We start from the raw sequence: 56,981 nt of genomic DNA, 5'->3' as shown, positions 1-56,981 counted from the left end.
AGGCCTATGGGTGACAACGTCCTCCAGCCCGGCCTCGTGGATGATGTGCTGGAGGTTGAAATCCTTGGAACCACTCAGCGATCCCAAAATGGTCATTTCCAGATCAATGTCCGGGCGGCGTTGGCGCAGAATTCCGGCGGCTTTGACGAAGACTTGTGGGCCTTTGAGGCGCTGGATGCGGCCCGCGAACAGGATGTGGAAGCTGTGCGGCCGGACACCGCGGAGTGCCCGCGATTTCTTGCGGAACGATGGCGTGAAGACCTTCAGGTCCACCCCCGGCGGCGCAACATCGATGTGATCGCGGTCCGCGCCATAGTGGGACACGAGTTCCTCCGCCTCGGTGGGTGTGTTGGCGATCAGCCGGGCGGCGCCATTGACGATCCTTTGCTCGCCGTCTTCACGGCGGCGCGGCTCGGGCCGCTCTCCTGATTCCAGGACGAGGTTCTTCACTTTCGCCATGGTGTGCATGGTGTGGATGAGCGGAACGTCCCACAGCTCCGACAATTCCAGCCCCGCCACCCCGGACACCCAGTAGTGGGAGTGGATGGCATCGTAACGGGCGCGCAGTTGCTGCTGCCGGATCTTGTCGATTTCCTGCACCATGTGGTGGAGGAGTTCCGGCAGTTCCTCCTTGGGAATTTTGCGGGGCGGACCGGCCATGACGTTGTGGACGCAGACTCCGGGACCGGGATGTTCGACGGCGGGCTGGTTGGCTTTGGTGGATCGAGTGAAGATTTCCACCTCCACACCGGTCTCCGCCAGTGCCACGGCAAGGGCCCGCACGTAGACGTTCATTCCACCGGCGTCCCCCGACCCGGGTTGCTCCATGGGAGAGGTATGCAATGACAAGAAGGCCACACGGCGGATCAATGGCACCCGTATCCTCCTCACACTCACATCACAGGACATTTTCGCCCTGCAGAAAACAGTACTCCTGCCCGGCGAGGCAGCGATCCGGCAACCCCGCTATGTGGACAACACTGCTAGCGTGGGCGCTGTGACCCAAGAACAGAATTTCGAGATCCGCCCGGCAACTTCCGGGGACTGGCCGGGCATCTGGTCAATTCTGGAACCCGTGATCCGCGAGGGGGAAACGTTCACCTGGGATCGCGACACCACAGAAGGGGAAGCCCGGGACAAGTGGACCAAGGAAGCCCCGGGCCAAACCTTTGTGGCCGTGGCCCGGGCCGGTGGAAAGGACGCAGGCCGGATCCTGGGAACGGGAGAGTTCCACGCGAACCAGGCCGGGGGCGGACGCCATGTAGCCAACGCCGGGTACATGGTGGGGGCCAACAATTCCGGCCAGGGAATCGCCCGGGCCCTGTGCGCCTATTCCCTGGAACAGGCGAAGGCCGCGGGTTTCCGTTCCATGCAGTACAACGCAGTGGTGGAAAGCAACGTCCGTGCTGTGTGGTTGTGGCAGTCCATGGGGTTCAAGATCCTGGCAACCGTGCCGGAGGCTTTCGACCACCCTGAAATCGGCTACGTGGGCCTCCACGTCATGTACCGGAAGCTCTAGGCCAAGTCAGCGCCACAGTCGGCGGACCTCGGGAAAAGCGGCCTCGTATCCGTCCAGGAGTTGGCTCCCCAACCGTGCCGAGCCCACCAGCGGATGCGCCGCAAAGGCCTGCACCGCGGCATCGCGCTCGCCGTCCCGCACGGAGGTGATCACCAACCGCTCAACGTCCTTGACGCGCGTCATCAATGTGAGGAATTGCCCGTCCGGACGTTCCTGCGCGAGCGGCACAGCGCCGTCGGGCGTTACTTCACAGGGGACCTCGACGACGGCGTCTCCCGGCAGCCCGGTTACGGCAACGTCCGCTGTGTCCTGGCCGGCGGTGGGCGCCACGGGCGAATTGGGAACGTTCAGGATCAACTGGGCGGCCCCGCCGCCGGTGAGCGCACGCATCACGGACAACGCCACCCGCTCATACCCGCCTCCTGCGAGGTCCGCCTCATTCCGTTCCTCACCGTGCACCCTGGCTTCAGCGAGGTAGCCTTCCTCCCGGGACCGGCGGGCCGAGTCCCAGGCGGCGTACGGGTGGTCTGCCTGGGGAAGCACGGGATACAACGAGCTTTGCTGCTGGTGGATGGACGCTCCACGCGTTTCGCTTTGCTGCTTGATGGCGGCAGTGGCTTGCGCTGTTTGGTAGTAGTAATACAGGTACTCGTTGGGCAGGCAGCCAAGGCGCTGCAGTACTCCGGAGCCAAACAAGCGGCCCTCTTCCATGGTGGCCAGGGCCCGCGGGTCTTCCAGCAGTCCGGGCAGGAGGTCCTTTCCGCCGGGCGCCAAGCGGTAGAGCCAACCGAGGTGGTTAAGCCCGAAGTAGCCCACGCCGTCGAGCCTTCCTTCCGGCAACGGCGCTCCTGCCGTGCGGGCAGCCCGCTGGACCAGGCCGCCGGCAGAATCGCAGATCCCGATCACGCGCTTTCCCAGCACGGGAACCAGGGCTTCCGTGATGATTCCTGCCGGGTTGGTGAAGTTGATGAGCCATGCCGAGGGACAATACCGGCACATGGCCCAGGCGAGTTCGAGCATGGGCGGGACGGACCGCAGGGCATAGGAGATCCCGCCTGCGCCGGTGGTTTCCTGGCCCAGCAGGCCGAGGTCCAAGGCCACCTTTTCGTCGGCCATCCGTCCCAGTGTCCCTCCGGGACGGATGGCCGCGAACACCATCCCGGTCCCTTCCAGCGCATGCTGAAGATCGGTGGTGGCAACAATTGCCGGACTGGGCGCATCACCGGCGGGCATGTCCTCCAGGACGGCTTGGATAGCCGCCAGCCGTGCAGCGTCCACATCGTAGAGGACCACCGTACTGATCAGCCCCGCGAATGGAGCCGAGCACAAAGCACGGTAAACAAGGGGAACCCGGAAGCCGCCACCGCCGGCGATCATGAGCCGCATGCTCAGAGTCTATGCAGCCCGGAAGGCGCGGAGTAGTGTGCCGTGCATGGAGGCCATTCCCCAGCGACGTTACGACCCCCTGGCCGCTGTCCGGCAGGACGGCAACAACCGGTGCGACCTCCTGCTCACGGGGACAGTTTTCCAGGACATCATTTTCACCGGCCTGCCGCATGCCCCGGAGCCGGGAACAGAGGTGTGGAGCGAGGGAATGGGAAGTTGTCCCGGTGGGGTGGCAAACCAGGCGATTGCGGCCTCACGGCTTGGACTGCGCACCCACCTGGCGGCAACGTTCGGTGACGACGGCTACGGCGATTACAACTGGCAGATCCTCGAGAACCAGGAGCATGTGGACCTGTCGCGCTCCCGTCGCATTGCCGGCTGGCATTCGCCGGTGACCGTTTCCATGTGCGTCAACCAGGACAGATCCATGGTGACCCACGGCCACCCCGCACCGATCAGCGCCTCCGAGCTCATCGGCACACCGCCGGAAGCGCTCGCAGCAGTGGCTGATCTGGGGGAGGACCTGGAGCCGTGGATGCTTGCCGCCAAGTCCGCGGGCACCAAGTTGTTTGGCGTGGTGGGCTGGGATCCCACCGGGGAATGGTCCGAACGCAGGCTGGAGCAACTGGAGAACTTCCACGCCTTTTTGCCCAATGCTCCCGAAGCAATGGCCTTCACCGGCAAGGACGATCCTTGGGCTGCGCTGTATTCCCTGGCGGACAGGGTTCCCGTGGCCGTGGTGACCCTTGGCTCCCAGGGAGCAGTGGCAGTGGACTCACTGACCGGGGAGGAAGAGTGGGTTCCCTCCCTGCCGGTGTCCGCCGCCGATCCCACAGGGGCAGGGGACTGCTTTGGGGCGGCCTTCATCGTGGGATGCCTGGCGGGGTGGACCCTGGGGGACCGGCTGCGGTTCGCGAACCTGTGCGCCTCACTGGCGGTCCAGCAGGTGGGAGGCTCGCTTGCTGCCCCGGGATGGGGAGACATTGCCGATTGGTGGCAGCGTGCCAACGCCAGGAAAGAACGGCAGTCCAGCCAGTATGTGCGTCGGTTCGCCTTCCTGGAACCGATCGTCAAGGACATCCCGGCCGGGGCCCAGCGCCGCGCCCGCGCAACGATCGCGCACTTGTCCGACGCATGAGGGCCACCCCGGCGTGGGCAGCGGGGGAGTTAACCCGAAGTCAGCGGCGCTACTAGAATCTCTAGGGTGACTTATGAAGCGGCAGCAGAAATCGGGATCGGCGCACGGCCTTCGGTAGCAAAGGCAGCGGTGCTGGAACGGTCTGCCGTGATTGACCTTGATGCCGTGCGGCACAACGTCCGGCAGTTCGTAGCCATCGCCTCGCCCGCCGCAGTGATGGCCGTGGTGAAGGCGGACGCGTACGGCCATGGGGCTGTCCACGTTGCCCGGGCCGCCTTGGACGCCGGCGCCCGCTGGCTGGGTGTAGCCCACATCTCGGAAGGGCTCGCCCTGCGTGCCGCCGGTGTGGAGGCGCCGATGCTGGCCTGGTTGCACACCCGCGAGAGCAATTTCCAAGCGGCAGTCGCCGCCGGCATCGACGTCGGAATTTCCGGCTGGGAACTGGACGCCGTGGTCACCGCTGCCCGGGAGCAGGAACGGCCTGCACGCGTCCACCTGAAAGTCGACACCGGTTTGGGCCGCAACGGCTGCACCATCGAGGACTGGGACCAGCTGGTGGGGCAGGCCATGGAATACCAGGACCAGGGACTGCTGCGCGTCGTCGGGATTTTCTCCCACCTTGCCGTGGCGGATGAGCCGCACCGACCGGAAACCGACGAACAGCTGGCCGTCTTCCGGGAGGTGATCGCCATTGCCGAGGACGCGGGGGTGGACGCCGAGGTCCGGCACCTTGCCAACACGCCGGCAACGCTGTCCCGCCCGGATACGCACTTTGACCTGGTGAGGGTTGGCCTGGGCGTGTACGGGTTGTCCCCGTTCGAGGGCGCAACCTCGGCTGAGCTGGGCTTGCACCCCGCCATGACCGTGAGGACGCTGCTGTCCAACTGCAAGAAGGTCCCGCAGGGCCAGGGCGTGTCCTACGGCCTCAACTACCGCACCAGCGGCGAAAGCACCCTGGGGCTGGTGCCCCTGGGCTACGCGGACGGAGTGCCCCGGGTAGCCACAGGCGGCCCCGTCCGGGTCAACGGCGTCACTTACCCCGTAGTGGGCAGGATTGCCATGGACCAAATGGTCATTGATCTGGGGCCGCTGGGCGCTGACGCAGCGGAGTCGCTCAAAGGCTGCGAAGCAGTCATGTTCGGCAGCGGCGCCGCCGGCGGGCCAACAGCCGACGACTGGGCGGCAGCCGCCGGCACCAACAACTACGAGATCGTGACGCGGATCAGCGGCCGCGTGCCACGGACCTACATCAATGAAGCTGCGTCCCCCGGTGTACTGCCGGCGGTCACCGGGGACGCGGAAGCTGCGGCCCTGTGAACCAGTCGGACAGGGACCAGCGGGATAACAACCAGCCGCAGTGGGAACGGACGCTGAAGGTTACGACGGCGGAGCAGACCCACGCGCTCGCAGCAGCGCTGGGTGGGGTACTTGAGGCCGGAGATCTCCTGATTCTCACCGGCGAACTGGGAGCCGGGAAAACAACGTTCACCCAAGGTCTGGGGGAGGGCCTGGGCGTCCGTGCAGGCATCATTTCGCCCACGTTCGTGTTGGTCAGAATCCATCCCCACCTGCCGGACGGTCCACGCCCGGGCGGACCGGACCTGGTGCACGTTGATGCCTACCGCCTTGGGTCTGCCGCCGAAATTGACGACATCGACCTTGAAAACACCATGGACACGTCCGTGACGGTGGTGGAGTGGGGCCGTGACCGGGTGGAACACCTCTCGGAGAGCCGCCTTGAAGTGGAGCTCTACAGGGCCGTGGGCGGCGAGGCTGCCGGGACCCTCGATGATCTTGACTTCGACACCGACGATGACGACGAGCCACGAACCATCGTGTTCCGTGGCTTCGGCCCCCGGTGGAGCACCGTGCCGGATGCGCTGCAGTCTGCCGACCAGGAGGGCCTCTGATGCTGATCCTTGCCATTGATACGTCTGCCGTTGCCAGTGCCGCACTGGTTTCCGATGACGCCGGGGTGCTGGATTCCTTCGCCACCGAGGACACGCGCAGCCACGCGGAGGTCCTTGCCCCGGGTATTCAGGATCTGTTGTCCCGTGCAGCCGTGGCCGGCGCTGACATCGACGCGATCGTCACAGGAGTTGGGCCGGGACCATTCACCGGGCTCCGCTCCGGAATTGCCACGGCCCGCACCTTGGCGTTTGTCTGGAACAAGCCTTTGCATGGCGTGATGAGCCTGGACGCGATCGCCGTGGAGGTGGCAAGTTCCGTGGCCGGCATTTCCGAGTTCCTGGTGGCCACCGATGCCCGCCGCAAAGAGGTCTACTGGGCCCGTTACTCCGTGTCCGGAGATCAGCTGCCGGAGCTGGTGGATGGTCCCCACGTGGGCTTCGCCGCCGGGCTTCCGGACCTGCCCGTCTTCGGGGCTGGTGCGGGTCTTTACGCCACTGAGCTTAAGGCCCATCCGGACTTCGCGGAAACGCAGCCACACGCAGCATCGCTGGGCAGGTTCGCCGTAGCAAAGCTGGGCTTGGGGGAGCCGCTGCTGGATTCCACGCCGCTGTACCTCAGGGAGTCCGATGCGCAGGTACCGGGTCCCAGGAAACGTGCCCTGTGAGGAGCTGGTCATTGTGAAACTTTCCCCCACGCCGGAAGTGGCCGGGGTGACGCTGCGGGACATGACCGAGGCCGACGTCCCCGCCGTTGATGCGCTGGAGCGGCGGCTGTTTCCCGTGGACGCCTGGCCCCTGCACATGTTCTACGACGAGCTGGCCCAGCCGGAGACGCGGCGCTACCTGGTGGCTGAGGTTGACGGCCTCATTGTGGGCTACGCGGGCCTCATGTGCATTGAGCCGATCGCGGATGTCCAGACGATCGCCGTCGTCCCCGAGTTCGAAGGCCGCGGGATCGGTTCGGCTCTCCTGACGTTTCTGGTGGACGAGTCCCGGCGCCGGAAAGCTGCCGACCTCCTCCTGGAAGTCCGGGCCGACAACCCCCGCGCCCAGCAGCTCTACCTTCGCTTCGGGTTCGAACAGATCCATGTGCGTCCCCGGTATTACCGGGACGGGACAGATGCCTTGATCATGAGGCTGGCCCTGAACGACGAAAACACCACGGAAGGATCACCCGCGTGAGCGGCAATGAAACCAAGCAACGCCCCTTGGTCTTGGGCATCGAGTCGTCCTGCGACGAAACCGGCGTGGGGATTGTCCGGGGAACCACCCTGCTGACCAACACGGTGTCCTCCTCCATGGAGGAGCATGTACGCTTTGGCGGTGTCATCCCGGAGATTGCATCCCGGGCACATCTGGACGCCTTTGTGCCCACCCTGCAGGAAGCGCTTCAGGAAGCCGGCGTCACCCTGGACGAGATCGATGCCATCGCCGTGACCTCCGGTCCGGGCCTGGCCGGTGCGCTGATGGTGGGCGTCTGCGCGGCCAAGGCATTGGCTGTTGCCACCGGCAAGCCGCTGTATGCCATCAACCACCTGGTGGCGCATGTGGGCGTGGGGCTGTTGGATCCCCGGCCGGCTCCGGACGGAACGTCACGCGCCAAGGAGAAGCACGACGCCGGTGCTGCCGCCGGCCTGGGTGCCGGCAGCTTGCCGGAAAACCTCGGAGCTTTGCTGGTGTCCGGGGGGCACACGGAGATCCTGCGGATCCGGAACATCACCGATGACGTTGAACTGTTGGGTTCCACCATTGATGACGCAGCCGGCGAAGCCTATGACAAGGTGGCGCGCATCCTTGGACTCGGCTACCCGGGAGGCCCGGCCATCGACAAGCTGGCCAGGCAGGGAAACCCCAAAGCAATCCGGTTCCCGCGCGGACTCAGCCAGCCCAAGTACATGGGGACCGCGGAGCAGCCTGGGCCGCACCGCTACGACTGGTCCTTCAGCGGACTCAAGACCGCGGTGGCGCGCTGCGTGGAACAGTTTGAAGCCCGCGGCGAAGAAGTGCCCGTGGCCGATGTGGCAGCCGCATTCCAGGAAGCCGTGGTTGATGTGATTACGTCCAAAGCTGTGCTGGCCTGCAAGGAGAACGGCATCACCGACCTCCTGCTGGGCGGTGGGGTGGCGGCCAACTCCCGCCTCAGGGAGCTGACCGGCCAGCGGTGCACCTCGGCAGGCATCAAGCTCCAGGTGCCGCCACTGGACGTGTGCACGGACAACGGCGCCATGGTGGCTGCCCTGGGATCACAGCTGATCATGGCAGGAATCGGACCCAGTGGAATTGGCTTCGCACCGGATTCGTCCATGCCCGTGACAGCGGTATCGTTGCCGGCCTGAATCAGGCGTCAGGGCCCTTGCGCATCTGCTGGACCAGGTCCATGACCACTGCCTGCAGGTCGCCGTCGTGGGCGGCGGCTACCCGGCGCTGCCGCTGGTAGCTGGCCCCGCGCTGGATGATTTTGAGGACATCGGCCAGTTCCTCGGAGCAGCCAAGCTTGGCGGCGACGGGCTCAAGGCGGCTGACGGTTTCTGCCAGGTGCTCGGTGACCAGCTGCTCGTTGCCCTCGGCGTCGAGGATGATGATTGCTTCCATGCCGTAGCGGGCGGCACGCCACTTGTTTTCCTGCACATGCCATGGCGGCATGGTGGGAATGCTGCCCCCGGCGTCCAGGATCGAGGAGAACTCGTCCACCAGGCACTGGGTCAGCGCAGCGATGGCTCCCACCTCTTCAAGGCTGGCCAGGCCATCGCAGATCCGCATTTCAATGGTGCCCAGGTTGGACACCGGACGGATGTCCCAACGGATCTCGGAGGTTGAATCGATGACACCCGTGGTGAACATGTCCTGGACGTAGGACTCGTAGGCTTCCCACGTATCGAACTGGAACGGCAACCCGGCGGTGGGAAGTTGCTGGAACATGAGGGCACGCTGGGATGCGTAGCCCGTTTCTTCTCCGGCCCAGAACGGGCTGGAAGCGGAGAGCGCCTGGAAGTGCGGGAAGTAGTTGACCAGGCCGTCAAGGATGGGGAGCACTTTGTCCTTGCGGTCAATGCCCACATGGACGTGTACGCCGTAGATGACCATTTGCCGGCCCCACCATTGGGTCCGCTCAATGAGTTTGGCGTAGCGCTCTTTGTCCGTGACGGGTTGGAGCAGGGGAGGGCTGAAGGGGTGGCTTCCCGCGCAGAAGACTTCCACGCCCATGGTGTCAGTGATTTCGCGGACGGCTGCCAGCGAGCGGCTGAGGTCTTCTTTGGCATCCTTGACGGTTTCGCAGATTCCGGTGACGAGTTCCACGGTGTTCAGCAGCAGTTCCCGCTTGATATGGGGGTGCTCGTCGTCCTCGTTGAGGTCGGGGTGATTGTTCGCTACCCCTTTGAGGACGTCATTCGCTACCGATACGAGTTCGCCGGTGCGTGCATTGACGAGCGCCAACTCCCATTCCACACCCAGTGTCGATTGCCTGGATGGCGCAAAATCAATCTGCACGTAGTCCCCTCGTGATGTCGTCTCAGCCGGACGTTGTTCCCCGCTGCGGGGCCGCCAGCGGTCGGATCAAGTCTAATGCAGCCCGAACCCCGCAGTTTGCGGTGCTGTGGTGGGTTACTTCCCAGGTTCCTTGATATTGAGAACCATTCGCAATAGACTGTCGGCATGCACCTTACAGTCGTCACTTCCCTTGACACCCAGTGCCGTGATGCCGCTGCCCACCGGGTGGGACAAATCCACCCGGAATCGGCCGTGGTCCTGCATGATCTCCTGGATGCGTCCTTGGTCCTCCGCCGGATCTACCGGAACGGCCAACTGGTCGAACGTGAAACAACGCTGCTGGAGCATGGGTGCCTCAGCTGCACTGTGAGGTTGGATGTTGTTCCGACGGCGGAACGGCTCGCAGCCGCGGGCCTCGGCCACGTTGTCCTGGGCTTGCCCCCGGGAGTTGAAGCCGGAATGGCCCTTGCCGAGCTTCGCTACGGGCTCAGCGAACCGGCACGCATAGACAACGCAGTGCTGGCCGTTGACGCCTCGGAGCTGGATGACCAGATCTGGGATCGGCATAGCCTCTTTGAGTCGGGCTTTACTTCTACTCCCCGGGATGAGCGCACCAGCGGGGAGTTCCTCATCAGGGAGTTCTCGCAGGCGGACACTGTGATGGTGTACCCGGGGCTTGGTGCTGGGCTGATGGGGGAGAATCCGGAGGGAACCCGCGCCTGGATGCTGGGCATCGAGTTGCTCGGCCAACTGGCTCCCCATGCGGCCCTGGTGGCGGCAGCAGACACCTTCCAGCCAGGCTGCTTCGACGACGACGAAGCAGCGGCACGCAACCGGCCCGGCGTCGTGCGCATTCCTGTCAGCGAGTCCGATGGTTCATTCCGCACGGTGCTCCACCGTGCTGAACGGCCCCTGCACCCAGGGCGGTTCCGCGATGCCCTGCCGCAGCTGGCCGTGGGCAGCCATTGGCTGCGGGGGCGCCTCTGGATTGCGTCGGCCCCCACCAAACGGATTGTGGTCCAAGGCATCGGGCCCAGGGTCTGGCTCGAAAGTACAGGGACGTGGCTGGCGGATACCGCCGGTGGCACAACCGGTGCGCCTGCGGGGAAACGCGGTGCGGGAGCCGACCCCGACGCTGCCCTTGACTGGCATCCGAGCCATGGCGACCGTGGAACCGTGCTGGCAGTCACAGGACGCAGCAAGGACATTGATCCGGCGGAAATCCGGGACCTTTTGGAAGGCTGCCAACTCACCGCAGCCGAAATGACGATGGCCGCGGGCTCCTGGGAAGACCCCCTGGAGCTCAGCGACGCTCTCTAAGCCACCCCACCAGGAAATACACAAAGGAGAAACACCATGAAGGTCAGGAATTCACTGCGCGCCCTCAAGAAGATCCCGGGGGCGCAGATCGTCCGCAGGCGCGGCCGCACTTTTGTCATCAACAAGAACAACCCGCGGATGAAAGCGCGGCAAGGCTGATCCCACGGCGGTGTTAAATGGGGGAATGCCCATCCTCAACAAAGACATGTCCCTCTGCATTTCGCTTGCTGCCCGGCCCAGCAATATCGGGACCCGGTTCCACAACTATTTGTACGATCTGCTCGGCTTGAACTTTGTGTACAAAGCATTCGCCCCTGCGGACATCGCCCAAGCGGTGGCGGGCATCCGCGGCCTCCCCATTCGGGGTGCCGCGGTGTCCATGCCCTACAAGGAAGCCGTCATTGAGCTGGTGGACGTGATGGACCCCTCGGCCAAAGCGATCGACTCGGTGAACACCATCGTGAACAACCAGGGTGTCCTCACTGCCTACAACACCGACTACATCGCGATCGCGCGCCTCTTGCGGGAGCACCAGGTCCCCAGCGGCCATTCCGTCCTGCTCCGCGGCTCAGGGGGGATGGCCAAGGCTGTTGCGGCCGCCCTCCGCGATGCCGGATTCGGCGCCGTCACCATCCTTGCCCGCAACGAGGAATCCGGCCGCGCACTGGCCGATCTTTACGGCTATGCCTGGCAGGCCGACGTCAATGGATCCACGGCAGACCTCATTATCAACGTCACGCCCCTGGGCATGGCCGGGGCCGATGAAACCGTGCAGTCCTTCGACGAAGCAACCGTTGACGCCGCCTCGGTGGTTTTCGATGTTGTGGCACTGCCCTCCGAGACGCCCCTTATCAAGGCTGCCCGTGCGGCGGGCAAACCGGTGATTACCGGTGCCGAAGTCATTGCCATCCAGGCCGAGGAGCAATTCGTCCTGTACACGGGCGTGCGTCCCACGGCCGATCAGGTACGCGAAGCCTCGGAATTCTCGCGTCGCTGACTGTTGGTGGTGCTGACGTCTAGGCAGTGACCGGTTCCACCACAACAGCCACTCTGTCCTCACCGATCCTGGTGAGGACCAGGGTGGCTGTTTTTGTCCCCAGGGACTTGTCCGGTTTGGCGGGCAGGAGCTGCTTGCGGAGTTCCTCGGGGGTGACCGCTGTGCCGCGCTTTTTGATGTCCAGCACCGTGATTCCGTTGCTCTTGACCCAGGCCTTGAGCGCTTTGACGTTGTACGGCATGACGTCCAGCACTTTGTAGGCGCGGGCAAACGGGGTGTCGTGCAGCTCCGGGGCGCAGATGTAGGCGATGTGTTCGTCCACCAGGTGCCCGTCCAGCCTCTGCGCGACGTCGGCCACCAGGCCTGCGCGGATTACCGCCCCATCGGGTTCGTACAGGTAGCCGGTGACCGGCCCGACGTCGGCTGCCGGACCGCCGTCGAAATTCTCGCCGCTGGTGATTTCCGCGGCGCCCTGGCTGCCGATCACCAAGGCGGCGCGCCGGACTCCGGGGCGTGCCACCGCGTTGAACCAGAGGGTCACTTCCGTGACGTCGCCGCCCACCGACACCCATTGGGCCTCGCAGTTCGCGGGAACGGAGTCGTGCGGCATGCCGGGCCCCATCTTGACCCCCACAGCCCGTCCGGTGGCGGCGACTTGCTCCACGAAGGACAACGGTGGTGAAAAGGCCTCGGGATCCCAGATCCTGGTGGTGCCGGAGGTGGACGTGGTGCGGCGGGCCGGATCCATCCACACGCCGTCGATGCCCTCCAAGTCCACTGCGGTGGCATCGGAGTGGAGCACCTTGGCGTGCGGGAACGGCATGAGGTTGATGGTGGCACAAGCAGCGGTAGTCTCATCCATGTCCACGGCGGTGACCGGGATGTCCATGGAGGCCATGGCCAGGGAGTCGGCGCCCAACCCGCAGCCAAGGTCGGCCACGTGGGTGACGCCGGCGTTGGCGAAGCGCTCGGCGTGGCGGGCAGCTACGTTCAGGCGCGTGGCCTGCTCAAGACCTGCTTTGGTGAAGAGCATGTGGTGGGCAAAATCGCCGAACTTGGCTTCGGCCCGGGTCCGCAACCGGGACTGGGTGAGCACTGCTGCCACCAGGTCCGGGGAGTGGCCGGCCTTGCGGAGCTCGGCGTTGATGCGGAACGCGTCCTCATCCTTGTAAGGGCCCAATGAGCCCAGCAACTCCCACCCTTCGGTGCTGAGAAGGGGTGCAATGTTTTCCTGGGGTGCGTTGGGCATGCGTTCAAGACTAACGCCGTCCGTTATGAAAGTGTGACTCGCTGATCAGCCGGATAGGGTTGTTTTCATGGAAGACAACGCAGCCCCACAGCAGTCCCTCATCACCAGATACGCCCGGCCGGCACTCATCGCCGGGGTGGTGGTTGCCGTGGTGTGCATCGCCCTGCTGATCATTATCTTTGCGTTGGACTCCTTCAATTCAGCCGCCTATTCCGTGACGGGCAAAAGCGTCAATGACGCCACCGAGGAAGCCCGGGAAATCCGTGAAACCTACAGCGGGGCACGCCTCGGAGGGACCATTGCACTGGTGGTCTCCGGCGTGGTTGCCCTGGCAGCCGCGGTCCTCTTGTACCGCAACCGCAGATCCGCCCGGATGGAGGACGGGGACGACGGGGAAGATCTGGGTCTTGAGGACCTCAGGGGCCAGTAGGGTCCGTTCACCCATGACGAAATGCTGGCACTCACCTTGACCGAGTGCTAACGCTTACATAGAGTCGTATTAGCACTCTCCCCCGGAGGGTGCTAACCACGCCAAGCGTCTTCCGGCACCGCGACGACGGATGCACGCTCCGGCACCCCAGTTCTTAGTCCATGAATCAGCTCATGAAAAGGAGAGTCCGAGTGTCGGTCTCGATTAAGCCTCTTGAGGATCGTATTGTTGTTCGCCCGCTCGAAGCAGAGCAGACCACGGCTTCCGGCCTGGTCATTCCGGACTCCGCACAGGAGAAGCCGCAGGAAGGCGAAGTTGTTGCAATCGGCCCCGGCCGCTTCGATGACAACGGAAACCGCGTACCGGTTGACGTAGCTGTTGGCGACGTCGTCATCTACTCCAAGTACGGTGGAACCGAAGTCAAGACCGGCGGCAACGAGTACCTCGTTCTGTCCGCCCGCGACGTCCTTGCGATCGTCGTAAAGTAACTTCCCGGAGCCCCGCACCGCCGTCGCGTTGGAATTATTCCAGCCGTCAGCGGTGCGGGTTTTCTGTCTTGAAAGGACACAACCATGGCAAAGCAGCTTGCTTTTAACGATGCTGCCCGCCGGTCTCTTGAGGCCGGTATCGACAAGCTCGCCAACACTGTCAAGGTGACGCTTGGCCCGCGCGGCCGCAACGTCGTGCTGGACAAGAAGTGGGGCGCTCCCACGATCACCAACGACGGCGTCACCATTGCACGCGAAGTTGAGCTTGATGACCCCTACGAGAACCTTGGTGCACAGCTGGCCAAGGAAGTAGCTACCAAGACCAACGATGTTGCCGGCGACGGCACCACCACGGCCACCGTCCTTGCCCAGGCACTGGTCAAGGAAGGCCTGCGCAACGTTGCAGCAGGTGCGGCTCCCGGCGAGATCAAGCGCGGCATTGAGGTTGCGGTTGAAGCTGTGGCTGCCCGCCTCCTGGAGAACGCCCGCGAAGTCGAAGGCACCCAGGTTGCCAACGTTGCCGCCATCTCCGCGCAGAGCGACGAGGTTGGCGAACTGCTGGCCGAAGCGTTCGGCAAGGTAGGCAAAGACGGTGTCATCACCATCGAAGAATCCTCCACCACCCAGACCGAACTGGTGCTCACCGAGGGCATGCAGTTCGACAAGGGCTACTTGTCTCCGTACTTCGTCACCGACGCAGAGCGCCAGGAAGCCGTCCTTGAAGACGCCCTGATCCTGATCAACCAGGGCAAGATCTCCTCTCTGCAGGACTTCCTGCCGCTGCTGGAGAAGGCATTGCAGGCCAACAAGCCGCTCTTCATCATTGCTGAAGACATCGAAGGCGAAGCCCTGTCCACGCTGATCGTCAACCGCATCCGCGGCACCCTCAACGTTGTTGCCGTCAAGGCTCCGGGCTTCGGCGACCGCCGCAAGGCCATGCTCCAGGACATCGCCACGCTCACGGGAGCCCAGGTTGTTTCCCCTGACCTGGGCCTCACGCTGGACAGCGTTGGCCTCGAGGTGCTGGGTACTGCCCGCCGCATCACGGTCACCAAGGACAACACCACCATTGTTGACGGTGCCGGTTCCGCGCAGGACGTTGCGGACCGCGTTGCACAGCTGCGCGCCGAACTTGGCCGGACGGATTCCGACTGGGACAAGGAAAAGCTGCAGGAACGCCTGGCCAAGCTGGCCGGCGGCATCGGCGTGATCAAGGTTGGCGCTGCCACCGAGGTTGAGCTGAAGGAAAAGAAGCACCGCATTGAGGACGCTGTTTCCTCCACGCGTGCAGCCCTTGAAGAGGGCATCGTCTCCGGCGGCGGTTCCGCCCTCATCCACGCCCTCAAGGCACTGGACGAGTCCCCGGCCGTCAAGGCACTGGAAGGTGACGCAGCTGCTGCTGTGGGCATCGTCCGCCGCGCCCTGGTTCAGCCCCTCCGCTGGATCGCCCAGAACGCCGGCTTCGACGGCTTCGTTGTTGTTGCCAAGGTTTCCGAGCTGGAAGCCAACCACGGCTTCAACGCCAAGTCCGGCGAGTACGAGGACCTGATCGCCGCTGGCGTGATCGACCCCGTCAAGGTCACCCGTTCGGCTCTCCGCAACGCTGCTTCCATCGCCGCCTTGGTTCTCACCACTGAGACCCTGGTTGCTGAAAAGCCGGTTGAGGAAGAAGACTCACACGCAGGTCACCAGCACTAAGCTGACCGCCTGAAAAGAACCCCGGCCACGTTGCTTCGTAGCCGGGGTTCTTTGCTGTCTGCGGCCGCTTCCCGCCCGCTATTGTGGGGGCACGACGGCGGGAGTAACCTGACGCTCACACGGCCCGGCGGGTGGTGCTCCAGCCTGCCGCTGCCGCAGGATTCGTCATGACGCTACCGGCAACCGCTCTGGATTTGGGACGCTCGGCCTTCACGGAACGCCGCTGGCGCGAGGCTTTGGAGTGCCTGAGGCGCGCCGACCTTGACGGCGGCATTCCACCCCAGGACCTGGAAACACTGGCCTCCCTGGCGATGCTGCTGGGCTTCCACAAAGAGGGGACAGAAAATCTTGGCAGGGCGCATCACGAGTACCTGACCATTGGCGATACCGACAGCGCTGCCCGCTGCGCTGCATGGTTGGTGATGTTCCTGCTGGATATGGGGGAGCATGCGCGTGGAAGCGGTTGGCTGTCCAAGGCCAATCATGGGCTGGAGGGGGTGCAAGGTCCCAGCACCGGCAAAGGCTACTTGCTGATACCTGCAGCCCTGGGAACCCTGCGTGGCGGTGATCCGGCGGCCAGCCACACGATGTTCCGCAAGGCACTTGCCCTTGGCTTGTCCCTGGGTGAAACGGACCTCACGGCCATGGCCCGGCTGGGAGTGGGCACCACCCTGGTGGCGCTGGGAAAGCCCGATGAAGGGATGCGGCTGCTGGACGAGGTGATGCTTGAAGTGACGGGCGGCGAAGTCTCGCCCATCCCCACGGGGATCATCTATTGCGCCGTGTTGGGCAGTTGCCGCGTGGCCCAGGATGTTGGCCGCGCCCAGGAATGGACGGCTGCACTGCAGGAATGGTGCGGGGAACGCCCGGACATGGTGATGTTCGGCGGACAATGCCAGGCCTACCGGGCCGAACTGCTGATACTCCATGGTGCATGGGACCAGGCGCTGGAGGTGGCCCGCGCTGGTGAAGACCGTGTCCGTAAGGGTGACCCCGATGCTACTTTCGGCGCGTGGTACCAGGAGGCGGAGGTGTGCAGGCTCCGGGGCAGGTGGGCAGAAGCGGAACGGGCCTATCGGGTTGCTGCTGGCACAGGTTTTGAACCCGAGCCCGGATTGGCGCTGCTCAGGTTGGCGTGCGGTAAAACAGCCGAGGCAAGGTCCCGGGTGGAACGCGCTGCGGCAGCAGCCGATCCCGCCAACCGACGGCGGCTGCTTCCCGCCGTCGTGGAGATCAGCCTCGGAGCGGGAGACGTTGCCGCGGCCCGGGCCGCCGTCGACGAGTTGGTGGCTCCCCTCAACGGCAGCAACCGGCCGCTGGAGTTGGCCGGTGCCGCCCAATCGGAGGCCGCTGTCCTCCTGGCCGAAGGCAATGCCAATGCTGCCTTGTCCACGGCCCGCCAGGCATGGCGGCTCTGGTTCAGCCTTGAAGCTCCGTTCCCGGCGGCGGTGGCGCGGGTCATGGCGGGGCGGGCCTGCGCTGCCCTGGGTGATGACGATTCCGCCGCCATGGAATACGAGGCGGCCGCGGGGGAGTTCGCTGACTTGGGCGCAGCACCGGCCCTGGCCGGCGTGCTGGAGCTGGCAGCTGCCAAGAGCACGGGTAAATCCGTGCTGACTGCACGCGAGATGGAGGTGGTGGCGCTGATCGCCGGCGGCCTCTCCAATAAAGCGATAGCCCACCAGTTGTTCCTCAGCGAAAAGACGGTGGCACGCCACGTCAGCAACGTTTTGACCAAACTGGACGTGCCCTCCCGCGCTGCAGCCACCAGTTATGCATTCGAGCACGGACTTCTGCACTGACGTGGTTTTCCGCCGTGGTCTTTCAGCCGTGATCTTTCAGCCCTTGGTCTTTTGGCACTGCCCAGTGGAGGTCCCGGCCAGATGCGCATTAATACCCATGGCACCATTCCGGCATTGCATATTCCGGCCGATGCGGTCCTGGATTCCTCCCACATAGCGTGGCTGTATCAGGCTTCATTGATCACCGGAAGGATGGCAGCAGCCATGGAAGCACATGAGGTGGACACGGTCATTGTGGGCGGTGGGCAAGCCGGGCTGGCGCTGGCCTACTGGCTGGCGAGGGAGGGGCGGGACTTCGTCATTCTCGACGCAAACGCCAGGCCTGGGGATGCCTGGCGTCAACGGTGGGACTCGCTCAGGCTCTTCACTCCGGCCAAGTACGACTCCTTGCCGGGTGTCCCGTTTCCGGGTGATCGGCTGGATTTCCCTTCCAAGGACACCATGGCCGATTATCTGGAGGATTATGTGGCCCGCTTTGACCTGCCCTTTGTTGGAGGCCGCCGGGTGGAGTCCATCCGTTCAGAGGCGGGGATGTTCCGTACAGAAGTCCTCCCTGCGGACGGCACACGGCAGCTGTGCTGGTCCCGCAACGTGGTGGTTTCCACCGGGGGACACCGGATGCGGCGTGTGCCGGAGTTCGCCGGTGCCTTGGATCCAGGCATTCTCCAACTTCACTCGGATCAGTACAGGAATCCGCAAGCAATAGGCGACGGTGGGGTCTTGGTGGTGGGCCTGGGCAATTCCGGGGCGGAAATTGCGGCGGAGCTCTGTCGCACCCACTCCACGTCCCTGGCGGGCTCACCGCATGGGGAGATGCCCATGAAGCATGGCAGGAATGCGGCCAGGTTCGCGCTGCCGGTGGTGCGCTTTGTGGGCATGCACATCCTCAACGTCAATACTCCGGTGGGAAGGAAGGCGGCGCCGGCGTTCCGGTCCATGGGTGCTCCCCTGATCAGGACCAAGACCAAGGATCTCAAGGCAGCCGGGGTCACTCTTGTCCCTAGGGTGGCAGGCGTCAAGGGCGGCTTGCCGGTGCTCCAGGACGGTTCCCTGGTCAATGCCGGGACGGTCATTTGGTGCACCGGTTATCACGAGGATTATTCGTGGATTGAGCTCCCGGCGTTCAACTCCCAGGGAGTACCGCGCCAAACCAGGGGGGTGGCGGATGATGTTCCAGGGTTGTGCTTCCTTGGCCAGGAGTTCCTGTTTTCAGCAGCCTCGGCCACCCTTCCTGGCGTCACGCGTGATGCCAGGTACCTGGCCCGGCAGCTGGCAAAGGGTGCGGATCGTGAAGTCAGTCACATAAGTTCCGCGGCCTGACATGGTCCGCCCTGAGGGGGCGGGGAGGGATCGCCACAGGTCACGCACAGGTTTGCCTGCCAGAATGCAGGGTCAGGATTGCGCCGAATGACGCGTGCAATGTGATGGCCATCATGCTGGCGGATGGGTCTGGAAGGCCCACCCGCGTATGATGGATGCTTTGTGCCGGAACCTTGAGGAACTGCCTAACGTGACTATGCGAACCGCCCCGCCCCCTGCCCCCTCCGGCAGGCGGGCTTTGGCACCCGTCGCAAAGTCCAAGTTCCGCCCGGAAATCCAGGGTCTGCGGTCGCTGGCCGTCCTGATGGTTGTCAGCTACCACGTGTGGATCGGCAGGGTGTCCGGCGGCGTGGACGTGTTCCTTCTGATCTCCGCCTTCCTCATGACGCTGCAGTTCACGGGCCGCTACAAGCAGGGCAGGCCCATGGGCCTCCTGCGCCATTGGCTCCACTTGTTCCGCCGGTTGCTGCCCGCCGTGGTGGTGGTCCTGCTGGCCACCCTCGTGGCCACCTTCCTGGTGCTGCCGCCCACGCGCTGGGTGGGAGTGGTGGACCAGGGGTGGGCGGCCCTTTTCTACTTCGAGAACTGGCTGCTGCAAGGATTGGCTGTGGACTACTACGCTGCAGACCACAGCCTTGCCAGCCCCCTCCAGCACTTCTGGTCGCTTTCCATCCAGGGGCAGATCTTCATCATCTGGCCCGTTATTTTTGCCACCGTGGCGTTGCTCTGCCGCCGTTACCAGCTGAGGTACCGGGCCACCCTGACCTACGTCTTTGGCGCCATTTTCGTTCTGTCACTTGCGTATTCCGTGATCTTCACGGCGCTGGACCAGGCCGTGGCATACTTCGATACCTTTGCCAGGTTGTGGGAATTCGCCTTGGGGACACTGCTGGCGCTGGTCCTGCCCGGCCTGAACTTCTCCAAGCCCATCCGGGTGCTGATGGGGTGGGCCGGCGTGATCGCCATGCTCAGCTGCGGCGTGGTGCTGCAGGTCCAGACTGCTTTCCCCGGTTTCGTTGCCCTCTGGCCCACTTTGGCGGCCGTCGCCGTCATTGCGGCAGGGCAAACGGGCAGCAGGTTCGGCGTGGACCGGATCCTGAGTTCCAAGTTCCTGGTCCGTTTGGGCGACAATTCCTATGCTCTTTACCTGTGGCACTGGCCCATCCTGGTGCTGGCTTTGGCATGGACCGGCAAGGACCATGCAGGATGGCTTTCCGGAACAGTGATCATCGCCCTGGCGCTGGTGCTGGCGTTCCTCACCACCAAATACGTGGAGAAGCCCTTCCGTGAATGGAAATGGCCGGAGGTCAACCGCCGCCGGTCCGCCATTGCCATCGCAGCATGCCTGGCAGTGGCGTGCTCACCCCTCCTGGGTTTCCAGGTGAAACAGGATCTGGACCTCAAAGCTGCCCAGGCCCAGGCTTTCAATGACAACCCTGGAGCACATGCCCTCTTGCCCGGCTATGTGAACCAGGTCAGCGAGGGCGCAAAGACGCTCCCCACCGCTGAACAGCTGCCACAGGACTGGGCCAACCTGAACGGCCCCTGCCAGGGATCAGCTGTCCCCGAGGAGCAAATCCTCCAGGACAAGTGCCAGCAGAACGATGTTGGCGATGACGCCGCCCGGAACATCCTGGTGCTGGGGGATTCGCACTCGCAGCAGTGGTTGGCCGCGTTGGCTCCGCTTGCTGAAGCCGAGCACTGGAAGGTCACCTCGCTGCTTTTGGGCGGATGCCGTTTCATGCCGGACAATCCGGACGCCGAGAAGGAGTGCAACAGCTTCAACGCTGCAGCCTTCAAATACGCCTCGGAAAAGACGCCCGACGCCGTGTTCACCGTGGGGACGGCGGCCACCCCGTCGTCTCCCGACGAGCAACTGGTGTACGGCTTCGATCAGACGGTAACAACCTTGAATGATCTAGGCATCGAAGTGGTGGCCGTGCGGGACAACCCCCGCTACGACTACAACGTCACCGAGTGCGCCTTGGCCAAGGGTGTGGACAGCGCCGACTGCAAGTCCGACCAAGCCGACGTCCTGGCGTCCCAAAGCCCGTTCGTGGCGGTGGAAGGCGCTTTCGGGAGTGCCGCTTTCCTGGACATGACGGATCTCTTGTGTGACGGAACCACCTGCCCCAGCGTGGTGGGCAACGTCTTCGTCTACCTGGACGACAACCACCTGTCCAAAACGTATGTCACCACCATGAGCGAGATGTTTGGGGAAAGGTGGTTTGCCGCGACGGGGTGGCAGGAATGATGACGGCACAGAAAGGCGCTGTGGCGCCACCAGTGAAGAACAGCCCGACGCCGGAACGCAGCTTCCGCCCGGAGGTCCAGGGCCTGCGCGCCCTGGCTGTGCTGATGGTGGCCGCCTATCACATCTGGCTGGGCAGGGTCTCCGGCGGTGTGGACGTTTTCCTGCTGGTCTCAGCGTTCCTGCTGACGCTGTCCTTCACGCGCAAACTGGAAAACCGCAAGCCCCTGCGCCTGTTGAAGCACTGGCTCCACGTGTTCAAGCGGTTGCTGCCCGCCGCCGTCGTTGTCCTGCTGGCCGTGCTGGTGGGGACGTGGGCCTGGATTCCGCAGAGCCGCTGGCCGGATATTCTCACGGAGGCCTGGGCATCCCTGTTCTACCGCCAGAACTGGCAGCTCGGTGCGTTCGCCGTTGACTACTATGCCCAGCAGCACGTGGACGCCAGCCCCCTTCAACATTTTTGGTCGCTGTCCGTCCAGGGACAGGTGTTCATTCTCTGGCCTCTGATATTTGCCGGCGTGGCCTTGCTGCAGCCGGCGTTGGCCAGGCTCCTCCCGCATCGACGCCCCCTGGGCCACAGGGCCTTGCTCTTGATGGTGTTCGCGGCGGTGTTCGCGGCCTCCCTGGCATTCTCCATCCAGGAGACCTACAGCAACCAGGCGTATGCGTACTTTGATACCCGTGCGCGGCTGTGGGAGTTCGCGCTGGGTTCGCTCCTGGCGTTGTCACTGCCGTACCTGAAACCCGGACGGAAACTCCGCGTTTTCCTCGGCTGGACCGGCATCGTGGCCATGCTTGCCTGCGGCTTGCTTCTTACCGTTGACCGCTCCTTCCCGGGCTTCGTGGCGTTGTGGCCCACCCTCGCCGCGGCGTGTGTCATCGCCGCCGGGCAGAGCGGAAGCCGCTGGGGTGCGGACAGGGTGCTCAGTTCCCGTCCACTGGTGAAGGTGGGAGGCATTTCCTACGCCCTGTACCTGTGGCACTGGCCCATCCTGGTGTTCTTCCTCCTGGTTTCAGGAAGCACCACTCCCACGCTTGTGGAAGGACTGGGCATTATGGCCGGTGCCGGGCTGCTGGCGTGGGCCACCACTAGGTTCGTGGAGGAACCGTTGCGCCGCTGGAAGTGGCCCGACGTACGTTCCTGGCGTGCCGCCGTCGTCATCGCAGCGAGTTGCGCCCTGCTGGCCTTGCCGGTCACGGCGTGGCAGGGTGCCATCACCGCGGAGGCCTCGGCTATTGCTTCCCAACCGCACGAGCTGACGCCGGGTGCGGCCGTGTTGTCGCCGGAGTACGTTGGCCAGCCCTCCGAAGAAGCCAAAATCATCCCGGCGCCGGCTGCCATGAAGGACGAATGGGCCAACGTGGATGAAGCATGTACCGGGGAGAACGTGCCCACCGATCCGGTGCTGGAAGGGTGCCTGCAGAGCGAGAAGCCCGAGGTGGTGACCAAGAAGATCGTGGTTCTTGGCGATTCGCATTCCCAGCAATACATGGCAGCGCTGGGGCCGGTAGCCAAACAGCACGGCTGGGAAGTGGTGACACTCCTCAAGGGCGGCTGCCGGTTTGGCGCGCAATCGAGCGAGCGGGCCGATTTCTGCAACGAGTTCAACCAAGCCAGCTCCGCCTACGTCCTGGAACACAAGCCGGATGCCGTGTTCACCGTGGCCTCGTTGACACATGTGGATGCGCCGTTCGAGACCGAGGTGCCCGGGTACCTGGAAGGCATCAAGCCGTTCACGGATCTTGGCATTGACGTGGTGGGCGTGCGGGACAATCCCCGGTTCAGCTTCAACATGCCGGAGTGCGTCCAGAAGAAGGGCAAGGATTCACCGGACTGCAACCCTCCCATGGAGGAGTCCCTGGCGGCATCCTCGCCGTTGGACGACTACGTCGGCAAGGTGGACCGCTTGTTCCTGATGGACATGAGCGACTTCATATGCGAGCAAGGAACGTGCCCGGCGGTGGTGGGCAACGTGTACGTGTACAAGGACGACAACCACCTCAGCAAGACCTACGTCCAAACCATGGTGCCCATGTTCGAGCAGCGGTTGCTGGCCGCCACCGGATGGTCTGACAGCTGACGGCCCGCGTCTTAAACGAACGACGACGGCGTGTCGCCAGTGCGGTTGCTCACAGTCCGGCTCCGCGGAATATGGCGAACGCCGCAGAGGTTCTAGTATTTATTCAACACCGGCGGCACCACCAGCCGGGAAGTACCAATGTTTGCAGTACCGATGCACAGGCCAGTCCCGTAATGACGGGCTGGTCATCAGTTGCAACCCCTACCAGTTAAGCCCCCGTAGACCCAGGTAAGAGGCGCACACTCATGACCGAGCCCGAACACAATCCTTTTGGCCTTATTGGCCTGACGTACGACGACGTCCTGCTGCTCCCCGGACACACGGATGTCATTCCGTCCGAGGCTGACACTTCCTCCCGTATCTCGCGCCGGATCAGCGTCCAGACACCGCTGCTCTCCGCCGCCATGGACACTGTTACCGAGTCCCGCATGGCCATTGCCATGGCCCGCCAGGGTGGCCTCGGCGTTGTCCACCGCAACCTTTCCATCGATGACCAGGCCGATCATGTGGACCGCGTGAAGCGCAGCGAATCCGGCATGATCACCAACCCGTTGACCATCGGGCCTGAAGCAACGCTGCAGGAACTGGACGAGCTGTGCTCCCGCTACCGTGTCTCCGGCCTGCCCGTCGTAGACGTGGACGGCCGGCTGTTGGGCATCGTCACCAACCGCGACACCCGCTTCATTCCGGAGTCCGATTTCCCGTTCCGCAGTGTCAGCGACACCATGACCAAGATGCCCCTGATCACCGGTCACGTGGGCATCAGCCGCGAGGAAGCCTCGCACAAGCTCGCCACCAACAAGATCGAGAAGCTCCCCTTGGTGGATGAGCAGGGCCGGTTGAAGGGCCTGATCACCACCAAGGACTTCACCAAGGCCGAGCAGTACCCGCTGGCCACCAAGGATGACGAAGGCCGCCTCCGCGTGGGTGCCGCCATTGGCTTCTTTGGCGATGGCTGGGAGCGCGCCATGAAGCTCGTTGACGCCGGCGTGGACGCACTGTTCGTGGACACGGCCAACGGCCACTCCCAAGGCGTGCTGGACATGATCCGCCGCCTCAAGTCGGATCCCGTTGCAGCACACGTGGATGTGATTGGTGGACAGGCAGCTACGCGTGAAGGCGCCCAGGCACTGATCGACGCTGGAGCCGATGGCATCAAGGTGGGCGTCGGACCCGGTTCCATCTGCACTACCCGCGTGGTGGCAGGCGTAGGCGTTCCGCAGATCACGGCCATTTACGAGTCCGCCAAGGCAGCTATCCCGGCGGGCGTCCCGCTGATCGCCGACGGCGGCCTCCAGTACTCGGGCGACATCGGAAAGGCCCTGGTGGCCGGCGCCGACACCGTCATGCTGGGCTCGCTCCTGGCCGGTTGCGAGGAATCCCCGGGTGACCTGATTTTCGTCAACGGAAAGCAGTTCAAGAGCTACCGCGGCATGGGTTCGCTGGGAGCCATGCAGTCCCGTGGCAAGAACACCTCCTACTCCAAGGACCGCTACTTCCAGGCGGACGTTTCCGGCGACGACAAGCTCATCCCGGAAGGCATCGAAGGCCGCGTGGCCTACCGTGGGCCGTTGGCTTCGGTGGCGTACCAGCTGGTTGGCGGCCTGCGCCAGACCATGTTCTACACGGGCGCCCCCACCATTCCCGAACTCAAGGCCCGCGGAAAGTTTGTCCGCATCACACCCGCCGGCTTGAAGGAATCGCACCCGCACGACATCCAGATGACGGTTGAAGCCCCCAACTACAACAGCCGTTAGCATTCAGCAGTTCCCCGTGGCGCAGGCCGCGGGAAACTGCTGTTTAACGGGATGGAAATTTTGTCAGGGCAGGGGAATAGGCTGGATGCATGTCTGAAAAGTCCGCGCAACCGCGGCATCCGGAATCGGTCCGGCTGAATCCCACCCCACCGGGCCAAACACCGTCCCGTAAGTTGGCCCTGCGTCCGTACGCACGCGCCGTCGGGCAGGTCTTGAAGGTGAGCTTCCAGGCATCGCCGGCCGCCGTCATCATGAAGGTTGTGGGCTCCCTGATCTCGGCCACGCTGCCGCTGGTCACCACCTACTTCGCCGCGATGACCACCACAGCGTTGGCCGCCGGCTACGCGGGGGACCCCAATGCCGGTCCGCAGGCCATACTGTACGTGGTCATCACCGCGGCACTTGGGCTGTTGTGGGGCGCTTTCAACAGCGTGGACCGCTACATTCAGCAACTCATGAGCTTCAAAGTGGGCGCCATTGTGGGAGATCAGATGTACCAGCGCTTCCTGGCGTTGGAGTTCTGGCGCTACGACGACAAAGAAACGGTGGACCTGTACGACCGCGCCAAGCGGTTCTCCGATTCCTATGCCCGGGTGCTGGACCGCATCGCCGCCATCTTCACCCAACTGGTGTCGGTGATTCTGGCTATCGGCGCCCTGGTGCTGGTCAGTTGGTGGATTGCCGTGATTGTCCTGGTGGCGATTGTGCCCAGCGTCTACCTGCAGTTCAAGCTTTCCCGTGAACAGATTGCGCATTGGAACACCCAGGTGGATTCCCGTCGCCAGCGGCGGATGATTGAACAGAACCTCCTGCGCCCACAGCACATTGCCGAGATGCGCCTCTACGGAATCGTGGGATACCTCATGGACCTGCGGTCGCGGCTCAGGGATGCCGATGAGCGCAGGCGCCTGGACTTCCAAAAGCGCTACATTCCCAAGCAATTGGCTGCCGACGCCCTGCAATACGGCGCGGAAGTGGTCTCACTGATCTGGGTGGTGGGGCAGATCATTGGCAGGGCGCAGCCGGTAGGACAGTTCCTGTACGTCCAGCAAATCGTCAGCCGTGCGCTGTCCACCGCCAACAACCTGGTGTCCTCCCTCAGCTCCATTGACGAGGACCTGGCAAACCTCAAGGACTACGAACTTTTCATGGACCTGCCGGTGCCCAACGGACGTGAAAGACCGCTGGAACGGTCACCGCGCACCGTGGAGCTCCGGGACATCCGCTTCAGCTACACGGGCAGCGACATCGAGGTCATCAAGGGCATCACCATGACCATCACAGCCGGCCAGCACATTGCGATTGTGGGGGAGAACGGCGCGGGAAAGTCCACCCTGATCCGCATCCTCGCAGGGCTGTACAAGCCTGACTCCGGCCAGGTGCTGCTGGATGGCGTGGACCTGGCCGGAATTGACGTCACCAGCTGGCACCGGCATCTTGCAGTCCTGAGCCAGGAGTTCCTCAAGTACGAGTTCGCCACTGCGGCCGAGAACATTTACCTGGGCGATGTTGACGCTCCACGGGACGACGCCAGGGTCCGCAAGGCTGCCACCGATGCCGAGGCCATGGAGTTCATCAACAAACTGCCCAACGGGCTGGAAAACCACGTCAGCAATTGGATGGAAGATCCCCGGGGCCGCAAGGGAAGCGGTCTCTCAGGAGGGCAGTGGCAGAGGCTGGCCATGGCGCGCAACTTCTACCGCGACGCCTCCTTCATGGTGATGGATGAACCTACCTCCGCCATTGACGCACTGGCTGAACACCGGATCTTCACCCGGCTTTTCGCGGACCGCAGCAGCACCATCATTGCCATCAGCCACCGCCTGGCCACCATCGAAAAGGCCGATATCGTCTACATGCTGGAAGACGGCCGGATCGCTGAGCAAGGCACCCACCAAGAACTGGTGGCGTTGGGCGGAAGGTACTTCCGGATGTTCGAATCCCAACTCCCGGCAGACGAGGCCAGCCGTAACCTCCCGGGGACCTAGAGCGGACCGTATCCCGCCTCACCATAGGGGTCCCGCCACGTGGCAAGGTCCTGTTCCAGGAGCGCCCGGAAGCGCGGATCATCAGCGGCTTTGCGACGAAGTGATTCCCTTGAACGGCCCACTATGGTGGCCGGGACGATGATCGCGGCCGTGAGGAGGCTGAGCATGAACCCAAGGACCGTGGCCAGCGTCAGCAGGGAGGAGGGGTCCTGCCACGTTGATGGTGTGGCCGTCAAGGCGAACACCCCCATGAAGACCAACAAGATGAACCCCACGAAGAAAAGCGCCCCCCGCAAATTACCGGGCCCGCGGTTAACCAGTGCCCGGTTTGTTCGCGGCAACCGGTCCTTGGCGCGAGCGTAGAAGATGGAGCAGAGAACGCCAATCCCCGCACCTGGAACGGCCAGGGAGGGGAGAACCGCAGGAGCTCCCAGCCTCAGGGCGAGGATGGCTCCCAGGAGGACAAGGACTGCGCCCAGGCAGATTCCCCCGGCCCAGGCACCCATGAAGGAGCCCCGCGCGCTGGCGAGTTCGCGCAGGCGGGAAGGTGCGGTCGCCGGCGTAATGGCTGAGAGTTCCGGGGAAAGCCAGTATTCCAGCGGGCGGGCAGGGTGCGGAACGGGCATGGGGCCTTGGCCGCCGTCCGGGCGCATGTGCCACCCCTTTTCATGTTTTGTTGGTGTTGTCGCAGGTTACCGGATTCCTCTGATGCCTCTGCCGGGGACACACTTTAATTCCCGAATCGGGGTTCGGGAAGGGGTCAAGTAAAGTAAGAGCCGTGACTTATGAGATTGAGATTGGCCGTGGCAAGCGTGGGCGTCGTGCCTACTCACTGGATGACATCGCGATTGTCCCCAACCGCCGGACCCGTGACCCCAAGGACGTTTCCGTCTCTTGGCAGATCGATGCCTACAAGTTCGAAACTCCCGTCATCGCTGCCCCCATGGACTCGGTGATGTCCCCGGACACGGCCATCGCCTTCGGCAAGCTCGGTGGACTGGGTGTCCTTGACCTCGAGGGACTGTGGACCCGGTACGAGGACCCGCAGAAGGTGCTCGATGAGATCGCCGGCCTTGCCGACCAGACCAGCAGCCCCTCCGTCACCCGCCGCATGCAGGAGCTCTACCAGGCACCGATCCAGCCTGAGCTCATCACCTCCCGCCTCGCGGAGATCCGCGCCGCCGGTGTCACAGTCGCTGGTTCCTTGACCCCGCAGCGCACCCAGGAACACTACAAAACCATGGTGGCCGCCGGCGTCGACATCTTCGTGATCCGCGGAACCACCGTGTCCGCCGAGCACGTCTCCAAGAACCATGAGCCGCTGAACCTCAAGCAGTTCATCTACGAACTCGACGTCCCCGTAATCGTTGGTGGAGCGGCCGGCTACACCCCTGCCCTGCACCTGATGCGCACCGGCGCTGCCGGTGTCCTTGTTGGCTTCGGTGGCGGCGCCACCACCACCACACGCCGCGCGCTGGGCATCCATTCGCCCATGGCGTCCGCTATTTCCGACGTCGCAGCAGCCCGCCGCGACTACATGGACGAGTCCGGCGGCCGTTACGTCCACGTCATTGCCGACGGCGGCATGGGCAGCTCGGGCGACATCGTCAAGGCCATCGCCATGGGAGCCGACGCAGTGATGCTTGGAAGCGCCCTGGCACGCGCTGAGGAAGCACCCGGCCGCGGCTGGCACTGGGGCCCCGAGGCCCACCACCTGGAGTCCCCGCGCGGCGACCGCGTGAACGTCGGAACCGTTGGTCCCCTGGAGGAGGTCCTCTTCGGCCCCGGCCACCACACCGATGGCACGTCCAACCTGATCGGTGCGCTTCGTCGCTCCATGGCCACCACCGGATACTCGGACCTCAAAGAGTTCCAGCGCGTCGACGTCGTGGTGTCGCCCTACGCCGGCAACTGAGCCCCCAACTGGCCCTGCCGGAGGCGGCAGCCAGCAAGTAGGGTAGGGGACTACCAGCAGGTTGCGTTTGAGGAGGGGTCCGATGAGCAATGTCGCAGGCGGTCCGCAGGTGAATTCCCCGGGAGCACTCAGCCCGGAGTCCCGCGCCGCATCCATTGATGTCCTGAAAGCCACAGCCCAGCCAGGCAAGGAATTGGACATCCTGATCGTCGGTGGCGGCGTGGTGGGTGCCGGGGCTGCCCTGGATGCCGTAACCCGTGGCCTGAGCGTCGGAATTGTTGAGGCCCGGGACTGGGCCTCCGGCACCTCTTCACGCTCCTCGAAGCTCATCCATGGCGGCCTGAGGTACCTGGAGATGCTGGACTTCGGGCTGGTCCAGGAAGCGCTCCAGGAGCGTGGTTTGCTGATCCAGAGGATTGCACCGCACCTGGTCCGCCCGGTACCTTTCCTGTACCCGCTGACCAGGCGTTTCTGGGAGCGTCCGTACGTCGGCGCCGGCATCATGCTCTACGACACCTTGGGACTGACCTCCGGCAACAGCCGTGGCGTGCCCATGCACAAACACCTTTTCCGGCGCGGAACGCTGCGGGCCGCTCCCAGCCTGAAAGATGACGCGTTCGTTGGGTCCATCCGCTACTACGACGCCCAAGTGGATGATGCCCGCCTGGTGGTGAACGTCGTCAGGACGGCGGCCCATTACGGAGCCCACGCTGCCAACCGCGTACGCGTGGTCGACTTCCTGCGGGAGGGTGAGCGGGTTGTCGGCGCCACCGTGGAGAACGTCGAAGACGGCAGTGTGTTCGATGTTCGGGCCAAGCAGGTGGTCAATGCCACCGGTGTGTGGACGGACGAGACGCAAGCCATGGTCACGGACCGGGGCCAACTGAAAGTCCGCGCCTCCAAGGGGATCCACTTGGTGGTCCCGCGTGACCGGTTCCAGTCCACCGTTGGCCTGATTCTTCGTACGGAAAAATCGGTACTGTTCGTGATTCCCTGGGGGCGGCACTGGATCATCGGCACCACTGATACCGAATGGACGCTGGACAAGGCCCACCCTGCTGCTTCCAGCAAGGACATCGACTATGTGCTGGACCACGTCAACAAGGTCCTGAAGCGGCCCCTGACACGTGAAGACGTGGAAGGTGTCTACGCAGGCCTCCGGCCGCTCCTGGCAGGAGACAACGACTCCACTGCCAAGCTTTCGCGGGAGCATGTGGTGGCCCACCCTGTGCCCGGCCTTGTGGTGGTTGCCGGTGGCAAGTACACCACCTACCGGATCATGGCCAAGGACGCCGTGGACGAGGCAACCAGGGCCATGGATGAGCGGGTTCCCTCCAGTTGCACGGACACTATCCCGCTTCTTGGCGCCGAGGGATTCAAAGCAGCGTGGAACCGCCGCAGCAGGTCCGCGGAACGGTCCGGGGTCCACGTGGCCCGGGTTGAGCACCTGCTGAACCGCTTTGGGTCGTTGACTCCCGAAGTCCTGGACATCATCTCAGCAAGGCCTGAACTGGGCGAAGCGCTGCCAGGAGCAGACGATTACCTGGCAGGGGAGGTGGTGTATGCAACCACCCACGAGGGGGCCCGTCACATTGATGACGTGCTGACGCGCAGGACCCGCATTTCCATCGAGTCATGGGACCGGGGTGTGTCTGCTGCTCCGGTTGTAGCTAAGCTGATGGGAGAAATCCTTGGTTGGAGCGAGGCTCAACGAGACAGCGAAATCAAGCATTATCTGGCGCGTGTGGATGCTGAACGTCTCAGTCAGCAGCAACCCGATGATGAATCGGCGGACGCGGCACGCATGGGAGTGGAGGACATTGTTCCCCTTCGCTGACCGGCACAGGAAAATGCGGCCCGCGGGCCACACTGGAGGGAAATAATGTGGCTGAACCACTAGACCGTTACGACGCGGAGCTGACAACCCCGGAAACCGTCATCTTGGAACTCGTCGCCCAGGACAAGATCGACGCAGCCGGCCAGCTGGCGGCCCGGCTTTACGCCGCTGGCCGGATCACCAATTTGGAAGGTTTCCTTGAGCAGGTCCATTCCCGGGAGCATCAGTTGGCCACCGGCCTTCCCGGGGGAGTCGGACTTCCGCATGCGCGCAGCGAATTCGTGGACAGAATCTCCATAGCCGTAGGCGTCACCAAATTCGGCCACGCGTTGGATTTCGGGGCAACCGATGGCCCCGCCACCGTGATCCTCCTCATTGCCACGCCCGCCAGTTCCTTCTCCGACCACTTGGAAGTCCTCGCCACGCTGGCACGCTCCCTGTCCAAGGAATCCTTCCGCGAATCCCTGCGGCGCGCGCACGATCCCGAGGTCATCTCCGAGCTCATCAACTCCAGCCTGGTGTTCTTCGACCACTAGGGATTGGGCCAGGCCCTTTCGTGTCGACTTCGTCGCCACGCAGGGGCCCTGCTGCCCCGCTCCAGGGGCGGGCCCCTCAACCCGTTTCGTTGTTCTACAGCCGGACGAAGTACGGTTAAGGGGTGTTGAAAACCGCGTTGAAACCCCGCTGGATCGCAGGACTGGTCTTTGCGCTTGTGCTGTCCGCGGTATTCGTGCTGCTCAGTCAATGGCAGCTCAGCCGGTCCACCCAACACGAGCCGCCCGAGCCAACCAGCGTCGAAGAAGTCAAGCCGCTGGTGGGAGTTCTCCAGCCCGGCCAGTTCTTCCCCGGATCAGTCTCGGACCAGATGGTCAGCGCCACCGGAGCGTACGACCCCGCCAAGCAGGTTCTCGTGGAGGGTCGCCTCCATAACAACCAAAAGGGTTTCTGGATCGTGGACGCCTTCGCCGTTGACGGCGCGCCCACACTGACCGGTGCCGGAGCATCGCCCCAAACCTATGTTCCCGTAGCCCGCGGCTGGGTGGCTGATGCCTCCCAGGCCAGCCCGCCGCCGTCGGGCACTATTACGGTGACTGGTCGCCTCATCCCTTCAGAGGCGCCCGTACCAAACGTCGACGCCGGACCCGGGCGGGCATCGGCCGTCTCGTCTGCCGAACTCATCAACACATGGGGCGTCTCCAGCTACCAGGGCTTCATCGCCGCCACCTCCGAGGCCGCCCAGGGCGTTGCCATTCCGTTGCCCGCCGACGTGAAACCGCTGAATATCGCGGCGCAGCCGCCCGCCGAGCAAGTCAACTGGCTCAATCTCTTCTACGCGGTGGAGTGGGTGGTGTTCGCAGGGTTCTCGGTCTTCATCTGGTGGAGGCTGGTCAGGGACGACCACCAGCGCGATCTGGAAGACGATGAAGACTTTGACGACGACGACCTTGAAGACAATGACGGTGCCATTGAGCCGTCGGCCGGCGGCAACCCGGAATCAGTAAACCCAGACCCAACAGGCCCAGAGCAGGAACACAAGGTGCAGCAATGATCGAGCCCAAACCGGCCATCCAGCCGGAGCAGTCAGGCAAGAAAACCAAGAAGCGGCGGTTCGGCGGGACGGAAGCGCAAATCCGCTCGGCCTTGAAGTTCTACAAGGTCATGGCCTACCTCACCGGTGCCATGCTGCTCCTTCTGTGCGCTGAGTTGATTGCCCGTTACGCCTTTGGTGTCTCACTTTTTGCCGGCGGAACCAACGCGGTGACCGGCCAGCCCTTCGGCTTCGGATTCGCCGAGTCCGAGCCCAAGGGGGTGATCGGTGGATTCAACATCTCCACCACCGTGCTGATCGTCCACGGCTGGATGTACGTGGTGTACCTCGTGTCGAACTTCCGGCTGTGGTCCCTGATGCGCTGGCCGTTCTCCAAAATGGTCCTCTTGGCACTGGGCGGCGTTGTCCCGCTCCTGTCCTTCTTTGTCGAGAAGAGGTTCCACGCCGAGGTCGAAGCCGAGCTTGCAGCCCATCCGCAGGCCTCAAAGCGCTACTAGTCAAAAGCGCCACCGGGATCCCACCCCGCCCACGGTGTGAGATCCCTTACGGTTATCACTGTTTTGGACCGTGGGCGTCCCGGCCAACGTGCGCGGGGACGCCCCGGCAAAGTAGTCTTGGTTGGTGACTACTCCCACCGCACCCCAGACTTCCCAGAAGCCGGTGCTGGTTGTTGACTACGGTGCCCAGTACGCGCAGCTGATTGCCCGCCGCGTCCGTGAGGCGAATGTGTATTCGGAAATTGTTCCGCACACCTTCACCACCGAGCAGCTTCTGGCCAAAGACCCGGCAGCCATCATTCTCTCCGGCGGACCCTCCAGTGTCTACGCCGAAGGCGCACCGTTCGTCGGTGCCGATCTCTTCGAGGCCGGGGTGCCCGTTTTCGGCATCTGCTACGGCTTCCAGGCCATGGCGAACGCCCTGGGTGGCAAGGTTGCCCAGACCGGCATGCGGGAGTACGGCGCAACCGAGGCACTGCTGGTGGGTGACGCACGGTCCATCCTGGACGGCGTCCCGCAGAGCCAGAACACTTGGATGAGCCACGGCGACTCCGTCCACGAGGCACCCGAGGGCTTCGAAGTCCTGGCAACTACTGCAGGTGCTCCGGTTGCTGCTTTCGCCAACGAGGAGAAGCGCCTCTATGGTGTGCAGTGGCACCCGGAAGTCAAGCACTCCGTCCTGGGCCAGCACGTCCTGGAAAACTTCCTCTTCAAGGGTGCGGGGCTCAGCCCCAACTGGACCACGGGCAACATCCTGGAGGAGCAGGTAGATCGGATCCGCCAGCAAATCGGCGATTCCAAGGTCATCTGCGGCCTCTCCGGCGGCGTTGACTCTGCTGTGGCTGCTGCCCTGGTGCAGCGTGCAGTCGGTGACCAGCTGACCTGTGTGTTTGTTGACCACGGTCTCCTGCGTGAAGGCGAAGCCGAGCAGGTGGAACGCGACTTCGTAGCTGCAACGGGTGTCAACCTGTACGTTGCCAACGAACAAGAGCGCTTCCAGTCTGCATTGGCAGGGGTCAGCGATCCCGAAACCAAGCGCAAGATCATCGGCCGCGAATTCATTCGTGCGTTCGAAGAGGCCGAGCGCGCCATCATCGCCCAGGCTGCTGCTGAAGGCGAAAAGATCAAGTTCCTGGTCCAAGGCACGTTGTACCCGGACGTCGTGGAGTCAGGCGGTGGCGAAGGCGCTGCCAACATCAAGAGCCACCACAACGTAGGCGGCCTGCCCGAGGACCTGCAGTTTGAGCTCGTTGAGCCGCTGCGTGCCTTGTTCAAGGACGAAGTACGCGCCGTTGGCGCCCAGCTCGGGTTGCCGCAGGAAATCGTTGGCCGCCAGCCCTTCCCCGGCCCGGGATTGGGTATCCGCATTGTTGGTGAAGTGACCAAGGAACGCCTGGACCTGCTGCGCAAGGCCGACGCGATCGCGCGTGCCGAGCTGACAGCCGCCGGCCTCGACAACGATGTCTGGCAGATGCCCGTGGTCCTTCTTGCGGACGTCCGGAGTGTTGGTGTGCAGGGTGATGGCCGAACGTATGGCCATCCGATCGTCCTGCGCCCGGTTTCGTCCGAGGATGCCATGACGGCGGATTGGTCACGGTTGCCGTACGACCTCTTGGCGCGGATCTCCAACCGGATCACCAACGAGGTTGATGGCGTGAACCGCGTGGTGCTGGATGTCACCAGCAAGCCACCGGGAACCATCGAGTGGGAATAACAGCTTGAGTGGCCGGTCTCTGCGGAGACCGGCCACTGTGCTTTAACGGTTGCGGCACCTGTGAATAGCGGTGAATTTCGCGGCCGAACAGCGTTGCGGTGCAGGGGGCGGGCGGATTCCCGCTACCCTCGAAAGTATGCCGGTATGGTCCAGGGCGTCTAAAGCTAGTACAGAAAAGAAGGCAGAAGTTGTGTCAGTAGGTCAAGGCCAGGAAGAGGGCTCCGAAGAGCTCAGGAAATGGCTGTCCGGTCTCAAGCCGGTCACCGGTGCGGACACCATGCTGCGGTTCGTCAAGACACCGGAAGGTGCCATTGACCTCAGCAACGCGCATCCCTCCGGCCTCGCGCAATTGTTGGCGGGACGCCGTACCCGTCTGTCCACCCTGATCAGGGACCGCCAGCAGTACCTGGTGGCTGCCAGGGCGGCCCGGAACATCCGCTCCAAGATCTTTGAGCTCAGCAACGATCGCGGTATCGAAGCGGGCTATCTGTCAGCCGGAACCGTAGTGTGGACGTCTGCAGTAGGCGGCAAGCCGCAACGGGTGTCCGCCCCTGTGATGCTCACCTCCATCATGCTCACTGTCAGGCCCGGCGAAGACGACTTCGAACTTCAGCTCACAGAGCAAGCCCGGATGAATCCGGCGTTGGTCCGGCACTTGAAGACCGTCCACGGCATCGTTTTTGACGTCAACGCCGTGGCACGCATGGCATACAACACCGCGCGCCTTGATCCGCAGCCGGTGCTTGACCGGTTGTCCACCCTGGTACAACCGATTCACGGCGCCGAAGTGGAGTTCAACCTCCTGGTCACCACGCTGGCTGACCTGTCCGGCAACCTCGACGACCCCTGGATCAACCTCGGAAACCCGACGGTGGCGGCCCTTTCGGCGGCAGCCAATGGCGGCGACGTCGAGCCCGAACCCATTAAGGCGGGCCGGTTCCCCGACCTCGACCTGCGTGATCCCGCCGACGAGTTCCTTCTTCTGGACGCCGATACCGATCAGCAGTACGTGGTTGATGCCGTGCGCGCCGGAGATTCCCTGGTTGTCAGCACCCCGCCCGGAAGCGGCCAGACCCAAACTGCCATCAACGCCATCGGCGCGCTGGTCAGCGAAGGAAAGTCCGTGCTGGTGGTGGGGGACAGGCAGTCCAGCCTGGCCGGATTGTCCGCCCACCTTGAATCCCTGGGTCTGGACTCCATCCTCTTCCGTCCCGGCAACGGAACAACGCCGCAGCAGCTCAAGGGCCAGCTTGTCCGCGCCATCATGCGCAGCGAGAAAGCCCTGGAGCCACAGCTGGGCAACCTCCACCAAACCCTGAGCGGCCACCGCCATGCGTTGATGGACCACGTCGCGTCGCTGCACAACGTCCGTGAGCGGTGGGGCTGCTCCCCGTACCAAGCGATGCAGTCGCTCGCAGAACTGACCTCCATCCACCCGGCTCCTTCCACAACGGTCCGCCTCAAGCGCAGCGTCCTGGACAACATCAAGGACCGGGAAGAACTTGCGGGACGCCTGCACCGCGCCGCGGAACTGGGGAGCTTCAGCCGTTCGGCCACCTCCAGCCCTTGGTACGGAGCGCGGCTGGTAACGCGCAAAGAAACAGAGGAAGCCCAGCAACTGGTGAACGTTGCTGCTGAAAAATTGCCTGTCCTCCGGGACCGGATGAAGCAGGTCTCCGACCACGCTGAGATCAGGCTTGGTGAGACGTTCTCCGAGTGGGGAGCGCAACTCGAACTGCTGATTGCTGTCCGGGAAAGCCTTGACAAGTTCACCCCGGATATTTTTGACCGCCCGGTGCATGATCTCATCTCCGCCACGGCCAGTTCGTCGTGGCGGCGCGAGCGGAACATCGAGATGCCTTCCATGCAGCGCTCCCGCTTGCGGCGCGTGGCCAAGGAGTACGTGCGCCCCGGTGTCCACATCGCTGACCTCCACAGCTCCCTTGTGCTGGTGCAGGAACAGCGTGCCCTGTGGGCCGGTTACGCCACCACTCAGCGTCATCCCGCCGTCCCTTCGGGTTTGGCCGATATTGGCGCCCTGTACAGGGAATTGGACGGAGACCTGCGCCGTCTCGGTGAATCCCTGAAACACACCTCCGGCGGCGGCGAACTGCACGGAACGCCGTACCCGGAGTTGATGGAACGGCTTGAACGCCTGGTTGCCGACACCGCCACCCTGGAGACCCTTCCCGAGCGCACCTTGTTGATTGAGGAAATGCGCGAACACGGGCTGGGCGAGTTGCTCTCCGATTTGGCGCAGCGGGAAGTTCCGGCTGCGTCGGTAGCCGCCGAATTGGATCTTGCTTGGTGGCAGTCCGCGCTGGAAGCCATGATCAGTGGTGATGATTACTTGGCCATGTCCGACGGCGACTCGTTGCGCCGCCTTGAAGCCGAGTACCGTCTGGCGGACCAAGCCCACATCGCAAGCGGCGCTGCGCGTCTTCGCTGGCAGCTCGCCCGGAAATGGCGTGAGGGCATCCAGGAACATCCGCGTCAGGCTGAACTCCTCCGTGCCTTGCTGAAGGACGGTCGGGTGACCCTTCCGGCATTGAGCGCCCAGGCGCCGGATCTTGTCCCGCTGCTGGTGCCCGTCTGGTCGGTCAGCCCTTATCTCCTGACGGGTGTCCTGCCCGCGGAGCAGAAGTTTGACGCTGTGGTGATCATCGACGCCGAGTCCACCTCCCTGCAGGCTGTTTTGCCCGCGATCGCACGCGCCCGTCAGGTGGTGGCCTTCGGCGACGCCAAGATCGCCAATGCACGGACATTCAGTGTTGCCGTTGAACCGCCTGTTGCCGGAGTGGCCAGCCACGAGATGGTGGACAGTGCCTTCAAGGCCCTGTCCCGCGTGCTGCCCACCTGGCAGCTGAACTGGGTTTACCGTGCCGTGGACGAGGACCTGATCCTCCAACTGAGCAAGAACTACTACGACGGTGGATTGCGCCGCCTGCCCGATGGCAACTCCGTCACGGGTCTGGACCGTTCGATCCATGTCGAATATATCCCGGACGGCACTGGGCTTCCGGGCGCTGACCATGAAGGTGTGGAGTCCGTTACCGCCGAGGTTAACCGTGTGGTGGACCTGGTGTTCGAACACGCCCGCCTGCGTCCCCGCACCACCTTGGCGGTTGTGACTGCAAGCCTGCGGCACGCTGCCCGGATTGGCGAGGCCATCCGGCTGCAGCTGCCCAACCATCCCTTGCTTTCTGCCTTCTTTGGCGCAGGTCCTGAGTCGTTCAGGGTTGTGGACCTGGAGCGCGCGCAGGGTCTTGTCCGCGATCATGTGATCTTCTCGCTGGGGTATGGCAGGACTCCGCACGGCCGCGCGCTGCACTCCTTCGGGCCGCTGTCCACCGAGGGTGGCAGGAACCGCTTTGCTTTGGCCATGACCCGGGCTCGGCGGTCCATGCACATTCTGACCTGCTTCCGTCCGGAAGACTTGGACCAGGACCGCCTGGCTCACGGCGCGCTGGACTTCTACGAACTCCTCGACAGGGAGCTTTCCGGAAACAGCAATCTTGGGACGCCCGCCTCCCGTGCAGTGGCCAGCGAGCAGGCTCTTGGCGAAGATCCCTTGGTGGCTGATTTGGGCGAGCGGCTCCGTGCCCGCGGCGCGCGGGTGTGGCATCTGTACGACGGGGCTCTGGACATCGCGGCGGCAGCCGACCCGGTGCACACCATAGGCAGGGAAGGCGCCGAGATTCCTACGCCCGTGGCCATTGAATCCGATGGCACCGAACGGTACCGGCGGATGAGTGTCCGGGAGCGCAGCCGTCTTCGGCCGCAGCTGCTGGAACGGATGGGCTGGCGCTACATGTCCCTGTGGACGATCGAGGTCTTCACGGATCCTTCCTCTTGTGCTGACCGGATAGGTACCTACCTGGGGCTGGAAAATCATGTTCCGCAGCTTTCCGCCACTCCTCAGCATGGCTTCCTGGACATCGATGTTGAACAATTGAATGCGGGAAAAGAACAGCCGACTTTTACGCCTAGTGCTCGACGGGCTGCTAAGAGCAGTGAAAACGACGCACCTTCGGCGCACCAAGCAACTGACGAAAAAGAAGCAATGATGAGCGAAAACGAAATCGATGCCGGTGAAACTGCCGGCGCTCCGTCCGGTGAGCTCCGGGAGGGCAGTGAACAGGCCGGCGAGGAGTCCGCAGCGCCCGCCGTCAAGCCTGCTACCGGCGGAATCCTGCCTACAAAAGCCGCGGAAGATGATCCCCACAGATGGGGAGACGAAGCCGGCTACGATCACGAAGAATGGCTGAAGGAGCAGAAGCCCCCACACTGGGGCTGACATTCCCGACTCCATCAGGGGTTGACCAGCACAAAGAAAAGCTTGCCTTGCGTTGACGCGCCGGCAAGCTTTTCTGCTTGCTCGGCGTCTGCCGCTACCACCATGAGACCGTCCATTTCGGTGGTGCCCAGCCACTCGCCGGGTTTTCCGCCCTGGGCCGAGGTCCAGAGCACCGGGACAGAGGCCGCGAGCACTTGGCTGCTGCGGGATTCATCGTAGGAGCCGGCTGCGGTGAGGACCACCGTTACCAGTTGACCGGGGGAGAGCAGCTGAATGGAAGCGGGATCCGCCATGCGGAGGGGCACTGCTGAACTTCCAAGCGGTGCTCCGGTCAACAGCCCGGGCCCCAGCAAGTCTGCCTCAGTGGGGATCTGCCCTCGGCCCAAGGGCGATGAGAGTTGCCGACCCTCAAGATCGCTGACTGCTTTGATGGCGCCGTTAAGCTCCAGCTGGGCAGGGAGCACGGTGTCGGTGAAATCCGAAGCCGTGAGGGTGGCGCCGCTGGGGAGGTCACGCGCTGCAGTGAGCACCGCCATGCGTACTCCCTGATCAGGGGTCAACTGTTGAACGGCAATCCCGGCGGCCAGGCACAGCAAGAGAGCCACGGCCAGCCGTCGGTTACGGGCCAGCCACCTCACGGGGTGGCGTCCCGGAGTCCGAAACATAGGGCGGGCAGCAGGAGGGCGGCGGCGGTTGGTAATTGGTGTTCGTGGCATGGCGCCACGTTATCCAGGCGTCAGTGCACGGCGACAGAACCAGGCTTGGCTATGTGGAAAACGGCCCGGGTGTGGAAATGGCGCGGTTTGGGAAGGTCCTAGCTGGCGGCCGGTGCCGAAGCAGCAGCGGGTGCAGGAGTCGAGGCTGCGGGAGCTGCAGGGGCAGCGGAAACAGTGCTGCCCTTGGCATCGCGCGAATCAGTGCGGTAGAAACCCGAGCCCTTGAAAACAACGCCAACGCTGTTGAACTTCTTACGAAGCGAACCCTGGCATTCTGGGCACTCCGTCAGGGAGCTGTCAGAAAAGGACTGGACGATATCAAAGGCGTGGTCACAGTCTTTGCAGGCGTATGCGTAAGTGGGCACTGAATTCCTCCTTCAGGACAAGGTTCAGGTCCTGAAAACTTCGCCGATGAGTCTTCGGGTTAGCAGTCGCAGGGCCTGAGTGCCAATTCTATCATCCGGCGTCCCCTCACCTTGAGGGCACCTCGCTGGGTCATAACGCCCCGGACCGTGTGCCTATTCCACGTCCCCCAAGGTCCTCAGCCCTGAGGGCGTCAATATCTCGCGCACCGGCCTGTCGAAGGGTTCGGCGGGAATCGAACCCGAAGGCAACACGTCGTCGTCGTACACCACGGCGATGGTCGGGGGACGTTGGCCGGAAGCGTCGAGACCTTCCAGCATCCGGTCGTAGTAGCCGCCACCTTGCCCGATCCGGTTCCCGTCCTGGTCCACCGCCGTCGCCGGCATGAAAATACCGGCAGCTGCGGCCACCGCAGCGCTGCTGTGCCGGTCACCCTCCGGTTCGTCAATGGGGGCATATGCGGACCGGACGAAGTGCGTGGCGGGAGTCCAGTAAACCCAACTCAGCTGACAGCCGGGTTCGCAGACCGGCAGGAGGACCTGGTGGCCCGCCTCGTGGAGCGCGTGGATCAGGGGCAAGGTGGGCGGTTCGACGCCGACTCCCACGTAGACGGCAAACGCAGCCTTCTCATCGGCTGAAATCCTCTCTGCCCATGACATTCCGTGCCCGGCGATCGCCTTTCCAGCCGCTGCCAACGCCTCCGGGGAAATGGTTTTGCGGTGCCTGCGGCGGAAGCTGCGGATGTCTTCTTTGCTTTCCATGCCTCTCCGATCCTCGAATCCGCCGGACGTCGGTGAACCTGTCTACGCTGACTTGCGTCAACCGAAAGTACTACCGGCACGGCGAGGGGTTTAGTCGTTGCTGTGTACCTTCCGTTACATTAGTCCCGTGACTCTCGATAACAATGCTGTCCGTAAGGCCGTCATCCCCGCAGCGGGTCTCGGTACCAGGTTCCTCCCTGCAACAAAGGCGATGCCGAAGGAAATGCTGCCCGTCGTTGACAAGCCGGCGATCCAGTACGTCGTCGAAGAAGCAGTCAAGGTTGGCTTGCACGATGTCCTGATGATCACGGGCCGCAGCAAGCGTGCCTTGGAAGACCACTTTGACAGGGTGCCGGCGCTTGAAGCCACGCTCGCCGAAAAGGGTGACACCGCCAAGCTTGAGGCCATTCAGTCTGCCACCAACCTGGGCGACATCCACTATGTCCGTCAGGGCGACGCCAACGGCCTTGGCCACGCGGTCCTTCGCGCAAAGCAGCACGTTGGACGGGAACCCTTTGCCGTTCTCCTGGGCGATGACCTGATCGATCCCAAGGATGACCTCCTCAGCGAGATGATTGCCGTCCAGCAGAAGACCGGCGGATCGGTTGTTGCACTCATCGAGGTTGAGCCCTCGAAGATCAGCGCGTATGGCTGCGCCGATGTTGAGGACGAAGGCGATGAGGGTTACGTCCGCATCAAGCAGTTGGTGGAGAAGCCTTCCCCTGAGGAAGCTCCCTCCAACCTTGCTGTCATTGGCCGCTACGTCCTGCACCCCGCTGTGTTCGATGTCCTGGAAAAGACCGGTCCTGGCCGCGGTGGAGAGATCCAATTGACCGATGCCCTCGAAGTTCTTGCTGCAGGTGAAGGCGAAGGATATGGCGTCTACGGCGTAGTCTTCCGCGGCCGCCGCTTCGACACCGGTGACAAGCTCAGCTACCTCAAGGCCTGCATCGAGCTTGCGTGCGAACGCGAGGATCTGGGCCCGGAACTGCGCGAGTGGCTGCCCAACTTCACCGCAGCGCTTCCCAAGTAACCAAGTAACCAAGTAGCGCGGCATGTACGGCTCAGCGATCTGGCCGGTAACCCTGGAAAGCGGAGACCTGCTGCTCAGGCCTATCCGCTACCGCGACAAGCGGGAGTGGTCCGAGGTCCGTTCGCGTAACAGCCAGTGGCTTGCGCCGTGGGAGGCGTCCAACCCAGCCCCGGGTGGGCGCCTTCCAAGCTATCGCCAGATGGTGGCCTCGCTGAATGTTCAAGCCAGGCAGGCTACGGCATTGCCTTTTTTGATTGTTGAGCGCACCCCCGGGTTCCGGGAACCCCGGATTGTGGGCCAGTTGACAGTGTCATCAATTGTGTGGGGCTCAGCCATGATGGCCACGCTCGGTTACTGGGTGGACAAGGACAGGGCGGGCCACGGCATCGCGCCAACGGCTGTTGCCATGGCCACCGATCACTGTTTCAGGGTCCTTGGGCTGCATAGGATGGAAATCAATATCCGGCCGGAAAATGCGCCCAGCCTCAGGGTTGTTGAGAAGCTCGGATTCCGCGATGAAGGGTATCGGGAACGGTACCTCCACATCAACGGGGACTGGGCTGACCACAGGACCTTCGCACTGACGTCCGATGAAGTTCCGGAGGGACTGCTCCGCCGCTGGCTGAGTGGACAAAAGGGCAGGTCATAACGCCTTTTTGATCCTTATGTGGATCATTTGAGGACTCGCCCACGACACACCGGCCGCAATGCCGCCACCCCCGGCACTTTGCTTCTACGGTTTTGAATGTGGACTTCCCTCTCAGCAGCTCAGTGATACTCGTTGTCACTGTCGCGCTGTGGATGGTCTGGGTGGCGCCTTACGTTTTGCGTAACAGGCGTTCGCAAGTCCAAGCGGCGGCTGTTCCAGCAGATGCCATCGATGACGAACCAGTCGAACCCCAGGCGGGGGTTGTTCTGAATTTGGCACCCCAGCAGGAGAAACCGATGGAGACCATGCACAGCAAAGCACCGGAGTCGCCCCTGGAATCCCGGTCGGCGGATGCCGGCTCAACAAGGCTCCTTGCTGCGCCCTTCACTATTCGCTATGCACGCTTTACGTTGGCGCTGTCTGGTTTGGCCTTGCTGCTCACGGCCGCCATTTCAGGCCTGCTCCGAGTAGTGGGTATCGGAACCATCTGGTTGCCGTTGGTGTCCCTCCTTGGCGCGGTGGTAGCCGTTGTGGTCCTGCGTAAATTGGCTCTGCGGGACCTGAAGGAACGTCGGGCCAGGCGTGCCGCCCAAGCGGCCACGATTCCTACGCCGGCCCGGTACTTGCCCAAGGCCGAGGTCGTGGAACCGAAGCCCACCATAGTTTTTGATGCCGAAGCAGCCGGTGCCGAGGCCAGGCGTCTTTCTGCCCTGGAACTGCGCCAGGCTGCATTGGCTGTTGCCGTCGCAGCAGGCGACCAGTCTGCCACGGACCACTCCGGGCAGGCTGGACCGAGCTGGGAGCCTGTGGAGGTTCCCAAGCCTACGTACGTGGAGGCTGCAAAGGCTGAACGTCCAGCTCCAGCACCGTTGGATCTCCCTGAGGCGCCCAAGCCCTTGGGGAAGCCCATCCTGAAGCCGAATCCCGCACAGCACGAGGTTGTGGCATCCTCCAAGGGATCCAGTGCACTCAGCAACCTGGACGACGTCCTCCAGCGCCGCCGCGCATAAATCCCCGTGACTATCATCTGCGTTGCGGGCGGGACGGGCCAGGCAGGGCTTGAGGTTGTTCGTCTCGCAGTTGCCGCCGGACACAAGGTGCGGGTGGTGAGTCGCCGGATACCCTCCGCTGGCAGCCATCATTTCGTCGACGGCGCCACATACTTCGCCGCCGATGTCACCACGGGGGATGGCCTGGGCGAGGCGCTGGCCGGCGTCGAGGTTGTTGTGGACTGCCTCGAAGGGCAATTCGGTAAGGCGCAAAAACAATTCGCCGACGGCGGCGCACGGCTCCTGGAGGCTGCTCACCGTGCCGGCGCAGTCAGGGCCGTGGCGTTGTCGATCGTCAACTGCGATCTCAGCACGTCTTCTTACTACGTCTCCAAAGCGGCGAAGGAACGCAACTACGCTGACTCGGAACTGGACACGGTGGTGGTCCGGGCCACGCAGTTCCACAGCCTGGTCGCGGCGGTTTTCGCTGCCGGTGCCAGGATTCGGCTCATCCCGGTGTTCCGGGGAGCCCGCTTTCAAACGATCTCAACGATTGATGTGGCCCGGATCCTGCTGGACGCGGCGTTGGCGGGCCCTACAACCATGCGTCACAGCCTGGTCACCGCCGGGGGTCCTGAAGTGCTTGGGATGAGGGAGATGGCGGAGAGTTGGAAGGCTGTCACGGGTGCACGCGGCGTTGTTGTCACCGTGCCACTACCAGGTCCCATGGGGGCCTACCTGGCTGCGGGCCACAACCTTGTTCCGGATCGCAGGCTTGGCACCGAGACGTTCGTGTCGTGGTTGGAAAAGCGGACACAAAGTTTGTAGCCTAGGGGAACCCGGCGGGCTGTGACAGCCGGCTCAGGGGCTATAGCTCAGTTGGTAGAGCGCTTCGTTCGCATCGAAGAGGTCAGGAGTTCGAATCTCCTTAGCTCCACCCATATCGGCTCACCCTTAGTGGGTCTTTTCCTTGGCCTTGCTCTTCCTGATCCTGCGGATGATGAGCCAGAGGAAGAAACCCGCAATGACCACATACAGTGCGTAGTTGAGATACTTCGAGTACTGGTCCACCACGTGGTATTGCTTTCCCAGCAGCGCACCCAGGCCGATCAGAAGCGCGTTCCATATGCCCGCTCCTGCAATGGTGAAGACGCTGAACGTCACAAGGTTCATGCGTTCAGCTCCAGCCGGGAGGGAGATCAGGCTGCGCACCCCAGGGAGGAGCCGGCCGAAGAAGATCGCGGATTTCCCGTGGCGCTGAAACCATCCTGCAGCCTTTTCAAAGTCTTCCCGGTCCACCAACGGAAGCTTGGACATCAGGTTGATGGAGCGTTCCAAGCCAATCTTGAAGCCCAGCCAATACAGCAGCAGTGCGCCGATGTATGCCCCCAAGGTGCTGGTGATGAGGACCAGTACCAGGTTCAGTCCGCCTTGCTGTGTGAGGAAGCCAGCCAAGGGGAGGATGACTTCGCTGGGGATGGGCGGAAACACAGTCTCAAGCAGGGTGAGGAGGCCTACGCCCCATTCCCCGAGGGACTCGATGATTCCGGCCGCTACCCCGGCTATTCCGGTGAGGTCGCTGGCCCCGGCCGCATTCATGGGGATCCTGTTCATGTGGTCATCACAGTCAAGACTCTACGGTGGTTTGAGCGGCGCCCCATTGTTTTCGGTCGCGGGTCAGGCATATCGTTAGGTATCGTTCAGTATCGTTCGCAACAGACAGAGGTGAGCATGATGCGTGATTCCTACCCCGCCGGCGGATTCGTTGGCAATGGCTTTGACGGAATGTGGCAGGCCGTCGATGAGTTCCGTTCGCGGTTCGAGAAGCGCTCGGGGTCCAGGGCCGGGCGAGGCGAACTGAGGACAGCCGTTCTTGCCCTGCTCGCGGAGCGTCCGATGCACGGCTACCAGATCATCCGTGAGATTGAAGAGCGGAGCAACGGCAGCTGGAAGCCGAGCGCCGGCTCTGTCTATCCCACGTTGCAGTTGCTGGCCGATGAGGGCTTCGTGAGCTCCGAGGAATCCAACGGCCGTAAAATCTACTCCCTGACCGAGGCAGGCAGGGAGGACCTGGCGAGTGCTGAGACGTCGGCGCCGTGGGAATCAACCGGAGCAGGATCGGGCCAGGGCTTTGCTGCATTGCCCAAGGCAGGCATGGCTTTGGCCCAGGCAGCCGCACAGGTGGGCCGCACCGGTACGCAGAAGCAAGTGCAGGAAGCAGTGACCGTTCTGGAAGAAGCGCGCCGCCGCTTGTATTCGATCCTTGCCCAGGACTGAAGGGGTGGCCTCGGTTTCCGACCGAACAACTGATTCAGGATTTGCGGCCGGCAACACCCGTGCCCGCTACCGCCGCATCCTCAGGTTTGCCGCGTGGCACCTGACCGTCACGTGGTGGTTTGAGTTGTTCCTTCCCCGCCTGGGGCTCCGCCGGGTGGGTGAGGCCAACAGGTCCAAGAGGATGCTCGTCTTCGCCCGCCGCTTTCACGTGTTGGCTGTTGATCTTGGTGGTTTGATGATCAAGGTCGGGCAGTTCATGTCCTCGCGGTTGGATGTTCTTCCGCCGGAAATCACCAAGGAACTTGAGGGCCTGCAGGATGAGGTCCCGCCTGTTCCTTTCCCGGCCGTCCGTGCGCTGGCGGAGTCCGAGCTTGGAGCCACGCTGGCCTCGGTGTTCGCCTCGGTGGAGGAGGTGCCGATTGCTGCCGCGTCCCTTGGCCAGGCCCACCGTGCCAGGCTCCTTCCCGGTATTGCCGCAGACACAGGGCTGGACCACGTTGTGCTGAAGGTGCAGCGGCCGGGCATTGGAGCCATTGTGGACGTTGACTTGGCAGCACTCCGGAAGGTGGGCAGCTGGCTCAGCAGAATCAGGCTGGTTTCCGACCGTGCCGATGTTCCTGCCCTGATCAAGGAATTCGAGAAAACCAGCCTTGAGGAAATCGACTACCTGAACGAGGCTGCCAATTCGGAGCGCTTTGCCGCCGACTTTGCGCAGGATGCGCGGGTGGCCGTTCCACAGGTTGTGTGGGAGAGGACGACGCGCAGGGTACTCACCCTTGAAGACGTCACGGCCATCAAGGTGACGGATGCCGAAGCGCTGCGGGCCGCGGGCATCAGCCCGGCCGACGTCGCCCCGGTTTTTGCCTCGGTGATGTTCGACCAGCTGTTCACCAACGGCTTTTTCCACGCAGACCCACACCCCGGCAACATCTTCGTCACCCCCACCAGGAATTCCGCGGACGGGCATGACTGGAAGCTGACGTTCATTGACTTCGGAATGATGGGTGAGGTCTCCACCTCAACACGCGCAGGACTCCGGAAACTCCTGATCGCCGCAGCCTCACGGGATGGCAAAGGACTGGTGGATGCCATTGGTGACGTTGGTGTGCTGATGCCGACCGCCGACAGGCCGGAGTTGGAGCGCGCCATGACGCAGCTGTTTGCCCGTTTTGGTGGCATGGGCTTTGCTGAACTGCGTGACGTGGACCCCAACGAGTTCCGCGATTTCGGCGTGGAGTTCGGAGCTGTAGTTCGCTCGTTGCCCTTCCAACTGCCCGAGAACTTCTTGCTCATCATCCGGGCCATGTCCCTGACTTCAGGGGTGTGCAGCTCGCTTGACCAGCGGTTCAACCTTTGGGACTCGGTGGAACCGTACGCCCAGCAGCTGCTGCGGGACGAACGCGGGAACCTGGTCCAGGATGTTGCGGGACAGGCGGTGGAGGCTGCGGTCCTGGCACTGCGCCTGCCGAAGCGGATCGACGGGGTGGTGACACGGCTGGAGGATGGCAGCCTCCAGGTTTCCAACCGCCGCATCGAACAGCAACTGGCCCGGCTGATCCGCCTGGCCAGGCGGCTTGTTGGTGTTCTGGTCTTTGCCGCTGTACTGATCGCCGGGGCGGCCCTCCGTGCCGACGATGTTGTGCTTGGCAACGTGCTGATGCTGGGCTCGGTGCTCCCCTTACTGGTGGGTTGGTGGGTGGGGCGGCGGGTTTGATCCCCCATGAACCGGAACGCCTAGAATTGCCTTGTGACCCACACCCATGCCCAGCCCGCCGAGGAGTGGACCGTCACCGGTCCCATCCTGGTTGGCGTCGTGCCAGGACAGAATCCGGCGGTGGTGGACACTGCTGCCCGCCTTGCCAAGGCTACGGGTAGCGCGCTGGTGTGCGGCTACTCGGATGTGACCCTCTATCCCGTGGACGGAACCACGGGAGGGCCTGCGGCTCCCATAGATCCTGACGATGGCGCGGATACTGACGTGCCCGGGGATCTTTCATCCGCACTGACAGGTCACCTCGCCGGCAGCGGGATCAATTGGTCCACGGTGCTTCTGGCAGGTGAGCCCGCGCATGCGTTGGCACGCCAGGCCGAAGCCATGGGCGCATCCATGATTGTGGTGGGTACACGGGATCACACGCTGGCTTCCGCCATCAAAGAGATGACAGCGGGTTCGGTGGCCCGCCACTTGTTCCGGTGCCAACCGCGCCCGGTCCTGGTTGTTCCCATCAACCCCAGGGTCCCCTCCGGACACCATGACCACCTCTGAGGCGCACCGTCCCCTCCACCTTCGCTGGGGATTCATAGGCATTGTGGCGGCCGGCGGCATACTGGGGGCTTTGGCCCGCTACGGCCTGGGCCTGGTGATCCCGGCTCCCGGGGCATGGCCACTTCCCACGCTGCTCATCAACCTCACCGGCGCCCTGGCTCTTGGCGCGCTGCTCGAGGGGCTGTCGCGCAGAGGGCCCGACGTCGGAAATCGCCGGGTCCTGCGCCTCGCCTTGGGCACCGGCTTCCTGGGCGCCTACACCACCTACAGCACCCTGGCGGTGGACACAGTCCACCTTGTCAACGGAGGACAGCCCCCGGCAGCCTTCGCGTACCTTGCCGCCAGCCTGTTCGGGGGAGCCCTTGCCACCCTGGCAGGCATCTGGCTGGGAGCCTGGCAGCACAGGCGGACCACATGACGGTACTGCTGCTGGCGTTGGCAGGGGGACTTGGCGCTGCTACCCGCTTCGTGCTGGATGGTTTCGTCCGGACACGCATCAAAACCGCACTCCCGTGGGGCACCGTCCTGATCAATGTATCGGGGTCCCTGGTGTTGGGTTTCCTCGCCGGCATGGTGATGCGGGGGCTCGCCCCGGAATCGTTGCTGTTGATTCTTGGCACGGGATTCTTGGGCGGCTACACCACCTTCAGCACAGCAAGCCTGGAGACCATCCGGCTGATCCAGAGCCGCCGTCCGGGATTGGCTCTGGTGAATGGCGTGGGAACCATGGCCATCAGTGTTCTGGCCGCGGCCGCGGGTGTCTGGTTGGCCTCGCAGCTGGCTTGACGCCCGCCCGGACCCGGCACGTGTGTCCGCCTGTAGGATCGTGCCATGGCTAAGAAGACCTTCAATGAACTGCTGTCCGCCCAGGTTGCCAACGAGTTTGCAGCCTCCCAGCAATACATCGCAGTGGCGGTGTATTTTGACGGCGAAGACCTGCCCCAGTTGGCTCGCCACTTCTACCGGCAGTCGCTGGAGGAACGCAACCACGCCATGATGATGGTCCAATACATGCTGGACCGCAACGTGCACGTGGAGATTCCCGGTGTTGGGCCGGTGCGCAACAACTTCACCAATGCCAAGGAGCCGATTGCCCTGGCCTTGGAACAGGAAAAGCAGGTCACCCGCGATATCGAGGAAATGTTCCGGGCAGCCCGCGCAGAGGGCGATGCCCTGGGAGAACAGTTCATGCTGTGGTTCCTGAAGGAACAGGTGGAAGAGGTTGCTTCCATGACCACGCTGCTGAACATCACTGAGCGCGCGGAGAACCTGTTCGACATTGAAAACTACGTGGCACGCGAGGCAGTGGGGGACGGCGGCCTGGATGCCAGCGCCCCCGGCGCGGCCGGTGGGGCCATCTGAGGCTTACAGCCAGCCCTTGCGTTTGAAGATGAGGTACATGAGCAGCGCCGCTCCCACCATCAGGCCAATGGCCATGGGGTACCCCAGGTCCCAGTGGAGTTCAGGCATGTTGTCGAAGTTCATTCCGTAGACGCCGGCCACGAAGGACGGCGCGAACAGGATGGCTGCCCAGGACGAGATCTTCTTGACCTGCTCGTTCTGGGCGGCACTGACCTCATTTTGGCGGTTTGCGGTGAGGGTCCCGTCCAGGGTGAGAGCGTTCTGCAAGATATCCCTGAAGCTGTTGGCGCGGGAGATCACGCGCTGGACATGGTCCTCGACGTCACGGAGGGACCGCTGCAGCTCAATGTCCACGCCGTACTTCTCGAAGCCCTTCTCCAGCAGGACCATCATCTCCGGCAGGGGATGGATGGCGCGCTGGAACTGGATGACCTCGCGGGCCAGTTCGTAAATACGCCGGGATACCGAGCTGTCTCCGCTGAACAGCTGGTCTTCGATCTCATCGATGTCGTTTTCCAAGCCGGCGATCACGGGGGCATAATCGTCAACCACTTGGTCCACCAGGGCGTACAGGACCGCTTCCGGCCCGTGGCACAGCAGATCCGGACGTTCTTCCAGCCGTTTGCGGACGCGGGCAACACCGCCGGTTTCAGCGTGCCGGATGGTCACCACGAAGTTTGGTCCGGTGAAGACGTGAAGCTCCCCGAACTCGACGGTCTCTGTGTCGTCTAGGTAGCGCGCGGGCCGCAGCACGGTGAAGAGACTGTGGTCATACCGCTCGAGTTTGGGGCGTTGGTGCGCTGAAACGGCGTCTTCCACTGCCAGTTCGTGGAGGTCGAATTCCACGGCGACGGCGGCCATCTCCTCTTTGGTGGGACGGTACAGGCCGATCCACGCCATTCCGCCGTGCTCGGACAGCGTTTCAAAGGTTTGCTCGAGGCTGCGCGGGGTAGCTGTGCGTACGCCGTCCACGTATACGGCGTTGTCAATGATGGTCACTGGTTGAACGCTACTGCATTGCCCCGATGATGACCCCAGCCACGGTCATCGCCACGATGTCATGGCCGGAGTCTATGGCCGTAACCACGGTGGGCCGCCCCGCAAAGCCGTTGTGGATTACGTGCCCGCCGGCCCGGAACACCAAGGCCGCCATCAACGCGAAGAACCCGCCACCCACCGCGGAGTTGACGTCCAGCGCACTGATGAGGATGGCCAGGAGGATGCTGGTCACAGCTGCGGAGACCATCATGGGAGCCCAGATTCCGGCGCCGCCATCAATGTTCTTGAGATCTTCCTCCGTTTTGCCGATCGCCTGCATCCAGCGGCGGCCCAGGACGGCCGGCATGTACCAGATGAAGCCGATGACCATGCTGGAGACGAAGGCCAGAAGTACAGCAATCCAGTTGACGTGGGAGATATGTGAGAGCCAATCCATTCCTGGAATCCTAGTCCGTTACAGGCTGCGTGACATCCCGGCGGACCTCTGTCCGGGGGCGTCCATGAGCGGCAGCCATCCTGCCGATCAACGGTTCTGTCCGGTAAGGGATATGGGTATGCAGGGCCAGCACTGTTTCTGTCCTGATGACGCCCTTGGTGCGGAGCACGGAGCGCAGCGCAGACTGGAGATTGTGGGTGTCGGTAGCCACCACACGGCACCAGAGATCGCCCCGGCCTGAGATTTCATGGACTTCCAGCACCTGGGGGATCAGGCGCAAGGCGCCGATGACGCCGTCGAGCTCGCGGTGGGTGACTTCGATGGTGACGAAGGCGACGACGTCGTACCCCACCTTTTCGAGGTCGACTTCACGGCCGGCGGCGTGCAGTACGCCGGAGCGCAGAAGCCGCTTCACGCGGCTCTGTGCGGTATTGCGTGCGATGCCCAAAGCATCGCTGAGTTCGGCGATCTGGATGCGCGGATCTTTGATGAGTTCCAGCAGGATCTTCGTATCCATGGGGTCCAGGGTGTTCAAATGGTCACTCCGCCTCATAGTAGGGGGTCTCCTTTGATCTTTTTGTTCAAAAGAGACTGTGGAAAAAGTCTTTCAGCTCAGTACTCATGCATTCTATTGCCATCACTGTTCTGCCGGCGACGGGCTGCCCACAAGGCTTTGCCTGAAAGCGGCCACCGAGCCCGAAGGCATGGAAATGACTGTCTTGAGCGAACTCCGCATGCGTCCTGCCACAGCAGGGCGCTGGGGATGGGATGCATCCACCACCGCACGACTGGTCCTTGCGGGAGTCGTGATTTTTGCGCTGCTTGTAGGCGCCAACCTGGCGACACCCCTCTACCCGCTGTTGCAGGCCAACCTAGGGCTGAGCTCCCTGGATGTCACGGTGGCGTTTGCCAGTTACGTGGTGGCCCTGGTGGCTGTGCTCATGATCGCAGGGCACTGGTCCGACCATATCGGGCGGCGTGCAGCACTGGTTCTGGCTGTCTTTGCGGGGCTGGCCGGCGGGGTGGTCTTCGCGAATGCGGACTCGCTGCTGAGCTTGTCCATGGGCCGGGCCCTGCAGGGTGTTGCCGTGGGCCTGGCCACCGGAGCCAGTTCAGCGGCCTTGCGGGAACTTCTTCCGCAACGTCCGGACTGGGCGTCCCGCTTCACCTTGTTGTCATCGGCCGGTGGAGTTGCCGCGGGTCCCGCGATCGGCGGCCTCCTGTCGCTCCTGCCGGACCCCACCCGGACTCCTTACTACGTTCATTCAGCCGTCCTTCTGGCTGCCCTGATCCCACTGTGGTTGTTGAAGGCACGTCCGGCGATTGCTCCCGCCCAAGGCCCACGGCCCATCAAGCTGCTTGCCCCCCGGAAGCCTTCAGTATCCCGCGATGCACGCGGAGCGTTCTGGCTGGCCGCGGCAACAGGTTTCCTGAGCTTCGCCGTCTTTGGTTTCTGCCTGTCCCTGGCGCCCGGCTATTTTGCCGGAGTTGTCCACGCGGATTCCAGGCCGGTCATAGGACTGCTGGCGGGAATCACGCTGGGAGCCTCGGCCCTGAGCCAACTTCTGGGGGCCCGCGGACGGTTCGTCGTCCCGGTTGCACTGGCCGTGCTGGGGATCTCCGTGGTTCTGGTGGGAGCCGCGGCGGCGTGGTCCAGCCCGTGGCTGTTGGTTCTTGCCAGCATCTCGGCCGGTGTAGGCCAAGGACTGGCATTCCGGCAGGTCTTCAATGACGTGGCGGGGAAAGTAGAGGCATCCCGCCACGCCCAGGTCATCAGCACTGTGTACGTCATCACCTATTTGGGCAGCGCAGTCCCGGTGATTGGGCTGGGGCTTGCCGTGTCCGCGCTTGGGCTGCAGGCCGCCGTCGCCGGCTTTACGGTTCTTTGCGGAGTTGCCGCCCTGGCGTTGTCCGGCGTCTCACTCCGGCGGGCACTCAGGAGCTAAGCGGCTCCGACGCTCAACCCGCTATTCCGGCAGGGGACCGCGGTTGCCGGGAATGTGCTGGAAGACCATGGTGGTCTCTGTGTGACCCACCACGGGATCCGTGGCCAGGTTGTCCAGGAGCCAGTTGCGGAGGTCGTCTGTGTTGGCCACGGCGATATGCAACAGGTAGTCCACCGAACCTGTGGTGTGGAAGGTGGAGATGACTGCCGGGAGCTTGGGGACGCGGGCAGTGAAACGGTCGATCTGGTCGCGGTCGTGAGCACGGAGGCGGACGGCGATGAGTGCCTGGACCGAGCGCCCGATGGCGGGGAGGCTAAGGACAGCCTCGAAACCCTCAATGATGCCGCGCTCGGACAGCGCACGGGTCCTCATCAGGGCGGTGGACGGTGCAATTCCCACGAGCTCAGCGAGTTGTTTGTTGGAGATCCTGGCATCGTCAACCAAGGCTGCCAGGATGCGCTCATCAATGGCGTCCAACGGCTCAGTGGTGCCCGCGGCTGACCGAACATTCTTCGTGGGGTTGCTCACGGATCCTCCTGAAATTGCCTTTTGACCATCTTAGACGGTCAATTCTTCAGGTGACTATCGTGCAGCCCGCCCGGGTCCCCGGCGTCGAGCCAGCCGCTGCAGAGGCTCACTGAGCAGCATGACCAGCAACGGCAGGTTGCCAGCCGTGGGGACGGCCAAAGCAATCGCCAAGGCCACCAGGAAGAGCAGGGAGACAATTGCGCCGGAGCGGATTCCATCCTTCATCTCCTGCGGATCCATGCCGTGAAGATCGGGGTGGGACCGCAGATACACGCGTGTGAGGACCAGCATCAGGCTGGTGGCAAAAAGCGCCCCGATATAGACCAGGGGTTGGGCCCAATCCGAGGTCATTTGTGTAGAGAGCGCAGTGGCCACCGGCATCCAGACGATGGTGAACATCCAGGCAACCGTCAACCAGAGCAGCCCGTTGTCCACCTTGTGCACCTGCGTGAAGATCCTGTGATGGTGCCTCCAGAACACGGCAATCAGGAGAAAGCTCAGGGCAAAACCCAGGAGTGCAAAACGCTGGTCCGCCAGCCATTCGGCCGTGGTTCCGCCGTGGTCTCCCAGTTCACCCACGCTCTCCATGAGCGGCAGGATCAGCAGAGTCAGGGCAATGGCCACCACGGCATCCGTGAAGGCCTGCAACCGCTCCGGAGAGGACAGCTCCCGGCTTCTTGTGACCTGTGTCATGTCACTGATTGTAGGACCAGCGCCCAAGGAATCAGCGGGAGCGGCGGTGAACCACCATGGTGAGTACCGCCGTCGTGAGGGAAAGCGCCATGACGCTGCACGCCAAAGCCGGCCATCCGTAGGCCTGAAACGCCAGGCCGCCCGCCCAGCCGATCACGCTGGAGCCCAGGTAATAGGAGAGGTTATACAGGGAGGCTGCTTGTGCGCGGCCCGTGCTGGCAATGGCGCCCGTCCAGCCGGACCCCACGCTATGGGCTGCGAAGAAGCCGCCGGTAAAGATGATGAGTCCGGCCAGGATGAGTGCCAGGTTTTCCACCAACGTCAAGGCCAACCCCGCTGTCATGACAGCAATGCCGGCTACCAGCACATTCCGCCTCCCGAACCGGGAGGTCAATGCGGCTGCCCACCGCGAGGTGACAGTTCCCGAAAGGTACGCCAGGAAGAGGAGGCTGACCACCGAGGCAGGAAGGCTGAACGGCCCGGCATGGAGCCGGAAGCCCAGATAGTTGTACACTGCCACGAAACCGCCCATGAGCAGGAACGCCTGCACATACAGCACCAGCAAATGGGGGTTGCGGGCATGGCCGGACAGGGTCCGGAAGGCACCGCGCAACCCTTGTCCGGGGGACGGAATGAACCGGCGTTGGCGTGGAACCAACATCAGGAAAAGGACGGCGGACACTGTAGCCAGCACTGAAACCGCCGAGGCAGCGGTGCGCCATCCCCACAATTCACCTGCCGGGCCGGCCACCAAGCGCCCGGCAAGGCCGCCCAGCGTGGTTCCGGCGACGTAGCTTCCGGCGGCCATGGCGGTGTGGATCTTGGTGACTTCTTCGTTGAGGTAGGCGATCGCTATTGCCGGTATCCCGCCAAGGGCCATCCCTTCCAGCGTCCTGATCACCAGCAACACGGGGAGGGTAGGGGCCAGGGGAACCAGGAGGCCAAGAACCGTGGCGGCTGAAATTCCGATGGTCATGGCGCGGACCCGGCCGATCCGGTCCGCCAGGAAGGACCAAGGAATCACCGTCAACGCCAGGCCCACGGTAGCCACGGAAATACTCAGCGCCGCTTCTGCGGCAGTAATCTGGAGGTCGCTGGCCATCAGCGGCAGGACGGCCTGGGTGGAATAAAGCTGCGCAAACGTTGCTACCCCAGCGAAAGCCAACGCGGCAAGAACCCGCCGGTAGCCACGGGAGCCTTTGATGTGCCCGTCCCAGGTGTCTGAGGGGGCCGTGGCGCTCGCATTGCTCATCCGGTAAGGCTAGGCGGAACCGGACTGTACCTTCCAATGCATATTTTGCTTACGATTGATGTCCTGATGCATGAATGGACAAGCCAGTAAGGGGAGCACACTATGGAGCCTGACCACCATCAGCTCATCCAGCTGCTCCCCCTCCTTCCCGTCCTCGCGGAGCTGGGGCGTACCGAGCACATGACGGAGACCGCAGCCATCCTCGGCGTTCCCCAATCGACCGTGAGCCGTGCCGTGGCACGTGCCAGCGCGATTGTCGGCATGGACCTCTTGGCCAAGGATGGACGGGGGATCAGGCTCACGCCCGCAGCCAAAACGCTGCTGCCCTACATCGAGGCGGCCTTGGAGGATTTCCAAGCCGGGCTGGACAGGGTGCGGCAGGAATCGGATGTCGTGCGCGGACGGGTGGGGGTTGCGTCCCAGCACACCTTCGGCGAGGCGACGTTGCCCCTGCTCATCAGCGCTTACCGGGCCAAGCACCCGCAAACAGTTTTCGAGTTGCGTCAAGGTCCCCGTGACGGATGCCTGGAGCAGTTGGCTGCGGGCGAGTCGGATTTCGCACTCGTGGCACCCATAGCGCCGGAAGGCAAAGGCATCGTCTCCCTGCCGCTGTACCGCGAGCCCCTGAGGGCCGTGCTGCACTACAAGCACCCGTTGGCAGGCCACTCCACGATCCATCTGTCCCAACTGCGCCACGAGCCCTACGTCACGCTCCCTACCGGGGTGGGTTTGCGGGCTTTGGGTGAGGCATTGTTCCGTGAGGCCGGGTTCCGCCCCAGGATCGCCTTCGAAGTCCAGGGGTCAACGTCCGCCAGGGGACTGGTTTCGGCGGGACTGGGATTCAGCATCCTTCCACCGGCAGGTCCGGGCTCCGGAACGGGTCAATTCCTGCCCGAAACCGAGTTGGGGCTCGTTGAGGTCCCCTTGGACTCGGACCTGGCCTTCCGTCAGATCGGAATCGCGTGGAGGGAACGGAACTTCGAGCCCGACGCAGTGCGCCTTTTCCGGGAACTGGTGGTCTCCCAGGGAGGCCAACTGCTGGCCGAGCTGGTCAGAGCCCGCTCAGGAAGGCCCTGACAACCTCCGCTGCAGGTCCCTGCCGTCCACGTTGCCAGCCGGTTCCAGCCCACAGATTGAGGCGGTGCGCATCTCCCGCGGCAGCAGCAGCCTGCCTGATGGGCCCGGTCAGGTGGTGAATGGCAGGGTAACCTTCAGGTGCCTGTGGATGGTCCAGAACAAAGTCGTTCACCAGGGACCTCGCCCAGCGCCCGGTGAAAGCGCGGGTCATGTCCGTCCGGGTGAAGCCAGGATCACCCAGCGCATCCTTATGAGCCTGCCGCGCACCGCTTTCGTCAGTCCGGACCAGCGCGGTCCCGGCCTGGGCGGCGATCGCTCCCGCCTCCAGAACGGCGCGCAGGTCTGCAGAGTCCATGATCGCGCCGGCCGCTATCAGGGGAAGTCCGACGGCGGCACCCACCTGGGCGACCAGGTCCGCCGTCGTCCGGGCTGCTCCAGCCGGCGCCGGGTTCCGGTGGAGGAACGCGGCCGTATGGCCGCCGGCCGACGTGTGTTGAACGGCGAGCGCATCCGGCTTTTCTTCGGTTGCGGCGAGGGCTTCGTCGACGGACGTGACGCTGACGATTACTGTGGTGCCCTGCTTCTGCAAGGCCCGGGTCACGGCTTTTCCGGGCATTCCGAAGGCGAAGCTCACCCATTCCACGGGGTCGGCCAGGAGCGCATCAATTTTGTCCTGCCATGCGTCGTCGTCATCAAGGCGCAGGGGCGGAAGCGTCACGCCGTACTGTCCGGCGTCAGCGGAGAGTTCCGTCTTGTAGTGCTCCAGGAGCGCCAAGGCCCCGGCGGATGGCGGGAGTTGGGAGGCATCGGGCACGAAGAGGTTTATGCCGAAAGGAATGTCCAGGGCCCGTGCTGCGGCGATTTCCGCGACCATCGCGGCGGGACTCTTGTACCCTGCCGCCAGGAAGCCGAGCCCGCCACCTTCGTGCACCGCCCTGGCCAGTGCGGGCGTTGATGTTCCGCCGGCCATGGGGGCTGCAATGAACGGCGTGCCACATAAGG

At 63.5% G+C, this 56,981-nt stretch carries 54 protein-coding genes and 1 tRNA gene (2 of these 55 cut by a window edge); 39 read left to right on the top strand and 16 right to left on the bottom strand.

The genetic code is table 11. The annotated features are described in order from the left end of the window. A protein-coding gene (mshA, locus tag JOE60_RS12805; protein WP_167263480.1) for a D-inositol-3-phosphate glycosyltransferase crosses the window boundary here: on the bottom strand, positions 1-876 show its 5' portion. It extends 369 nt beyond the left edge of the window; only the first 876 of its 1,245 coding nucleotides appear in the window; it begins with the start codon at positions 874-876; its stop codon lies off the left edge, out of view. A gap of 112 nt (positions 877-988) precedes the next feature. Between mshA and JOE60_RS12800 the strand changes: the two genes are divergently transcribed. After that, positions 989-1,519, top strand: coding sequence for a GNAT family N-acetyltransferase (locus JOE60_RS12800; protein ID WP_167263478.1), 531 nt, complete (start codon positions 989-991; stop codon positions 1,517-1,519). Between the two features lie 6 nt (positions 1,520-1,525). Here the strand turns inward: JOE60_RS12800 and JOE60_RS12795 are convergent, their stop codons facing one another. Further along, a complete protein-coding gene (locus JOE60_RS12795; RefSeq protein ID WP_167263476.1) occupies positions 1,526-2,905 on the bottom strand; it encodes a family 4 glycosyl hydrolase in 1,380 nt (459 codons plus the stop codon). 46 nt (positions 2,906-2,951) lie between these two features. Here JOE60_RS12795 and JOE60_RS12790 point away from each other — a divergent pair, with 46 nt between their 5' ends. From JOE60_RS12790 to tsaD, 6 genes are all read left to right on the top strand, one after another. Further along, complete coding sequence (locus JOE60_RS12790) at positions 2,952-4,043, top strand: carbohydrate kinase family protein (RefSeq protein WP_239528858.1); 1,092 nt, start codon at positions 2,952-2,954, stop codon at positions 4,041-4,043. Positions 4,044-4,109: 66 nt separating this feature from the next. Further along, positions 4,110-5,360 (top strand): alanine racemase, encoded by a 1,251-nt coding sequence (gene alr, locus JOE60_RS12785; RefSeq protein ID WP_167263472.1) that lies wholly within the window; start codon positions 4,110-4,112, stop codon positions 5,358-5,360. Next, a complete protein-coding gene (tsaE, locus tag JOE60_RS12780) occupies positions 5,357-5,953 on the top strand; it encodes a tRNA (adenosine(37)-N6)-threonylcarbamoyltransferase complex ATPase subunit type 1 TsaE (protein WP_167263470.1) in 597 nt (198 codons plus the stop codon). The genes alr and tsaE overlap by 4 nt, the downstream gene beginning before the upstream one ends. Then, entirely contained in the window at positions 5,953-6,618 is a 666-nt protein-coding gene (gene tsaB, locus JOE60_RS12775) for a tRNA (adenosine(37)-N6)-threonylcarbamoyltransferase complex dimerization subunit type 1 TsaB (RefSeq protein ID WP_167263468.1), read from the top strand. The genes tsaE and tsaB overlap by 1 nt, the downstream gene beginning before the upstream one ends. Positions 6,619-6,631: 13 nt before the next feature. Then, a complete protein-coding gene (rimI, locus tag JOE60_RS12770; RefSeq protein WP_167263467.1) occupies positions 6,632-7,135 on the top strand; it encodes a ribosomal protein S18-alanine N-acetyltransferase in 504 nt (167 codons plus the stop codon). Further along, the gene (tsaD, locus tag JOE60_RS12765) at positions 7,132-8,289 is read left to right on the top strand and encodes a tRNA (adenosine(37)-N6)-threonylcarbamoyltransferase complex transferase subunit TsaD (RefSeq protein WP_167263465.1); all 1,158 of its coding nucleotides are present in this window, start codon (positions 7,132-7,134) and stop codon (positions 8,287-8,289) included. Before rimI ends, tsaD begins: the two co-directional genes overlap by 4 nt. A gap of 1 nt (position 8,290) precedes the next feature. On the opposite strand, the gene JOE60_RS12760 is transcribed toward tsaD, so the two are convergent. Beyond that, the gene (locus tag JOE60_RS12760) at positions 8,291-9,442 is read right to left on the bottom strand and encodes a glutamate--cysteine ligase (RefSeq protein WP_167263463.1); all 1,152 of its coding nucleotides are present in this window, start codon (positions 9,440-9,442) and stop codon (positions 8,291-8,293) included. A 165-nt stretch (positions 9,443-9,607) separates the two neighbouring features. On the opposite strand from JOE60_RS12760, the gene JOE60_RS12755 reads away from it, so the two are divergent. The 3 genes from JOE60_RS12755 to JOE60_RS12745 are packed head-to-tail and all read left to right on the top strand — an operon-like array spanning position 9,608 to position 11,759. After that, positions 9,608-10,762 carry a GTP-binding protein gene (locus tag JOE60_RS12755; protein ID WP_167263461.1) on the top strand — a complete coding sequence of 385 codons (1,155 nt, stop codon included), beginning with the start codon at positions 9,608-9,610 and terminating at the stop codon, positions 10,760-10,762. A gap of 36 nt (positions 10,763-10,798) precedes the next feature. Beyond that, a complete protein-coding gene (ykgO, locus tag JOE60_RS12750; RefSeq protein WP_011775528.1) occupies positions 10,799-10,921 on the top strand; it encodes a type B 50S ribosomal protein L36 in 123 nt (40 codons plus the stop codon). 25 nt (positions 10,922-10,946) lie between these two features. Beyond that, positions 10,947-11,759 (top strand): shikimate 5-dehydrogenase, encoded by an 813-nt coding sequence (locus JOE60_RS12745; RefSeq protein WP_167263459.1) that lies wholly within the window; start codon positions 10,947-10,949, stop codon positions 11,757-11,759. 19 nt (positions 11,760-11,778) lie between these two features. On the opposite strand, the gene JOE60_RS12740 is transcribed toward JOE60_RS12745, so the two are convergent. Beyond that, on the bottom strand, positions 11,779-13,008 hold the full coding sequence (locus JOE60_RS12740; protein ID WP_167263457.1) for a class I SAM-dependent methyltransferase: 1,230 nt from the start codon (positions 13,006-13,008) through the stop codon (positions 11,779-11,781). 67 nt (positions 13,009-13,075) lie between these two features. Here JOE60_RS12740 and JOE60_RS12735 point away from each other — a divergent pair, with 67 nt between their 5' ends. The 9 genes from JOE60_RS12735 (at position 13,076) to JOE60_RS12695 (ending at position 26,823) form a co-directional block, all read left to right on the top strand. Beyond that, positions 13,076-13,438, top strand: a complete 363-nt coding sequence (locus JOE60_RS12735; protein WP_167263455.1) for a hypothetical protein — start codon at positions 13,076-13,078, stop codon at positions 13,436-13,438. A 191-nt stretch (positions 13,439-13,629) separates the two neighbouring features. Further along, entirely contained in the window at positions 13,630-13,926 is a 297-nt protein-coding gene (gene groES, locus JOE60_RS12730) for a co-chaperone GroES (RefSeq protein ID WP_011775524.1), read from the top strand. A gap of 84 nt (positions 13,927-14,010) precedes the next feature. Continuing rightward, complete coding sequence (groL, locus tag JOE60_RS12725; protein WP_167263453.1) at positions 14,011-15,624, top strand: chaperonin GroEL; 1,614 nt, start codon at positions 14,011-14,013, stop codon at positions 15,622-15,624. Between the two features lie 167 nt (positions 15,625-15,791). Then, the gene (locus JOE60_RS18490; protein WP_167263451.1) at positions 15,792-17,426 is read left to right on the top strand and encodes a response regulator transcription factor; all 1,635 of its coding nucleotides are present in this window, start codon (positions 15,792-15,794) and stop codon (positions 17,424-17,426) included. A gap of 81 nt (positions 17,427-17,507) precedes the next feature. After that, a complete protein-coding gene (locus tag JOE60_RS12715) occupies positions 17,508-18,746 on the top strand; it encodes a flavin-containing monooxygenase (RefSeq protein WP_338112510.1) in 1,239 nt (412 codons plus the stop codon). A gap of 196 nt (positions 18,747-18,942) precedes the next feature. Continuing rightward, positions 18,943-21,000 carry an acyltransferase family protein gene (locus JOE60_RS12710; RefSeq protein ID WP_167264175.1) on the top strand — a complete coding sequence of 686 codons (2,058 nt, stop codon included), beginning with the start codon at positions 18,943-18,945 and terminating at the stop codon, positions 20,998-21,000. After that, complete coding sequence (locus JOE60_RS12705) at positions 21,000-23,078, top strand: acyltransferase family protein (protein WP_239529082.1); 2,079 nt, start codon at positions 21,000-21,002, stop codon at positions 23,076-23,078. Before JOE60_RS12710 ends, JOE60_RS12705 begins: the two co-directional genes overlap by 1 nt. A gap of 245 nt (positions 23,079-23,323) precedes the next feature. After that, on the top strand, positions 23,324-24,835 hold the full coding sequence (gene guaB / locus JOE60_RS12700; RefSeq protein WP_167263446.1) for an IMP dehydrogenase: 1,512 nt from the start codon (positions 23,324-23,326) through the stop codon (positions 24,833-24,835). A gap of 89 nt (positions 24,836-24,924) precedes the next feature. Beyond that, positions 24,925-26,823, top strand: coding sequence for an ABC transporter ATP-binding protein (locus tag JOE60_RS12695; protein ID WP_167263444.1), 1,899 nt, complete (start codon positions 24,925-24,927; stop codon positions 26,821-26,823). Here JOE60_RS12695 and JOE60_RS12690 read toward each other — a convergent pair. Then, positions 26,820-27,476, bottom strand: a complete 657-nt coding sequence (locus tag JOE60_RS12690; protein ID WP_167263442.1) for a hypothetical protein — start codon at positions 27,474-27,476, stop codon at positions 26,820-26,822. The genes JOE60_RS12695 and JOE60_RS12690 overlap by 4 nt on opposite strands. A gap of 125 nt (positions 27,477-27,601) precedes the next feature. On the opposite strand from JOE60_RS12690, the gene JOE60_RS12685 reads away from it, so the two are divergent. The 7 genes from JOE60_RS12685 to JOE60_RS12655 all read left to right on the top strand — a co-directional run bounded on the left by JOE60_RS12685 (position 27,602) and on the right by JOE60_RS12655 (position 38,632). Further along, positions 27,602-28,738, top strand: a complete 1,137-nt coding sequence (locus JOE60_RS12685) for a GuaB3 family IMP dehydrogenase-related protein (protein WP_167263440.1) — start codon at positions 27,602-27,604, stop codon at positions 28,736-28,738. 82 nt (positions 28,739-28,820) lie between these two features. Next, positions 28,821-30,575: a glycerol-3-phosphate dehydrogenase/oxidase gene (locus JOE60_RS12680; RefSeq protein WP_167263438.1), complete on the top strand. Its 1,755-nt coding sequence runs from the start codon at positions 28,821-28,823 to the stop codon at positions 30,573-30,575. Between the two features lie 47 nt (positions 30,576-30,622). Next, positions 30,623-31,111, top strand: a complete 489-nt coding sequence (locus JOE60_RS12675) for a PTS sugar transporter subunit IIA (RefSeq protein WP_167263436.1) — start codon at positions 30,623-30,625, stop codon at positions 31,109-31,111. A gap of 122 nt (positions 31,112-31,233) precedes the next feature. Next, the gene (locus tag JOE60_RS12670; RefSeq protein ID WP_167263434.1) at positions 31,234-32,124 is read left to right on the top strand and encodes an SURF1 family cytochrome oxidase biogenesis protein; all 891 of its coding nucleotides are present in this window, start codon (positions 31,234-31,236) and stop codon (positions 32,122-32,124) included. Beyond that, entirely contained in the window at positions 32,121-32,621 is a 501-nt protein-coding gene (locus tag JOE60_RS12665) for a DUF3817 domain-containing protein (RefSeq protein ID WP_167263432.1), read from the top strand. The genes JOE60_RS12670 and JOE60_RS12665 overlap by 4 nt, the downstream gene beginning before the upstream one ends. Positions 32,622-32,745: 124 nt before the next feature. Further along, complete coding sequence (guaA, locus tag JOE60_RS12660; RefSeq protein WP_167263430.1) at positions 32,746-34,335, top strand: glutamine-hydrolyzing GMP synthase; 1,590 nt, start codon at positions 32,746-32,748, stop codon at positions 34,333-34,335. 136 nt (positions 34,336-34,471) lie between these two features. Then, the gene (locus JOE60_RS12655) at positions 34,472-38,632 is read left to right on the top strand and encodes a DUF4011 domain-containing protein (protein ID WP_167263428.1); all 4,161 of its coding nucleotides are present in this window, start codon (positions 34,472-34,474) and stop codon (positions 38,630-38,632) included. Between the two features lie 14 nt (positions 38,633-38,646). Here the strand turns inward: JOE60_RS12655 and JOE60_RS12650 are convergent, their stop codons facing one another. The 3 genes from JOE60_RS12650 to JOE60_RS12640 all read right to left on the bottom strand — a co-directional run bounded on the left by JOE60_RS12650 (position 38,647) and on the right by JOE60_RS12640 (position 40,472). After that, the gene (locus JOE60_RS12650; protein WP_239529079.1) at positions 38,647-39,297 is read right to left on the bottom strand and encodes an RcpC/CpaB family pilus assembly protein; all 651 of its coding nucleotides are present in this window, start codon (positions 39,295-39,297) and stop codon (positions 38,647-38,649) included. A gap of 149 nt (positions 39,298-39,446) precedes the next feature. Further along, positions 39,447-39,713: an FmdB family zinc ribbon protein gene (locus tag JOE60_RS12645; RefSeq protein WP_167263424.1), complete on the bottom strand. Its 267-nt coding sequence runs from the start codon at positions 39,711-39,713 to the stop codon at positions 39,447-39,449. A gap of 153 nt (positions 39,714-39,866) precedes the next feature. After that, positions 39,867-40,472: a 5-formyltetrahydrofolate cyclo-ligase gene (locus JOE60_RS12640; protein WP_167263422.1), complete on the bottom strand. Its 606-nt coding sequence runs from the start codon at positions 40,470-40,472 to the stop codon at positions 39,867-39,869. A 127-nt stretch (positions 40,473-40,599) separates the two neighbouring features. Here JOE60_RS12640 and galU point away from each other — a divergent pair, with 127 nt between their 5' ends. The 5 genes from galU to JOE60_RS12615 all read left to right on the top strand — a co-directional run bounded on the left by galU (position 40,600) and on the right by JOE60_RS12615 (position 44,080). Further along, entirely contained in the window at positions 40,600-41,505 is a 906-nt protein-coding gene (gene galU, locus JOE60_RS12635; RefSeq protein ID WP_167263420.1) for a UTP--glucose-1-phosphate uridylyltransferase GalU, read from the top strand. 22 nt (positions 41,506-41,527) lie between these two features. Continuing rightward, positions 41,528-42,154, top strand: a complete 627-nt coding sequence (locus JOE60_RS12630) for a GNAT family N-acetyltransferase (RefSeq protein WP_167263418.1) — start codon at positions 41,528-41,530, stop codon at positions 42,152-42,154. A gap of 152 nt (positions 42,155-42,306) precedes the next feature. After that, a complete protein-coding gene (locus JOE60_RS12625; RefSeq protein WP_167264173.1) occupies positions 42,307-43,164 on the top strand; it encodes a hypothetical protein in 858 nt (285 codons plus the stop codon). A 6-nt stretch (positions 43,165-43,170) separates the two neighbouring features. After that, positions 43,171-43,971, top strand: a complete 801-nt coding sequence (locus tag JOE60_RS12620) for an NAD(P)H-binding protein (protein ID WP_167263416.1) — start codon at positions 43,171-43,173, stop codon at positions 43,969-43,971. 36 nt (positions 43,972-44,007) lie between these two features. After that, positions 44,008-44,080, top strand: a tRNA-Ala gene (locus tag JOE60_RS12615). 17 nt (positions 44,081-44,097) lie between these two features. On the opposite strand, the gene JOE60_RS12610 is transcribed toward JOE60_RS12615, so the two are convergent. Continuing rightward, a complete protein-coding gene (locus JOE60_RS12610) occupies positions 44,098-44,757 on the bottom strand; it encodes a DedA family protein (RefSeq protein WP_167263414.1) in 660 nt (219 codons plus the stop codon). 117 nt (positions 44,758-44,874) lie between these two features. On the opposite strand from JOE60_RS12610, the gene JOE60_RS12605 reads away from it, so the two are divergent. Genes JOE60_RS12605 through JOE60_RS12580 form a run of 6 tightly spaced genes read left to right on the top strand, consistent with a single transcriptional unit; the run spans position 44,875 to position 49,048 of the window. Continuing rightward, positions 44,875-45,420, top strand: coding sequence for a PadR family transcriptional regulator (locus tag JOE60_RS12605; protein ID WP_204814925.1), 546 nt, complete (start codon positions 44,875-44,877; stop codon positions 45,418-45,420). A 4-nt stretch (positions 45,421-45,424) separates the two neighbouring features. Next, positions 45,425-47,134, top strand: coding sequence for an AarF/UbiB family protein (locus tag JOE60_RS12600; protein WP_167263410.1), 1,710 nt, complete (start codon positions 45,425-45,427; stop codon positions 47,132-47,134). A 33-nt stretch (positions 47,135-47,167) separates the two neighbouring features. Beyond that, the gene (locus JOE60_RS12595) at positions 47,168-47,686 is read left to right on the top strand and encodes a universal stress protein (RefSeq protein ID WP_167263408.1); all 519 of its coding nucleotides are present in this window, start codon (positions 47,168-47,170) and stop codon (positions 47,684-47,686) included. After that, positions 47,673-48,104 carry a fluoride efflux transporter FluC gene (locus JOE60_RS12590; protein WP_167263406.1) on the top strand — a complete coding sequence of 144 codons (432 nt, stop codon included), beginning with the start codon at positions 47,673-47,675 and terminating at the stop codon, positions 48,102-48,104. Before JOE60_RS12595 ends, JOE60_RS12590 begins: the two co-directional genes overlap by 14 nt. Next, positions 48,101-48,472 carry a fluoride efflux transporter CrcB gene (gene crcB, locus JOE60_RS12585; RefSeq protein WP_167263404.1) on the top strand — a complete coding sequence of 124 codons (372 nt, stop codon included), beginning with the start codon at positions 48,101-48,103 and terminating at the stop codon, positions 48,470-48,472. The genes JOE60_RS12590 and crcB overlap by 4 nt, the downstream gene beginning before the upstream one ends. A gap of 45 nt (positions 48,473-48,517) precedes the next feature. Beyond that, entirely contained in the window at positions 48,518-49,048 is a 531-nt protein-coding gene (locus JOE60_RS12580) for a ferritin (protein ID WP_167263402.1), read from the top strand. 3 nt (positions 49,049-49,051) lie between these two features. On the opposite strand, the gene corA is transcribed toward JOE60_RS12580, so the two are convergent. From corA to JOE60_RS12565, 3 genes are read right to left on the bottom strand one after another with little or no spacing between them, the layout of a single operon-like run. Further along, a complete protein-coding gene (gene corA, locus JOE60_RS12575; RefSeq protein ID WP_167263400.1) occupies positions 49,052-50,047 on the bottom strand; it encodes a magnesium/cobalt transporter CorA in 996 nt (331 codons plus the stop codon). A 10-nt stretch (positions 50,048-50,057) separates the two neighbouring features. Next, positions 50,058-50,483 (bottom strand): DUF1761 domain-containing protein, encoded by a 426-nt coding sequence (locus JOE60_RS12570; RefSeq protein ID WP_167263398.1) that lies wholly within the window; start codon positions 50,481-50,483, stop codon positions 50,058-50,060. A 10-nt stretch (positions 50,484-50,493) separates the two neighbouring features. Continuing rightward, entirely contained in the window at positions 50,494-51,018 is a 525-nt protein-coding gene (locus JOE60_RS12565; RefSeq protein WP_420851414.1) for an Lrp/AsnC family transcriptional regulator, read from the bottom strand. A gap of 175 nt (positions 51,019-51,193) precedes the next feature. Here JOE60_RS12565 and JOE60_RS12560 point away from each other — a divergent pair, with 175 nt between their 5' ends. Beyond that, positions 51,194-52,429: an MFS transporter gene (locus JOE60_RS12560; protein WP_167263394.1), complete on the top strand. Its 1,236-nt coding sequence runs from the start codon at positions 51,194-51,196 to the stop codon at positions 52,427-52,429. Positions 52,430-52,450: 21 nt separating this feature from the next. Here JOE60_RS12560 and JOE60_RS12555 read toward each other — a convergent pair whose 3' ends face one another. The 3 genes from JOE60_RS12555 to JOE60_RS12545 are packed head-to-tail and all read right to left on the bottom strand — an operon-like array spanning position 52,451 to position 54,902. Continuing rightward, entirely contained in the window at positions 52,451-52,957 is a 507-nt protein-coding gene (locus tag JOE60_RS12555) for an Lrp/AsnC family transcriptional regulator (RefSeq protein ID WP_167263392.1), read from the bottom strand. 54 nt (positions 52,958-53,011) lie between these two features. Continuing rightward, positions 53,012-53,650 (bottom strand): TMEM175 family protein, encoded by a 639-nt coding sequence (locus JOE60_RS12550; RefSeq protein ID WP_167263390.1) that lies wholly within the window; start codon positions 53,648-53,650, stop codon positions 53,012-53,014. Between the two features lie 31 nt (positions 53,651-53,681). Further along, on the bottom strand, positions 53,682-54,902 hold the full coding sequence (locus tag JOE60_RS12545) for an MFS transporter (RefSeq protein WP_167263388.1): 1,221 nt from the start codon (positions 54,900-54,902) through the stop codon (positions 53,682-53,684). A gap of 102 nt (positions 54,903-55,004) precedes the next feature. On the opposite strand from JOE60_RS12545, the gene JOE60_RS12540 reads away from it, so the two are divergent. Continuing rightward, entirely contained in the window at positions 55,005-55,979 is a 975-nt protein-coding gene (locus tag JOE60_RS12540; RefSeq protein ID WP_167263386.1) for a LysR family transcriptional regulator, read from the top strand. On the opposite strand, the gene JOE60_RS12535 is transcribed toward JOE60_RS12540, so the two are convergent. Continuing rightward, positions 55,954-56,981 carry the 3' portion of a nitronate monooxygenase gene (locus JOE60_RS12535; RefSeq protein ID WP_204814924.1) on the bottom strand. 10 nt of this gene lie beyond the right edge of the window, so 1,028 of the gene's 1,038 nt are visible here — the last part of the coding sequence; its start codon lies beyond the right edge, outside the window — the gene reads right to left on this strand; the stop codon is at positions 55,954-55,956. The two genes, JOE60_RS12540 and JOE60_RS12535, sit on opposite strands and share 26 nt — an antisense overlap.

This window comes from Paenarthrobacter ilicis (genome assembly GCF_016907545.1).
GTDB lineage: Bacteria > Actinomycetota > Actinomycetes > Actinomycetales > Micrococcaceae > Arthrobacter > Arthrobacter ilicis.
The sequence above is the reverse complement of the archived record's forward strand: the minus strand, read 5'-3'. Positions and strand labels throughout refer to the sequence as shown.

What these genes read in the sequence shown, in the direction of transcription:
- JOE60_RS12795 (WP_167263476.1), bottom strand. Translation starts at nt 2,905, where the DNA reads ATGCGGCTCATGATCGCCGGCGGTGGCGGCTTCCGGGTTCCCCTTGTT.
- JOE60_RS12790 (WP_239528858.1), top strand. Translation starts at nt 2,952, where the DNA reads ATGGAGGCCATTCCCCAGCGACGTTACGACCCCCTGGCCGCTGTCCGG.
- tsaB (WP_167263468.1), top strand. Translation starts at nt 5,953, where the DNA reads ATGCTGATCCTTGCCATTGATACGTCTGCCGTTGCCAGTGCCGCACTG.
- JOE60_RS12755 (WP_167263461.1), top strand. Translation starts at nt 9,608, where the DNA reads ATGCACCTTACAGTCGTCACTTCCCTTGACACCCAGTGCCGTGATGCC.
- ykgO (WP_011775528.1), top strand. Translation starts at nt 10,799, where the DNA reads ATGAAGGTCAGGAATTCACTGCGCGCCCTCAAGAAGATCCCGGGGGCG.
- JOE60_RS12745 (WP_167263459.1), top strand. Translation starts at nt 10,947, where the DNA reads ATGCCCATCCTCAACAAAGACATGTCCCTCTGCATTTCGCTTGCTGCC.
- JOE60_RS12740 (WP_167263457.1), bottom strand. Translation starts at nt 13,008, where the DNA reads ATGCCCAACGCACCCCAGGAAAACATTGCACCCCTTCTCAGCACCGAA.
- JOE60_RS12735 (WP_167263455.1), top strand. Translation starts at nt 13,076, where the DNA reads ATGGAAGACAACGCAGCCCCACAGCAGTCCCTCATCACCAGATACGCC.
- groL (WP_167263453.1), top strand. Translation starts at nt 14,011, where the DNA reads ATGGCAAAGCAGCTTGCTTTTAACGATGCTGCCCGCCGGTCTCTTGAG.
- JOE60_RS18490 (WP_167263451.1), top strand. Translation starts at nt 15,792, where the DNA reads ATGACGCTACCGGCAACCGCTCTGGATTTGGGACGCTCGGCCTTCACG.
- JOE60_RS12715 (WP_338112510.1), top strand. Translation starts at nt 17,508, where the DNA reads ATGCGCATTAATACCCATGGCACCATTCCGGCATTGCATATTCCGGCC.
- JOE60_RS12710 (WP_167264175.1), top strand. Translation starts at nt 18,943, where the DNA reads ATGCGAACCGCCCCGCCCCCTGCCCCCTCCGGCAGGCGGGCTTTGGCA.
- JOE60_RS12705 (WP_239529082.1), top strand. Translation starts at nt 21,000, where the DNA reads ATGACGGCACAGAAAGGCGCTGTGGCGCCACCAGTGAAGAACAGCCCG.
- guaB (WP_167263446.1), top strand. Translation starts at nt 23,324, where the DNA reads ATGACCGAGCCCGAACACAATCCTTTTGGCCTTATTGGCCTGACGTAC.
- JOE60_RS12695 (WP_167263444.1), top strand. Translation starts at nt 24,925, where the DNA reads ATGTCTGAAAAGTCCGCGCAACCGCGGCATCCGGAATCGGTCCGGCTG.
- JOE60_RS12690 (WP_167263442.1), bottom strand. Translation starts at nt 27,476, where the DNA reads ATGCGCCCGGACGGCGGCCAAGGCCCCATGCCCGTTCCGCACCCTGCC.
- JOE60_RS12680 (WP_167263438.1), top strand. Translation starts at nt 28,821, where the DNA reads ATGAGCAATGTCGCAGGCGGTCCGCAGGTGAATTCCCCGGGAGCACTC.
- JOE60_RS12665 (WP_167263432.1), top strand. Translation starts at nt 32,121, where the DNA reads ATGATCGAGCCCAAACCGGCCATCCAGCCGGAGCAGTCAGGCAAGAAA.
- JOE60_RS12655 (WP_167263428.1), top strand. Translation starts at nt 34,472, where the DNA reads ATGCCGGTATGGTCCAGGGCGTCTAAAGCTAGTACAGAAAAGAAGGCA.
- JOE60_RS12650 (WP_239529079.1), bottom strand. Translation starts at nt 39,297, where the DNA reads ATGTTTCGGACTCCGGGACGCCACCCCGTGAGGTGGCTGGCCCGTAAC.
- JOE60_RS12640 (WP_167263422.1), bottom strand. Translation starts at nt 40,472, where the DNA reads ATGGAAAGCAAAGAAGACATCCGCAGCTTCCGCCGCAGGCACCGCAAA.
- JOE60_RS12630 (WP_167263418.1), top strand. Translation starts at nt 41,528, where the DNA reads ATGTACGGCTCAGCGATCTGGCCGGTAACCCTGGAAAGCGGAGACCTG.
- JOE60_RS12625 (WP_167264173.1), top strand. Translation starts at nt 42,307, where the DNA reads ATGGTCTGGGTGGCGCCTTACGTTTTGCGTAACAGGCGTTCGCAAGTC.
- JOE60_RS12610 (WP_167263414.1), bottom strand. Translation starts at nt 44,757, where the DNA reads ATGAACAGGATCCCCATGAATGCGGCCGGGGCCAGCGACCTCACCGGA.
- JOE60_RS12605 (WP_204814925.1), top strand. Translation starts at nt 44,875, where the DNA reads ATGATGCGTGATTCCTACCCCGCCGGCGGATTCGTTGGCAATGGCTTT.
- JOE60_RS12590 (WP_167263406.1), top strand. Translation starts at nt 47,673, where the DNA reads ATGACCACCTCTGAGGCGCACCGTCCCCTCCACCTTCGCTGGGGATTC.
- crcB (WP_167263404.1), top strand. Translation starts at nt 48,101, where the DNA reads ATGACGGTACTGCTGCTGGCGTTGGCAGGGGGACTTGGCGCTGCTACC.
- JOE60_RS12580 (WP_167263402.1), top strand. Translation starts at nt 48,518, where the DNA reads ATGGCTAAGAAGACCTTCAATGAACTGCTGTCCGCCCAGGTTGCCAAC.
- JOE60_RS12570 (WP_167263398.1), bottom strand. Translation starts at nt 50,483, where the DNA reads ATGGATTGGCTCTCACATATCTCCCACGTCAACTGGATTGCTGTACTT.
- JOE60_RS12560 (WP_167263394.1), top strand. Translation starts at nt 51,194, where the DNA reads ATGACTGTCTTGAGCGAACTCCGCATGCGTCCTGCCACAGCAGGGCGC.
- JOE60_RS12550 (WP_167263390.1), bottom strand. Translation starts at nt 53,650, where the DNA reads ATGACACAGGTCACAAGAAGCCGGGAGCTGTCCTCTCCGGAGCGGTTG.
- JOE60_RS12545 (WP_167263388.1), bottom strand. Translation starts at nt 54,902, where the DNA reads ATGAGCAATGCGAGCGCCACGGCCCCCTCAGACACCTGGGACGGGCAC.
- JOE60_RS12540 (WP_167263386.1), top strand. Translation starts at nt 55,005, where the DNA reads ATGGAGCCTGACCACCATCAGCTCATCCAGCTGCTCCCCCTCCTTCCC.